Source organism: Bradyrhizobium brasilense, from assembly GCF_029714345.1.
Taxonomy (GTDB): Bacteria; Pseudomonadota; Alphaproteobacteria; order Rhizobiales; family Xanthobacteraceae; genus Bradyrhizobium; species Bradyrhizobium australafricanum.
The window spans coordinates 7,083,294-7,140,964 of sequence record NZ_CP121669.1; the positions used below are offsets into that span (position 1 = coordinate 7,083,294).

The following is a 57,671-nucleotide window of genomic DNA, read 5'->3' on the forward strand; positions in this document are numbered from 1 at the left end:
GGTTGGACAGCGGCTCATCCATCAGGAAAACGGCGGGATGGCGCACCATGGCGCGGCCAACCGCCACGCGTTGCCGCTGGCCGCCGGAGAGCTGTCCAGGTTTGCGGCCCAGGAGGTGACCGATCCCGAGCAAGCCGGCTGTGCGGGTCACCTCGGCGTCGATTTCGGCAGAGATCCGCGCTCTTCCTGGCAGCAGGCGGCCGAGAACAGGCAACCTCTGCATGGCCGAGAGGCGCCGCATCCGCAGCGGCAGCGCCATGTTGGAGGCGACCGTCATATGGGGATAGAGCGCGTAGGACTGAAACACCATCGCGACATCACGCAGCTTTGGCCGCAGTCCATCCACTGCCCGCCCGCTGATCGAAATCGAGCCTGCGTCCTGTACCTCGAGGCCGGCCAGTATCCGCAGCAGCGTCGACTTTCCGCATCCCGATGGTCCCAGCAGGGTCAGAAACTCGCCGTCCGCAATCGACAGCGACACACCGCGCAGCACCGGCGTCGGGCCATAGTTCTTCCGGATGCCGTCAATCTGCACGGATGCCATAGCTTCGCTTCCAGACCATCGTGAAACCTGACGTGTTCGCCAGTCCGTGACGACTTCAAGACCTCCATTGCTAAGGCTGGATGACACCCATCGAATAACTCAATCGGAACCTGCAATCATGCGATGACAGGCAACCCGGTCAGCCGATGTCGACCGAAGACGGGCCCGTTTCGATGGCATGCGCTCGCGCGCGCAGAGCTCATCATAGAGGCGAACTGCTCTCCGGTTTTCGATCGGCGGCATCCGGCGCTGTACCGGACATCTGAACGCGGCAGACCGATTCGAATGGCCGTTCAGGACAACACCTGAGTTTTCGTCGGCCGTTCCGCCATCATACCAGCGTGACGGCCGCGGGAAGCGAAACAAGGCACGTCTCGGGCGCCATCTTTCCTTTTTGCCTTTGCTTACTTTTCTGTCCCTGCAACCATCACGGCGTGCCGGATATCATCAAATCACTGTCCATCGCACCGGCACTGTAATCCGCGCATGTGTCTGCCGGCTCCCCGAGGGCTGCCGGGCTGACCGGCTTTCGTCACACGCGATGATGCCGTGAGATCGCGCCAGCCGTTCGTCGTACTCACCTGCCTCGGCTACCGGCGCCGGTCAGCACGAGGGCCAACCGGAAGATCCGATCGTCAGTTACCGCAACTTTCGATTGGTTGATCCAAAAAATGCGATAGCCCGATTGGTCCCCGCGTCCAGGAGCGGATAGAGACCATGAACAATGACTGTGTCTTCTCTCAGGAATCCTGTCTTGTCGCCCGCTGCAGCACAGCTCGATGGCGTCCCGCCCTCTGATGCCGGAGCATGGACGGAGTTGCTGCGCGCCCGAAGCACCGGTCCAGTCGCCTTCAGTCAGTGGGCCGCCAGTTTCGGGACGGCCACCTTCTCCTGTGAGGCAGGCATCCGGATCCGGCATAAGCGCGGCAGATCCTCAGTCAGGATGACGTCGCTGTCCGTGGCGATCAAGAGTGCCAACGACCATCATGCACGCGGTTGGAACAACCAGCGGACCGCTGCAAAGCGTGATGCCGGACAGGTCGTCCTGAACGAACTCTTCACCGGTCTCGATCCGTCCGTGCAAGCGGTGACATCAACACCGTGCCCCCGCCAGGACGGGGCTGCGATCGAGGCAGCCCGCGATGAACCGTATTCAATGCCGCACCCGGCGACCGCATCGTGGCAACGCCACGGTGTCGCGCCCGCCCGGCTGAATTCACGCGGACAGCCTTCGTGCCGTGTGCCGGATCAGGTTTGCAGCGTTCCGCTCACCCGCACAGATACCATCGAGAAGCCCCCGCCTCGCGCGGCAAGGCGATGGAAACCGGCATCGCGGTCATGGATCACAGGATTCGCGGCTTCACCCCGCATCCGGCTTGCTTGCGCGACCGCGTCCGACGATCGCCCCGCCTGTGAGCGCAGCATTTCCACTTCCGCGCCCCCGTTCTGAAAGATTTCATCATGTCACCAGCCAGACGCCTCCGCGCCCGCATGGCCGAGACCGGCCTTGTGCACATCATGGCCGCCCACAGCCCTCTTTCCGCAATTCTCGCCGAAGAAGCCGGATTCGATGGCCTGTGGGCCTCCGGCTTCGAACTTGCAGCGCTTTACGGGCTCGCGGACATGAGCCTGATCTCGATGACGCAGCATCTCGATATGCTGCGGTCGATTGCCGGACGTACGACGCTGCCGATTGTTGCCGACATCGATACGGGATACGGCAATGCGATCAACGTCATTCATGCAATCGGTGAATACGAGCGGGCCGGCGCCAGCGCTGTTGTCATCGAGGACAAGACCTTTCCGAAGGTCACAAGCCTTGTTGCGGGTGGTCGACAGGAGCTGCTGCGGATCGAGGAATTCCAGGGCAAGCTCGAGGCTGCCGTCGCAACAAGACGGAACCCGGATTTTCTCGTCATTGCCCGCACCGAGGCATTGATTGCAGGTCTGGGCGAAACGGAAGCCCTGCGCCGGGCGCTGGCCTACGCAGAAGCCGGCGCCGACATGATTCTGATCCATTCGAAAAAGAAGGATGCTTGCGAGATCGAGAGCTTTTCGCGGGCCTGGACCGGAGCGGTGCCGCTGGTGGTCGTACCGAACGCCTACCCGGATCTGGATGCCAGACGGGCCAGGGCGCTGGGCAATATCCGCATGATGATCTACGGCAACTACGGCATCCGCGCCGCGGCAACCTGCATGCAGGAGACGTTCCGCCGGATCATCGCCGATGGCGGCGTCCAGCACGTGCACAAGGATATTCTGCCTGTGGAGGAGATTTTCAGACTTCAGCGGACCGAAGCGATCAAGGCGGCTGAAGCCCGCTTCCTTCGTTGAGCAGTTGCCTGTATCATCGCCGAGCAGCAAGATCCTGAAAAGCACCAGGCTCCAGGCTTCACTGAGCGCCCTGCCCTGCGCCACCGGGAAAATGCAGGTAAACCGTTTTGTTCTCCTGAAAGTGGTTGCGGTGTCGACGATGGCCGGGGTCCCCCTCGGTGCGCCACCATCCGCACCGGAAAAGTGGCCTCCGCGATTGCAGTAGCGAGCCAAACTGCACGAAACGTACAAAGAAGCCGCTTTTACGCGCGAGACAGCATTGATAAGCAGGACTCCGACCATACCCATCGAATAATGTGATGGAGTATTCGTTTCCGCCAAGGCCATCCGTGGCAGCCAGTGCATTGCAGATGCTACCGGAGCAAAAGATTGGCCGTCGAACAGGATGAAGTGCCCCTCAATGCAATCCGGGTGTTCGTGACCATCGCGCGGGAAGGAAGCGTAACGCGGGCGGCCACCGCATTGGGCGCAACCCAGAGCTCCGTCAGCCGTTATCTCGCCGTGTTGCAGGACTATCTCGGTACAGACCTCGTGGAACGGCGAGGCCGGGGAAGCCAGTTGACGGAGTTCGGAAGGCTGTTTGCCAACACAGTTGCCGAACCACTTGATACCGTGTGTTTCACCACGAAGAGAATGCGACGGCGCAACCGGTCGGACACGAACCGGATTGTGGTGCGCACATCGCTTTCGACCTTTGCCTACTCGTTTCTGATTCCAAATCTGCAGGCATTTTCCGCCGAGATGGACGGCGTCATCGTGGACGTGATCAGTTCATTGTCGCCGCCAAATTCATCCGACAATTTCGACATCCTGATTACCCGCGATCTGACCGTCATCGAGCCGGCCGACGACTGGGAGATTCACAACGAGACGCTTGTATGCGTGGGCTCCCCAAACCACGTAGCGGGAAAGACGCTTTCGATCGTCCGTTCGATGCCAATTCTGAACGTCACCTCCCGCCCCGACATCCTGCCGACATGGCTGAGGGCAATGAATCTGACCGCCAGCGACATGACGTCGGGGGCGCGATACGACCACAATTACCTTGCGCTGCCTGCTGTCCTGACAGGAAAATGCCTGCTGGTCGCGCCGGAAATCATCGTCAGCGATCTCGTGCGTGAAGGCGCGCTGCATGTGATCCCGGGATCGCGTACGCCGAGCGGCATGCAATATCGCGCCTATGCCGTCGACCGCAGTGACAATCCCGAAATCGCCCGTGCCTTTTGCCGATGGGTCGCCCGGCTCTGTAAAAAGGCCGCGATTCCAGAGGCCAACTGACAGATCCCTGGAGAACCGGAGGCCCGGTTGGTGGTGGACCGGGTGCAAGCGCGATAGTTTAGGGTTGTAAAACTGCCCGCCGTTGAAGAGGAACGTGCAGGCCAACCGCCAGCTCCGGACAGCAGGTTGTGCAGCAAGAAGGAGGCACCGGTACTTCACGGATGCTGTTCATCATGTCGCAGTACCGCCAGGCCGGGGCGACGTCGCGGCACCCGGAGCAATGCAAGCATCCTCATTGTTTACGTGCGGACCCTGCCGATCCGCACGGTCGGTGAGCTCGTTTTAGTTCGGTTATAGCCCGTGGTTTGATGGCCATCCGAATGGCTGCCTTGGCGCATGAAAGCTCGTGCGCTTGTGGCCTGGAATGTCCGCCGGATCCGCGTAGATCGCGGTATCCCGCAGGAGCAACTGGCGTACGATGCCGGGATCGATCGTTCCTATATGAGCGGTCTCGAGCGGCAATCGGCGAACCCGACAATCGATCTGCTCGACCGCATCGCTGACACACTCGATGTTCATCTGTCCGAGCTGTTCGTTCAGCCACCAAGAGGCGCGACGGCTCCCGGGACCTTGCGCAAGGGGCGCAAGCCAGCCCGTCGTCATCGAAGGAAGAGATAGCCCCCTTGCGTGATGGCTCGAGGCTGCGGCGACAGGCACCTGGCTGCTGGCCGGGAACGACAATCTCGCCCGTCTGGACGACGTTTGCGGGTTTCGGTCCCATAGCATCATCCCGCCCGCCTTGCCCCGGGGCTGCAGGCGCGCCCTGAACACCGGCCTTTCAGCCCGGCGGCAGGCAACGCCTTCACCTATCCGGTCCGGCACGCAATCTGGTGAACGTGCTCGCGCATTCGCGCAAGGAAATCCATCTCTGGCGACGCCAGATCCAGATCGATCCAGTCACTTGACGGGACGGCCTGCTTTTGAGACCGGACTTCGAGACCGGGACCGGGAGAGACCGCGTCCATTTGAGATTGATTGATTATTCGCCCGGCGGCCGACCGCGGCGCAGGAGATGACGGTAGCCGTGGCGCGCCACCCATCTGGCACGAGCCAGATGACTGTCGAAAGCGCGGCGGGCGCGATCGGGCTCAAGGACAGGATCGATACAAAGCACAATGCGTGCAACCTCGCGCCAGTCGGCGTTATCGGCTTCGGCGTCGAGGAGACGCATATAAGTGACGGCGTGTTGCTCATCGTAGCCCGTAAGCCCGGGCGCGCTTGGTGCCAGATCTGCGACCTTGGGATCGGACGACACGGCCTGAAAATCCTGCAAAATGCGAAAGCCTAAATCCAGGCGACTGTAGCGGTATTCAGAGCCGCTTCGTAAGGAACCGATCGTCGCAGTCGACAGAAATATTCTTTCTGCCGGATGTCAGCCGGCCAGCGGAGCCCCCTGGCGAGGCTTCTCGTCCCGTTTGCCTCCATTTCGCTCACTCCCCGGTGTGCATTTGATTGCCGTCCCGGTTGCTCAAAAAGCGAAACCGGAAACTTCCCGTGCAGCGCTCGTCAGCTTCGCTGCCCGTTGCCAACAAAAAGATCGCCCTGGGCCGCCTGACCAGCAAGCATGTGCTGATTGCCGGTGTGTTCTGACCGCGCCGTCCAGTCGGGCGGGGAAATTTTCTTTTCAATGACGAAATCCGGTGACCGGGCTGCTACTGGTTGCCCGACGACGAGCACGCGGCCGTCGATAATCCATTTTGCACGCGCCAGATGATTATCGAGCGCGGCGCGAGTTCGCACTGGCCGGCAATCTGGAACAACGTGCCGGACTATCCGCGCAACTTTCCTGCAGTCGGCGTGGTCTGGTTTCACATCAGGAAGTCGCCAAGAGATCATCAAACGCGCTTGCCACAACTCGTCAGGATCGCCTCATCTGGCCCGCCGCCGGCGACATTTGGATAGCCGGCTTTCTCGTTGAAGCTTGCGCGCAGGGACGGCTCAACCCGTTCTCGACGAGGCTAACGCAATACGAGGGTTATAGCCAGTGGTTTGATAGACGATCAAATGGCTGCCTGAGCGCATGAAAGCTCGTGCGCTGGTGGCCTGGAATGTGCTCCGGATCCGCGAAGATCGCGGTATTCCGCAAGAGCAGCTGGCTTACGACGCCGACGTTGACCGCTCCTATATGAACGGAATTGAGCTGCAGAAGAAGAACCCGACAATTGATCTTCTTGAACGAATGGCCAAAACGCTCGGCGTTCATATGTCTGAATTCTTTGTTGAGCCTGCGGAGGGTGCGAGGCCGCCCAGGACCTTGCCTAAAGGTCGAAAGCCGACCCGTTCAAGCCGCAAGAAAAAATAGCGCTCTTTCAGGCGAGAGACGCTGAAGCGCAGGCCGCAAAGTACCATGCTGCGACAGCTCTCCTGAATTGAAAGCTGCGCCATTCGCAGACTTCGAGGTCAAGACCTGCAGAACAAAGAGGCTCGCACGGAGCAAACCCTCCAGAGCGCTTCGATCTGATCTGCTCGCACGGCAGCATGCCCGGTGCCATTGCTCTATCGGGACGACCGAACTGACCGATCCAGGCCTTACGAGATTGCCCGCATCTTGCGTTCAAAACCCGCGCGCCACTTTCGTACAGAACGTACGAACAATTTCGATTCTTTTTCCCGGGCGGCATTGTCCCTGTTTTTGCTTCGCGCTAAGGCGATCCTTGTTAAAGCTGGAAGTTCAGGGCAACCGGCCGGATGAGCATCGACGGTGCCCCGGCACTGCAATGGCGTGCAAGCACTTCATCCCGGGGTGCGGTCTCTGTCGGCGAGATCTTGCAGAGTGGCATGGTCTCGAGGCATCGCCATCTGCCGCGCACCCGAGCAGAAACCGGAGCGTGTCTGCGACGATCGAATTGCCGTCGATGAGCTGCTTCAAGTGAACCGCGGACTGGCCAGCTGCGTGCCAGTAGTTGTTTTGCCGAGGATGTGATGAGGATCGATTGCGAGGTCCACGCGTTCCGCCAGGAGGCCCGCCTGACGGCGCCCTTCATCGACGGCTCGCTGGAACAACTGGAGAGCGCTGCGCAGGCCTGCGCGATCACCGGTCTGGTGCTGGTCCAGCCCGCCTTCCTGTACGGAGACCCGACGGAGCTGTTTGCCCAGGCAAGAAAGGCCCGAATGCCGGTGAGGGTCGTTCCGCCCCTCGTTCAGCCGCTGGCGCCCGAGGTCCTTGAGGAGTGGAGCCGATCAGGCGCTGCGGGTCTGGCGCTGACCCTTGATGATCCTGATACGTTGACAGAGTCCATTGAGGCTGCGCTTCAGCTGGGCTTTCACCTCGAAGTCTCCGGCGGAGTCAATGGACGGGAGCGCGCCGCCGAGCTGCTGCTGGCCGATGGCCATCGCCTGGTGTTCCGGGGCTTCGGACTTGCGCATGGCGCCCTCGACCCTGCCTCGGATCAGCGCCTTGACCGTCTTCTGGCGCTCGCTGCAGGCGCTGAGGTGTGGGTGAAACTTTCGGGGATCGGACGCGTCCCGGATGAATGGGCCAGGGCGGCGACGAGCAGGCTGCTCGACGAACTGGGTCCGCAACAACTGCTCTGGGGGTCGGAATGGCCGCATGTGACGTCAGCTCACGCATATGCGCCATCCTGTCCGCAGACGCTGGACTGGCTTGAGGAGCTCGTGCCGGACCAGGATGCAAGAGACCGGATTCTCGGCGAGACTCCCGCTGCCCTCTACGGTTTCCGCAACCAGGACATGTGTATTTGAGGAAAGCCGACACGTCGAGCTGTCGATCAGTAGCGACACCGTCGACAAAGGCCCAAGCTGTCGGGCCAGCCTCGTAGCAGGAGTTGACGAGGTCGGGCCGGCTGACGATCCGCACCATGGCGCAGCGCATGTTGACGGTCGAAAGCATCGACTTCACCGGTGAGCCGAACCTCTGCCTCCCGGCCTGCGTCCGCAATCACGGCGGCATTTCTCAGGCTGGCGACATCGATTCCGATAGACGAGACGTTTGCCTGTAATCCGCCACGGCTCGTCCTCCTGCGGTCTGGACCTGGCGCCCGAGCACTCTCGCACGCGCTGTGCAGGGCGAGCACCTCACCGGCGGAAGCGGACACACGGTGTTACGCATTGGCGAAGCGCCAACAGATGAGGATCCAGATTAGACACATTGGCACGCTTCGTGCCGGGTGAAGCGCCATGATGCAGGCGGAGGAGCTGAGATATGCAGATCCGTACCGAACTTTTTGTTCCACACTCGCTCTGAGAGAACTTCGGTTTCGCTTTGCTTGCGCAGCGTGATACTGAGGCTACCTTGCAATTGAGAGCTCTCATCTGGTGCGGCTGGGAACTACGAACAGAAGTCGCGGCCACTTGTGGAGGCTCAAAGGACATTCACGACAAACATCGTCAAACTACTCGAGATATGCTCGCCCGGCTTCAGTGACAAAGGCCACCGGGAACAGCGGGCCAGTCAAGACGAACAAAATCATCCCGCCTGGGCGAGCGAGGTAAACGGCTTGGACACCACTGAAGATCAAGTTGAGGCAGCAGAGCCGCCCGCAAAAGTCAAGTCCGTCGCCGCCACCATTCTTCGCGAATTCTTCCAGGTTCTGGAGAAGGAGGAAGACCTCGGCGACGTAGCGCGAGGGCTCCGCAAGGTCGTACTGGAAGAGGGCATCCTCCACGAATCCGCCATACGAGCTGCCCTTTTTCCGGATGCGCCATGATCCGGATCGACACGATACATATCAAGGAGTTTCGCGGCATTCGTGATCTGACCCTTGGATTCAGGGGCCAGAACTTCGCTGCATGCGGACCGAACGGGACCGGCAAGAGCGGCATCGTCGACGCGATCGAGTTCGCTCTGACCGGCAACATCTCTCGTCTGGCCGGCGCCGGGACGGGAGGACTTTCCGTCAGGGCGCATGGCCCGCATGTCGACAGTCGCAACAGGCCGGAGGCCGCGTCGGTAACAATCGATGTTACCCTGCCCGGGCTCGGCAACAAGAAGGCCCGGATTCGACGATCCGTGAAATCGGCGAACGTGCCGGAAATTACGCCTGCCGACAAGGACGTCATCGCGGCGTTCGAGAGCATCAATCTCCACCCCGAATTCGTCCTCTCACGCCGCGAACTCATCCGCTATGTCCTTTCCGAACCCGGGCAGCGAGCGAAGGAGGTCCAGTCGCTTCTGCGTCTTGACGAGGTCGAGAAGCTCCGCGGCGTCCTGCAGAAGATCGCCAACGCCTGCACCAAAGAGCTTTCCGGCCTTGAACGGGCGGAAAAGGACGCAATCACGAATTTCCTGGCAGCGCTCGGCGCTGCCCAGCTCACCAAAAAGTCAGTCCTCGATGCAGTCAATCCACACCGTGAACTTCTCGGGCTGGCCCCTCTGCCCGAGCTCGACGTCAACACGTCGCTGAAGGATGGGCTGACCACAACCGCCACCGGCGGACCGGTCCGTGTGCCGAAGACACAAGCCGCTGCCGATCTCGCCACGCTGAGGGAAGCACTCCTGGCGCTCCAGGCCGACGCTTTCAAACAAGCCTGCTCGACCGCCGATTCCAACGCTGCCGAGCTCGGCAAGGATGCCGACAGCCTCACCGGCCTGTCGCGCGAGGCGCTTCTGAAGTCGGCGCTGGATCTCTACGATGGAACGGCCTGTCCGGTCTGCGACACACCATTCGAACCCGATGTTTTCAAGGGTCATCTCGCCGCAAGGCTCGCCCACCTCGACGATGTTAGCAAGCGCCGGACGGCGCTCGAAGCGGAGCTGAAGCCGATCCTCGACCGCCTTCATGCCGCCGGTACCGCGCTGAACATCATGATCGATGTTGCGAGCCTGTTCTCGCCAAAGATCGACGCCTCTGGACTGGCGAAATTCAGGAACGTCCTGCGTGGCCGCTACGAGCAGCTTCAGAAGCTTCTGCCGCTCGAGGACACGCGCGCGGTTCTCGCGGCCGTCCACATCGTCCCGGATCTGGAGCCGACGATGACCGCGCTCGATGCAAGCATCGCCGCGATTCCGGAGCCGACCAGGCAGGATGCCGCGCGCGACTTTCTCGTGCTCGCGCAGGAGCGGCTCGAACACTATCGGACCGCGCGCCTGACACTTGCGGCCGGCAAGCTTCGCGCCGAGCGCGCCACCAAGGTGTTTGGCACCTACGGGACCGTGACAACCGCTGCGCTCGAGAAGATCTACAAGGATGTCGAGGCGACCTTCGCGAGTTACTACCGAAAGATCAACGAGGACGACGAGAACACCTTCACGGCGAAGCTTATGCCCTCGATCGGCAAGCTGGGCTTCGACGTGGACTTCTACGGCCGTGGGCATTTCCCTCCGGGAGCCTATCATAGCGAGGGCCATCAGGACGGTATGGGCCTCTGCCTCTACCTCGCGCTCATGAACCATCTGCTCGGCACGAACTTTACCTTCGCTGTCCTCGATGATGTGTTGATGTCGGTCGACGCCGGCCATCGGCGTCAGGTTTGCGCTCTTTTGAAAGACAGGTTCCCCAACACCCAGTTCATCTTCACGACGCATGACGAGATCTGGCTCCGGCACATGAAAACGGAAGGCCTCATCAAAGGTCGTAACTTTGCGCACTTCCGAACCTGGACGGTCGACCTGGGGCCGACCGAATGGGACGACCGCGATGTCTGGGCCGAACTGGAAGGTTATCTTGCGAAGAGCGACGTGCGCGCCGCCGCAGCGCTGCTGCGGCACTATCTTGAGCATTTCGCCAAAGAAGCGTGCGATCGCTTGCGCGTCAGCGTGGAATTCCGGGGCGATGCCCGGTTCATTCTCGGTGACCTTCTTCCGAGGGCGACCGCCACCTGGGCGACTTTCTCAAGAAAGCAAAGGTAGCCGCCAACTCCTGGAATCAGAAGGACTTCGTCGAGCGCATCACCGCGATCGAAACCACATTCCCCCAAACCAAAACCCGGACAGGCTATGAGAACTGGCGGATCAACACCGCCGTGCAAACGAATGGGCCGACCTGAAGAAGGACTCCACTCCGGTCGCGAGGGCATTCCGGACGTTTACCGACTCATTTGCCTGCGAGGTCTGCAGCGAAATGCTCTTCGTTGTTCCCGATCGGGAAAAAAAGAAGCGCTGCGGTGCGGGTGCGGAGCGCTCAACTTCAACCTTCTGCAAAAAGGTGGCTAGACGGAGTTGCAGAATCTACAATCCTTCCGGGCAACAACTCTTCTGCACGACAAACAATCTGCCGAATTCCCGACTGTGCGTCCGAGGTCCGCCTTCGTAACGGAAGTGGACGCGGCCAAACCGGCTGGCAATCGGCCCTGTGAGGTGGCGCACGTTGGTGGTGGAAGGATCGATCTCACCGATGAACCGAACCTCCCGCTCTTGGCCAGCATCGGCAATCGCGACGGCTTTTTCGCAGCTTGGCCACATCATTTCCCTTGAATGCTTCCCTATAATCCGCGACGGCTCGTCCTCCTGTGATGAGGATCGGATGGGTACGCCCGAGCAGTCCTGGGACGCGCACTTTAGCGCGAGCCACCGCACCGTAGGAGGGAGACATTCGGACTACCTCAAAGTTGGATGCCCGTGACCATGTACACGCCATCAGCAGCGCTTAGTTGACCAAGTGGATTTCGCAGCGGCGTCGAACCTCCGTTTAGTCAATCAACACGGCCGTTTCTGCCGGCTGCCGATCCTCACGGATCGCCAGTTGCACCGAGCGCAGATCGTGACCGCGCTCAAGCCGCGGTCGCCCACCACGAAGTTGCACAACGCTGCCTCACTACTGATCTCACGTTGCTGCTATCGATACCTAAAGCGAACTCGATCGTCCGGCCTTCTACAGAAATGGTAGGCAGCACTATTTCTTGCATGCTGTATTTCCCCGTCTCGACCGGAGTTAGCGACTAAGGCGCTACGATTCCTAGGGGCATACTTCGAACAATGGATCGGTCGTGAGGGTTCTCCGGAGAGACAGCACGAAACGAAAGGCGCATATATGTCAGTAGAGGCGGGTACGGGTACGTTAGATGAACAGTGTCGGCTTTCCCAGGTGTGCTCAGGGAGCGTCGCGTCGTGGCACGACTTCCGATAGCTCCCGATCAATCAATGCGCTGACAGTATTCGTGCTTAGGGCACATCCGAACATCAATGTCGTAGTTTCGCGACTCCATCAAAGGCGGACCAGTGCTTGCTCCGTGTTCAAACAGGAGTTCATCATGGGCCGGCAGCAAGCCTCTGCGCAAGTGAACGGCCTTGAGCCGGGACCACGTCAGGTGATCTAGTTCACGAGCGAGGAGCTCCGCCGGGAGACGGTGGTGCAGGATAGTCTCGTGCGACTTTCATGTTTGACGGCACCGATACGCCTGCGCGGATAATCTGCTTCCAGGCTAATGACCCATTGAACAGCTATAGCATCGATTTGGCACAGTCGGCCGAGCAGCACGCCTGCTTATAGTAAGGAACAGAGCATGGAAATGACGCAGTTCGAATGCGCCCGTGTAGCCAGGCAGCGTCGGTCATATTTGTAGGTCGGAATAGGCGCGGCAACTGGATAGTTGTTGCGCCTCCAATCCGTCAAATTAGCGCGACCCAAAAGAAGCCCATGTTTGGACAACTAACGGACCAACGATGGTTATTCGCCAAGAAGCGGCAATCTCGCTACCCTCCCCCAAGAGATGGTAGGCGATTCTCTGTCATTATTTTCGTATTCTCTCCACTCTAGACCTGAGAACCGATGAAGCATCCCTTGAGTATAGCTCAATGAGAATGATCTATTTCTTCTTGATAAGCTGAGAGCCGCTGAGGACCATCGTGAGAGCACCTGCTAACCCGATGAAATGGGACCTCCGTCGCCGAACATGCGACAGTACGCGGAAAATGGTACAATCTGCAACCGAGCGAGAGAGGCAACTTATCGGCCTCATTTCCCTACTTCGCGACGTTGAGGCCGAGATCCTTGAGCTGAATGTCGAAACGTCGGCTGTTCTTTTAGAAGCCGCGATCACCGATCTCACTCAGCATTTGAACTAATGCGGAGCTGAACAAACCCATTACCGGGCCTTTGCGCACGCAGGTGTTCGATCACCCAGTCACACCAAATCATCGCGGATCCATATGCGCCGAGAGCATTTCGTTCTGATTACGGCCACTATCGTTACCAATTCGAGCGAAATGCGCTTGGGCGGAGTTGCTGCGGAACCCGTCTAAAAGGATACTGTTTGCCATCGGCGCCAACTCTCTCAGGCCCCTGATGAAGGACCGGTTCACCGACTCCTTCGTTCGGCGATAACCGATTTCCGGATAGTTTCCAAGCACCCCGGCGCGCCAAATCGCTCTTTCAACCACGTCTTGCCTCTCAGCAACCTCATTGAAGAATTTGTGCTCTACAGCCCATTCAGGCGGCACAACCTCACAGCCGAAGACAAGGTTCGACATCGCCGCACGCCCAAAGCATTTGCAGAGCATGTAAGCGCCGATTGGACAAGCCAGGCCCTGCTTAAGCTCCCATCCTAACGCCTTCGCCGTCGGCGTTCCCACGCGCCAATCACAGCAGAGTGCTATCTGGAGCCCGGCGCCTATCGCATATCCGTCAATTCCTGCTACGGTGGGCTTTGTCACGCTGAGGAGAGCCACATAAAGCCCGAGTGTTCGATCTATCAGGTGTTGTACGTCGGCTGCCGTTTTGATTTTGCGCGCTTCGTTCAAGTCGTCACCGACTCCGAAGGAGCGATCCACTCCCCCAGTGAGGACGATCGCTCTGACTGCCGGTTCGTTTTGGGCCCACCGACAAGTCTCGACGATATCTTGCTCAAGCTCGCGATTGAGCGGATTTAACGGGTTTTCGCGATTGAACTGCGCCACCAGGACGCTGCCGTTCCTCTGAATGCTTAGGGCTGTCATGCAATCTCTCGCAAGTTGTGGAAACGTCACCGCTTTAAGGCCGTCGAATTTTGTGCAGGATCAAACGGCATGTAGGCAGGCCGGCCTCTACTTTCTGCCGGAGCCGATCCATCACCACTCTCATTGTAGTACTCGCGGCCGCTTCTTCGCGTTTGATGTTTATCAGTTTTTCTGTTCACGAATGACCGCTCTCTCCTAGTAGGTGCCATTTCTCTTATCGTGTTCTCCAATTATATGTGTAATGCTCGATCAATGTGATGGACCTTCAAAGAGCATCCTTGTCCGGGCGCGCCCGAAGAAGAGATGGTCGCGGGGAAAGACTGGGAGACGCGCTTTATGCGCCAGCCCGCAACAAAAACAACCTGGAGAAAGAGCCCCGGAGAAAGATATCGTGACTCCGATTGTGCGACTCGGCGATCGAATCATCGTCAAAACTTCTCACCAATCGGTGGCAATGCAGACGTGGATGGACACTTGTCCTGCTTTGAGCAGGAGCCTTCGCGATCGTCTCCAGAGCTCCACGCGCCTACGGCGATTTTGGCAGGTCAGAAAATCGCCGTGACTCGCTCAGCAGGAAACGAGCAGTCGAGCGCTATCCCGGATGGCCGTCGTACGTGCGAAAGGACGAGCGTGACAGCGAGGTGGCTAATGAGCAAAGTCAATCAACGCAGCGGCCGGGATTCATCGATAGTGGGCGACATCGCCCGGAAGGACCTTTACGAGATTGGCGAAATCCCGCCATTGGGCCATGCACCGAAGCACATGTTCGCATGGGTCATACGTCGGGAACGGCACGGTGATCCAGAGAATGCAATGCAGGTGGAGGTAATCGATACCCCGACTGTGGGACCTGAGGAAGCGCTCGTCATGATCATGGCGGCAGGGGTAGGCTACAACGGAGTCTGGGCCTCTCTCGGGCAGCCAGTTTCGCCCTTCGATTTGCATCAGAACTCCCATCACGTCGCAGGATCGGATGCGGCAGGAATTGTTTGGTCGGTTGGAGAGCGAGTAAAGAGGTGGAAGGTGGGTGACGAGGTCGTTATCCATTGCCATCAGGACGATGGCGATGATCTCGAGTGCAACGGAGGGGATCCCATGTTGTCGCCTTCCCAGAGGATTTGGGGCTATGAAACTCCGGACGGAGCTCTAGCGCAATTCGCGCGCGTTCAATCCCGCCAACTGTTGGCAAGGCCAACGCACCTTAGCTGGGTAGAGAGCGCGTGCTATATGGGCACGGTAGGCACTGCATACAGAATGCTGTTTGGCCATCCCCCCCATGCTGTTCGACCCGGTCAGAGCGTGCTGGTGTGGGGTGCAGCTGGCGGGTTGGGCTCGATGGCAGTCCAGCTTGTAACGCTGACAGGTGCCAATGCAATCGGCATTGTTTCTGATGACTCAAAACGTCGCTATGTGACGTCATTGGGCGCCAAAGGCGTGATCAACCGAAAAGAGTTTGGCTGTTGGGGACGGCTTCCAAATAGCGATAATGTCGCTGCATACAGGGATTACATGAACGAGGTGCGCCGATTCGGCAGAGCTGTCCGGGAAATCACAGGAGGGGCCACCGATATCGACGTCGTTTTCGAGCATCCGGGCGAAATGACATTCCCCGTGAGCTGCTATGTCGTGAAACGGGGCGGAATGGTTGTATTCTGTGGTGGGACTTCTGGTTACCATCTTACCATGGACGCTCGCTTCGTATGGATGAGACAAAAGAGAGTCCAAGGCAGCCACTTCGCAAATCCATATCAATTGTGGGAAGCGAATCGCCTTGTTCACGAACAGCGTATCGATCCCTGCCTTTCCGAGGTTTTCAGCTGGGGTGAGACCCCACGGGCCCACATGAAAATGTCCAAGAACGAGCACCAGCCCGGAAACATGGCCGTTCTCGTCCAGGCAAATGCGGCGCAGGCCGGTTATCAGGAGCGGACTGAAGCTTAAGCTCCCGACGAAGACTGATGCTGCCATGCAATAATCATTCGCTGGAGGCGAACCGCCTCCAGCAGAATGCGCTACTGGCCCAACCGTCGAAACGCCTTTGCATCGCGTATCGAGAAAGAATTGAGCGACGTGGCCGCTCGGTGCGGAGCCGCGTCTCCCACCGGGCAGCGCTAGACTGCGCGCCCGATCGGGCTCGCCAGCCTCGCCCCTGTCCCGATCTGGCCTTCCGACCGAACTTACGTGACTCGAGCAGCGTGTGTTGGGGTTGACAGGTCACGTATTCTATATGGAAGCAGTTGAACGAACTATCTGCAACTGCTACTGATTTTTCTATGACGTGAGAAGAGCGAGAGAGTCGGGCGTAATCCGTGACATACAACGACCTTGACGCGAGAATTGGCGAACGCATTCGAGGCCGGCGAAAGCTGGCCGGCCTGAGTCAGAAAGAACTCGCCAGCCGATTGGACATTGTCTTTCAGCAACTGCAGAAGCACGAAAATGGCACGAGCAGAGTGCCGGCCAGTCGCCTTTACGAGATCGCTCAAGCACTGAACACCCCGATCACACATTTCTACGAAGTCGGCGACAGCGAAACACCACAACGAAGCTCGCCACTCACGGATGTCTCCGCGATAGTCGGCGCACAAAGGGGCAAACTGGCAAAACAGATCCTTGAACTTGTCACGGCTTTCATGAAGATCAAGGATGAGCGTGCCCGAGCGGACATTGTTTCGTTGGTCGCCAGACTTTCGAACTCAAACGCCAAGCGCTAGAGTCGCCGTCCAGTAACTTGCGAGCTCAACAATGGCCGGCTGAACCATCCCGTTTTGGGCCACTGCCCAGCACGCTCTTGAAATGCTGTTGTGCGGCACTGTTCGCAACACCGGCAACATGTGCCTGTTTTGCCTCCCGTGCGATGCTCCGCAAACCGGCAAGCAGGCCTTGATTGATCGATTCTTTCGTTCGGCGAAAAGTGGTTTCGGGAAATTCACCGAGAATCCGCGCGCGCTCAATAGCCGTCTCCACAAGGTCTCCCGAATCTGCGACCTCGTGAAGCAACTTGTGCTCCAGCGCCCAACAAACCGGAACGGCCTCGCATCCGTAGACGATGCTGGACATCGCGGCCCGGCCGACGAAATTCTCGAGTAGATACCCGCCGACGATACACGCTATGCCGTGCTTCAATTCCCACATAATCAGCTTCGTTCCTGGAGCTCCAACGCGCCAGTCGCAACACAGCGAGAGCTGAAAGCCGAGCCCTATGGCATAGCCACCGACTGCGGCAACCGTCGGCTTCTGGATGCTGAGTATCCTCGAATAGAAGTCAATTAACCGGTCGATATACGCCTCCACTGCCGCACTTCCGGAAAGCTGGGCCACCTCCGTGAAATCGCCGCCAGCACAAAAGGATCTCTCATTTCCTCCTGTCAATACGAGAGCTCGCACCTCCGGATTGTCATTTGTCTCGCGGCATATCGAGCGTACCGCAGTCTCGAGTTCCAAGCTCATTGGATTATGGGGGGTACCGTGATTGAATCGCGCGACCAGAACCGCACCTCGTGACTCGGTTTCCAATATAGCCATGGTTTCTCCGATTGATCACGTCCACTTGACAACCGCAACACGAGCACATCGATGCACCTATAATGAGAATCTGTCAATACACTAAAACATCCATAGTAAGATTTTTATGTTGCAGCAAGGCCATTGGCAGCATAGTGTGAGCTAGCGCGTCGCTGCATGCATGTGAAAGCGGTGAGTTTCATGCCACTGTCTGCCCCTGTCGAACGAGAAATGCTTCATCGCCGGGTTATAGAAGTAGTTGGCTACCATCGTCGCGATCTCCTCTGGGATCTTGAGGCTCGCCTGATCGACTCAAAAACCAATGCGTACGCGAATCCCTGGCGTGAAGTTCTCCCTGGTGAAGCGATGCATGACATGTCACTGCGGTTGACTGTCGATACAAGCTTCAGGATCTGCGCAGTCGATGTTGTCAGCGACAGCAATCCGTATCCGCCATGCTCCGAAGCAGCGGGTGCCTTTGCTCCGCTCGTGGGTCTCACGATCGGGCCTGGCTGGAAAAGGAATGTAAGGGAGCGCATCCCTCAAACTGTTGGCTGCACGCACCTTTACGAACTTATTGGCTCCGTCGGATCAGTCATGTTCCAGACCATCTTGCCGGTCCTGCAGCAACAAGGAGCTTTCGACAGGCGTCCTCGCCCAGGCCTGATCGACAGTTGCTGCGCTTACCGGATGGGCAGCGACGTCGTAAGGCATTTATGGCCGGACTTGCCGATCAGGTAGGTGGTAGACAGCATGCAAATCGTACATCGTACGGGTGCCAACCTGAGGAATACACGGACCTGAGGAATACACGGACGCGATCGTGCTGCGGGAAGCTTGAAATCGTGATCGCAAATACACCTGCAAGTTACCTATTTTCCTGACGAAGGCGCCCTGCTCGCATTTAGGTAGAGAACTCTTATTGCAAGGCGCCGGCCAGCATCTGCTCGAGCATTCACAGCCTTTTCTTCTGTCGGACCCGCGCCCAGATAGCCCGATTAGTATCCGGCCGATGTGACACGGTATTCATGGACGATCGGACCCAGCCAAGGAGCGCGCCGGCAGACCGTCGCTTGACGCGGCATGCCGAATTCTTCCTGTCGGAATGCGCCCTTAAGGCACGAAGAGATTTTTCGCAGGTCCGACTTCGAATCCTATCCCACGTGCTCCTCCGGCAACGAGCGCAACCGCCTGTCGCTTTGATCTTTGGACTTCGCTCTTCCCATGTGCCCGGCACCTCGAATGACTTTTATTTGTCTCGTGGCTGGAAGGCTAGATTCAAACTCAGACGACGCAACTCTTACGATCCCCTCGGGTTCTCTGCCTTTCGGTACAGTCACCCCAAGCAGCTTCCCCTTATTGCCCCGACATCAATTAGATGCGAACTTTCTTGGACCTCCGAGCAAGTCGCGTCGTTGCGAAAAGCGAACCGTTCAAACAATTAACGGGGTGACAACTGGTACACTCCATCGGCCGTTGCACATTCCATGTCTGGCGTCACCATCCTCGTCTCCTCTCGATAGCGCCGAATCGTTCACTCCGTCATCCCATCGGGAGGCGCTGATATCGTGGCGGCTCCGGTTGTGCCGGCCGCACTTTCCAGGATGCAGTCGCACAGGCGTTCTATATCGTTTGCTTCGTGATCCGCCGTGATACACACGCGAATTCCTGCCTTTCCGCGCGGGACCGTCGGGAAGAAGGTTACGGAAGTATAGAAGCCGGCGTCGAGGAGCATTCTTGCTACCGCAATCGCTTTGGCTTCTTCCCCAATTGCAATCATTCTAATAGGGAAACGATTTCCTTTCTCGGCGGTCGTGACACGACGGTCAAAGACATTGATCCGCTGCGCCAGCTTCCGCTGCCTGTCGCCTAGCTCCGCCGATCGATGAATCTTGCATGAGCCCAGCGCAGCACCAACCGCCGCGAGGTTTGGCGCCACCGAAAAGGCGTAGGGAATGGAGTAGCGTCGAAACATGGCTTCATGGTCGGCTCCCCCGACCATCAACATGCCGCCCGATGCGCCGAACCCTTTTGCGAGTGATGCCGCAATGATCGTGCGATCGCCCAAGGCTTGCGGGAACTGAGAGCGAGCAAATCCTTCGCCTTGGCGTCCAAAGAGAGATATGCCATGGGCGTCATCGATAAAAAGAAAGAGTCCATAACGCTCCTGGAGCTGCCGAAGCTCCCTTATCGGCGAATTTCCCCCCATGGAGTAGACACCATCGCATACGTAGGCGACCATCGGATGTTCGCGACATAAGCGCTCGAGAGCGTCGACATCGTTGTGCGCAATAGTTTCAACTCGGGTTTCATCAGCGACGACCGGTTTGTGGTAAGCGAGCGATACATGCGCCGTCCGATCGAATACGACGACTGGTCTTCTTCCGCCCGTCAATTGGCCCGACGCAAGAAGGGGCATAGCGCCAAGGTTAGCCAGCATGACCGTGGAAAATGCGAGCACGCGCGCGGAGAACATATCAGAAAGGGTTTCTTCAAGCTCCGCCAAGAGATCGAAATTGAGCCGCGTTCGTGCGCACGACCAGTGCAACGACCGATGCGCCTCGATTGCGTCCATCGCTCCATCAATGACTAGCGGATGATTGTCGAGGCCAAGATAGGAGCACCGCACGAAATCAGTGACCAAAGGTCGATTGTCGAGAGAGCCAGTGCCCACAGCGACCATGCGACCGCCCCTCGATCTTGCCTGGAGGGCCATAAGACCAGATGTGTGGGCAGCATCGAAATACGGCTTGCTTTCGTTGACGACGTAAGCAGTGTTCCGAAAACGTCCACGTGCGCTGCGACTATCCGGAACTTTCATCTGTTGCTGCTCTTGCTGCATTAATTCCCCGCTCGGATCTGCCGAAGAACGTGCTTGACCACTCAAATGACAGGGCGCGACGCATTCTTGGCAATACTTGCCAAATCGCAGGTCATGTCTCTTGCAAGCTCCTGCCGACGCAAACTATCTATGAACGATTCAGATCGCAGCTACCTAATGAAATAGGTCGGAATGGCGGAGATGTCGTCCTCGGATCAAGTTTGGAGCCGTGCCGGGTGACTGATCCTATCTCCATCGCGTGGTGCCGACATTTCAGACGGTCGCCGGGAACCGATAGCTCAATAGTAAGTCACACACACGATGCGCGATAGCCCGGAGAAATGCGTACGCATCCGACGGGGCTTTCAATTACCCACATCTCGCGCGTAGGATTTGCACCGGTTGAATCTTCTGTGATTCTGTTTGTGACGCCGATTCGCGGAGGCGTCACAGATGAGCAGAGACACGGGAGCTGGTGCTGCAGGCTGGCATGACGACGAAGTCGTTGCGGCAGGGCTGCCGGACAAGCGATTGGCGCGCCGATTTGGCCGCCTGCTTGATCAGATGTCGGCGGCACCCGGCCAACCGGTCCCGGCCGCGTGCGGCGACTGGGCGGCGACGAAGGCCGCCTATCGCTTCTTCGACAATCCGCGCGTTACCGAGCATGGGATGCTGGCCGGCCATTTTGCCGCGACCGCCATGCGCTGCGCGGCGAACGACGGACCAATCCTCATTTTGCAGGATACAACCGAGTTCATCTACAGCCGTGCGCAGCCGGGTAAGATCGGCTTCACCAAGACCATCAACGCCGGACGCTATAAGGCGGGTCAGCCGAACGTGGTGACTTTGTGTGGGGTGCTGATGCATTCGAGCTTGGCTGTAACCCTCGGCGGCACGCCGCTCGGGCTGACGGCAGCGAAGTTCTGGACACGCACGAAGTTCAAGGGGACCTGGACGCTCAAGCGGCACGTGAACCCCACGCGCGTGCCGATCGAGACGAAGGAAAGCTATCGCTGGCTGGAGAACCTGCGCCAGTCGATGGCGCTCGTGGGCACGCCGGAGCGCTGCGTGCATGTGGCCGACCGCGAGAGCGATATCTACGAGCTTTTTTGCTTGGCGCAGGATCTCGGCACGCGCTTTCTGGTGCGAGTGCAGACCAATCGCTTGGCCGCCGCGCCCGCCGGCGCGGAGCCACGGGATAGAGCTCATCGGGTCTTCACCCAGCTCTCGGCGGCGCCTTGGGCGGGACGCCATTACGTCGCGATCGGACAAGATGAGACGGCGTGCGTGCACGTGAAGTTCGCCACCATCCAAACCTTGCCGCCCGTCGGCAAGCAGAAGCGATACAGTCCTCAGCTTCTCACCTACATCCAAGCCCTTGAGATCGACCCGCCGGCGGGCCGTCCGCCGATCGACTGGAAGCTGGTGACCAATCTGCCGGTCGGAGATTTCGCCATCGCCATCGAGAAGCTCGAATGGTACGCCTTGCGCTGGAAAGCAGAGGTGTTTCATAAGGTAATGAAGTCTGGCTGCCGCGCCGAAGAGGCGAGGCTTGAGACCGCCGAGCGGCTGGCCAAGTTCCTCGCCCTCATCGCGATGGTCAGCTGGCGTATCTTCTTCCTCACCATGTCCGCACGAGCAAAGCCCGAGGTTGCGCCGGAGACAGTTCTCACCACAACCGAAATTGCGACGCTTGATGCCATCGACGCGGCGCGGGCCAAGCCGCGCATCTTGCGCAAGACCCTCGCCACCTATTTGCTCCAGATCGCCATGCTCGGCGGCTACCTCGCTCGCAACCACGATCCGCCGCCAGGAAACATGGTTGTCTGGCGAGGACTAACACGCCTCCATGACATCGTCTTCGGCCTCTCAATCAGAACTCGTCGACAATGTGGGTAATTGAAAGCCGACGGGGGCCGTCTTGCGTGACGGATGGTAATTGGCGAAGCGTGTGACCTTAAGTCTAGCTTTAAGGTCATCAGGCGATGCGGGTCGAGGTTTTGGGCGGGCTGGAGCGGCGGCGGCGCTGGTCGCAGGACGACAAGGCACGGATTGTCGAGGAGAAGTTGGCGCCGGGCGCGAAGGTGACTGAGGTTGCGCGTCGCAACGGAGTAGCGGCCAGCCTGGTGTTTACCTGGCGTCGACAAGCACGGACATCGGAACAAGTTGTACCATCTTTTACGCCGGTGCAGATCGCCGCCGTGGCGGCATCGGCTGAGGAAACTCCGAAGCTTTTGCCTACGGTTGATGGCCGAGTTCGCTCCGTGGCAGCCGCGCGTACTGGATTGATAGAGATCGACCTCGGCAACCGACGGTGCATCCGGGTGGATGCGCACGTCGATCCGGAGGCGCTGGCGCGGGTCCTCGATGTGCTTGGACGCCGATGATTGCTATACCGGGGAATGTGCGAGTGTGGCTCGCGACAGGCTACACGGATATGCGCAGAGGCTTTCCGTCTCTGGCACTCCAAGTGCAGGAGGTGCTGCACAAAGACCCGCTCAGCGGTCATCTGTTCGTCTTCCGCGGTCGCCGCAGCGATCTTGTGAAGGCGATCTGGCACGATGGCCAGGGAGCCTGCTTGTTCACAAAAAGACTCGAGAGAGGAAAGTTCATCTGGCCATCGGTTGCCGGTGAATCGGTAACGATCTCGCCGGCGCAGTTGAGCTATCTGCTGTCCGGGATCGATTGGCGTAACCCTCAAGAAACCCGGCGTCCGACGCGCGTCGGTTAGGTCGTTTTACAGGTTTGAATCTGCTGCTTGATCTGATTCAATGGCTTCATGATATCGAAGCCGGACGATCTTCCATCGGACCTTGCGAGTGCCCTGGCGGCGCTGCAGGCCGAGCGTGAGGCGCGGCTGCGAGCCGAGGCGATGGCTGCCAGTGCGCAGGCGGAGCTGTCGGACAACGAGGCGCTGATCGCGCATCTCGAGCTGCGGATCGAGAAGCTCAAACGCGAACTGTACGGGCAGCGCTCCGAGCGCTCGGCACGGCTGCTCGAGCAGCTGGAACTGGAGCTCGAAGAACTCGTCACCACAGCGAGCGAGGATGAGCTTGCCGCGCAGGCCGCAGCGGCGAAGACGCAGAACGTCCGCCCCTTCATGCGCAAGCGGCCGGTGCGCAAACCATGGCCAGATGACATCGAACGCGAGCGCGTCGTCATGGAGGCTCCAACGACCTGTGCCTGCTGCGGTGGATCGCGGCTGGCGAAGATCGGTGAGGATGTGACCAAGACGCTGGAGGAGATCCCGCGCCGCTTCAAGCTGATCGAGACGGTACGCGAGAAGTTCACCTGCCGCGATTGCGAGAAGATCAGCCAGCCGCCCGCGCCGTTCCACGCCACGCCGCGCGGCTTCATTGGCCCACAATTGCTGGCGACGATCCTGTTCGACAGTAGGGTCGAGGGCTGGCGCGCCGCTCAACCAGTTTTCCCAGTTGTGCACGTTTCCAGCCCCCGCCACATCGCACGCAGCATGCGGATTTCCCGCACTACGCGCTCCCATTTGCTTCATGACAAGGCTTATTGGACCTATCTTGCTGGAGCAGCTTTCACCTCGCCGGCACTCGCCCTGTAGCCGTTGAACAGCTTCAAGGTGTCGTACAGCCACGAATTACTCCACTGCTTCCAGCCGAAGCCTTTTTGTTTCCGTGCCTTCGCCAGATGACGTCTGACCTTCTTCTCTACCCAGTTCCTGACGTAGGCGAAGCATTTGCTGGAATCGCCTATCCGGAAGTAGTTTACCCATCCTCGGAGCTTCGGATTGATCAAGCTTATCACCCGACTAATCGGTTGCGACCGATAGCTGCGAAACACTTCCTTGAGCCCCCGCAGTAACGCCGTCCGCTTTTTGAGCTTGGGCATGTAGTACGGCCGCATCACTCCGCGCAGACTGCGGAGATAGCGGAAGTCGAATCCTAGAAATCCGAAGCTCTCGCCTCGTTCCAGATTGACCGTGCGACTCTTCTCATCATTAACTTCAACCTGCAGTTTGGCGAACTCTTCACGCAATCGCTTTTCCACGGCACCGAGCAGCCAGTCATGTCGCTTATGGGCATCGATCAAGACCACCATATCGTCAGCAAATCGTGCATATTCGATATTGGTGTACTTGCCGCGGCGTGTCACCTCACGCGCTCGCTCCAGCATCTTGTCTACCTCGTTGAGGTAGAGATTACTGAGCAAGGGGGAGATTACACCGCCTTGCGGAACGCCCTTCTTGCCGGAAGCTTTCAGCATAAGCCGCAGAAGGTGCATGATTTCCTTGTCGTCAATTCGCAGAGCCACCTTCTCTAGCATCCGATCATGTCGGATGTTGTCGAAATAAGCGCGCAAATCGAAGTCAAGAATCCGCGTCTTCCGCTCGGCTATTGCCTGAGCAACTCGCTTGATCGCGTCATGAGCTGTACGCTTGGGCCGATATCCAAACGATCCCGGTTGGAAATCCGCCTCGAATACAGGTTCGAGTATGAGCTTGAGCGCGCCCTGAACCACTCTGTCGCGGATAGCCGGGATCGAGAGAACGCGGACCTTAGAGCCCCCGTCCTTCGGTATTTCCCGCTTCCTTGATGGAAGTGGCTTATAGGTGCGCCCGATCAGTTCGTCTCGTAATTGCTCGAGTAGCGTCTCCACGCCTCGCGCTTCGATGGCTTCGAACGTCACTCCGTCTATTCCCGGAGCGCCGTCGTTTTCTTTCGCCATCTCATACGCTGCGCGCAGAGTCTCCATCTTGCACACGTGGACGTATAGACCCCAGAAACGCCAGGACGGTTCAGCCTTCGCCTTGACGTATAGTCTCCGCCTCAGGTCCTGCAAATCGATGGACGCCTTTGTCATCTCGTCCTTGCCTTCCTTACGTTGGAGACATCACAAATGGCAGGGCCCCTTCGCTCCACGGGCGTTACCCCGCTTCATCGCTACTACGGACCCGGCCACCACCTTCACACCTTCGGTCGACTTCCCGGGGTCACCGGTTATACGACCTACCTTCTTCCGGCGATTTCTCCCCGGGGTGAGGAAGGCTTCTCCAGTTGCTTAGCATGTCCTTGTCACCGTGCTGTCGCTTTCACCCCGCCGAAATGACCCGTCGTGTCAGTTAGCATTCGCCGGGTCATGCTGCCTTCGCCCCAAAACTGCGGGCTCGGCCTTCGGTGTTCAGCATTTTCGAGGCCACAACGCGTTTTCTTTCAGATACGGCCCGGTGACTCGTGATCTCCCCAAGGGAGTCTTTGTCGATAGGCTTCAAAGGTTCTATTTCTATCTCCTTTGCTATCCACACTACGGGGGTCTAACTTTTTCCCCGGCAGGACTAACTCCTGCTGAACATGCCAGCCTTCGCTGGACGCACAGTTCGGCATGCATATCCCGCTCAACCGCCAGAGTGCGCGCTTCAAGGCCGAGAGGATCGATTTGCCGCTGTCGACCCTGGCCGACCAGGTCGGCCACGGCAGCTTCGCCGTCATGCCGCTCTTCCATTTGATCGAACGCCATGTGCTTGCGGCCGAGCGCCTTCATGGCGACGACACCACCATCCGCATCCTGGCCAAGAGCAAGTGCACGACCGGCCGGATCTGGACCTATGTGCGGGATGACCGGCCCTTTGCCGGGCCTGCGCCGCCGGCGGCGGTCTATTACGCCTCGAGCGACCGACGAGGCGAGCATCCCCAGAAGCATCTGGCCGCCTTCGCCGGTATCCTGCAAGCCGATTGCTACAACGGCTTCGAGCCGCTGTTCGACCCGCAGAAGAAGGTGCTGCCGATCACGCCGGCGTTTTGCTTTGCCCATGCGCGGCGGGGCTTCTTCGAGCTGGCTGACATCGAGAAAAATGCCCGGGAAGGTAAGAAGGGCAAACCGGTCTCTCCGATCGCGCTGGAGGCGGTCAGGCGCCTGGATGTGTTGTTTGACATCGAGCGCGCCATCAACGGCCGCGGCGCCGACGAGCGGCGCGCCGTGCGCCAGGAAAAGAGCAAGCCGCTCCTCGGGGACATGCACGCCTGGTTGTTGCGCGAGCGCGAAACCCTCTCTCGCTCGTCCGAGGTCCTGAAGCCTATGAATTACATGCTCAGACGCTGGGACGACTTCGGCCGCTTCCTCGACGATGGCAGGATCTGCTTGACCAACAATTGTGCTGAGCGCGCATTGAGAGGCATCGCCTTGGGAAGGCGCAACTGGACCTTCGCCGGCAGCCAGCGTGGTGCCGACCGTGCCGCCATCATGCTGACGATGATCACGACCTGTCGTCTCAACGACGTCGATCCGAAAGCCTGGCTCGCCGACGTCCTCGCCCGCATCGCGCATCTTCCCGCATCGCGTCTGCACGAACTGCTGCCCTGGGAATGGAAGCTCCTGCGCAAAGCCGACAAACCCGCCGATCAGCAGGCCGCCTGACGCAACGCCCAGCCATCATAGAGCTCGCCGCTCTCACGCGCATGTGCCAATCTGGCGGCCTTCGTCGTATGCGTACAAGAAATGCTCCCGACACGCAGAATGAAAAGCAACTTGCGGAACTCAACGTTCCGCAGCGCAAAAACGAGCATTCATCCGTTTTCTTAAACGAAAGAGCAGATGCGCGCAAATTACGCGCAGAAACGTTATTTGAGTCAATTGCCAGAATTGCGCCTTCCGTCCCGGAACGCCAATCCAGTCCCGGCCCTCCCTTCCAAGGTTCACAGCCGCTCCGCCCTTAGGGAGAAAGGCTAGGCCGCTTACTATGTCGCTCATCGCGCAGTGCTCAGCAAACATAGAGCGGCTACTCCTTTCGAAGCCGGATAATAGTGTCCCGCAAGGACGAAACAGGCGTGCTCGGCTTGTGTGTTGAGCTGGCCAAACCCTCCTCAAAAGGAGGTGCCTCGAAAGGCACAACGATCACTTCCATGGAGGAGGCGTGCAACATCAACCTCCGATAAATTCTCACAGCCCTCATGCTAACAGCCTGCGGGCGAGGGCTCTGTATTTCAGAACCTCGGTTGCGCCTTCGTAGACGCGAGCCATCCGCTGCTTGTCGTACCAATGAGCTAGTGGACTCTCATAGGAACAACCCGCACCGCCATGGATCTGGATGGCACGATCGATGATGCGCCCGACCATCTCCGTACACGTCAATTTGGTGACGGCCGCTTCGACGCGCGTATCATCGCCGCGATCCACTTTCTCGGCGTACTTATACATCATCAGTCGATGCTGCTGAATTTCGATCCATGAGTCCAAGATAATTGACTGAATGGCCTGCTTTTCGCCAAGCGGGCCCCCGAACAGCATTCGTTGCTTGGCTTGTTTGACCATCATGTCGAAGCAGCGCAGGGCAATGCCGGTAGCCGCCGCAGCATTCCCGAATCGGGTCCAACTCAGTGCGTCTTGAGCTCCCTTAAATCCTGCGCCCTCGGCGCCGATGCGTGCAAGATCGTCTACTCTGCAATTTCTAAATATGAGCCGGTACGTAGTGGTATAGGTTCCCCTGTCGATTGAGTTCAGCCCACCGAGCATCCGCACCGGACCATCTGCAATGAGACCCGGATTGCCTTTTTCCACGGCGAACATCGACAAATTACCTGAGCTTTCTTCCACGCTTGTCTTGGCCAAAACGAATACGAGGTCAGCATCCTCCCAGCCACTGACGAAACTCTTTGAACCGTCGATGACCCATCCGTTATCCTTCCGTTTCGCATAGGTGGCGGTCTTCCGAGACGGATCCGACCCCCCCTCGGGCTCTACAAACGCAAAGGTACACCGCTTGGCATCCGAGAGAATGGGATCGAGGTAACGAGCTCTCTGTTCGTCCCGCAAATGGAGCAAGTCTCGTGGGACCTCCCCCCCGAAGAGGATCGGCGTCAGGCATTTCCTGTTTTCCTCCATGACCGCGAGTCGATCAACAAGAGAAAGGTTCGCGCCACCAAACTCGGCCGGCAAGCTAAGCCCCCATAGGCCAGCCCTGCGGGCAGCATCCCGTCCAGGCTCGTAGTCCGTCAAGAATAGATCCTCGCCTCTGAGCTTTCGTTGTTCGAGTGGCTCTTGGTGGTCCTTTACGATCTTATGAACAAGCTCCACGAGTGCCTGTGTTTGGCCCTTGAATTCATACATGTACTTTTTCACCTCATTTCTTGATGCAGCACTCTCAAGAAACGCCTACAGGGTGCCACCCGCGGTTCGCGGCTGGCGTTCGACTTATAGACCGCGACTTTTTTGTATCTTCTCGACGAAACCGACGGGCGAGCTGAAATGTGCAGTCCGCACCCGTCTCGATTTGTCTAGGCAGCCGTGGACGTCAACAGATGCCGAGCAAGCACACGATACTTCAGCACTTCGCTGGGCCCTACCCAGATGCGTGACATTCGTTGAGTATCGTACCAGTGAGCAAGTGGGCTCTCATACGTACAACCGGTACCGCCATGAATCTGGATGGCGCGGTCAATGACGCGGCCGACCATCTCCGTGCAAGTTAACTTTGTCATGCTTGCTTCGACCCGGGTATCCTCACCACGATCGTGCTTCTCGGCGCAAGTGTACACCATCAGACGATTCTGCTGTATTTCGATCCATGAGTCGATTATCATGGACTGGATCGCCTGCTTGTCGCTGAGCGCGCCTCCGAACAGTACGCGCCCTTTGGCGTACTCTACCATCATGTCATAGCAGCGCTGCGCAATGCCAAGGGTCGCCGCCGCATTTGCAAAACGGGTTGCGTTTAGTGCGTCCTGTGCGCCTTTGAATCCGGCGCCTTCAGCGCCAATGCGCGCAATCTCGTCCACTCTGCAATCTTCAAGAATCAGCTGATGCGTCGTGTACCCTCCGAGCATCGGCACTGCACGTGCGATAAGGCCCGGGTTTCCCTTCTCCACAACGAACATGGAAATACTGGAAGCTGTCTCTTCTTTGGCTATGCGAGCAAAAACGAATACGCGATCGGCTTCATCAAAATCGCTGACCCAGAGTTTTGACCCGTTGATCAACCAACCCTTTCCATCGCGCTTGGCACGCGTCGAAGTATTGCGAGCCGGATCGGATCCGCCACTGGGCTCAGTCAATGCAAAGCATAGCGCAGTAGCATCAGAAAGGAACGGGTCGAGGTATCGTGCCTTCTGCTCGTCCTCAAGACGCAGCAAGTCGGGCAACGCTTCGCCCCCGAAACGGATTGGTGTTAGGCTCTTCCTGTTTTCCTCAATAACGGCCAGTCGATCCACGAGACAAAGTTCCGCACCACCCAGACTGCGTGGTAGGCCTAGTCCCCACAATCCAGACTTTCGGGCCGCATCCCGTCCAGGCTGAAAGTCGGCAGAAGTCAGCTTCTCACCTCTGAGTTTGCGCGTCTCTAGCGGCGCTTGGTGATCCTTGACGATCCGCCGAACCAACTCGACAAGAGCCTGTGTTTCTTGCTTAAACTCATACATATCGTCTCTCGTTTCCTATCTGCGATGCTGGCTGATCAGGTGACGTCTGCCCGCATTCGAGTTCCTGCCGTTCTGTTATGGCCGCGCGAGCGCCAACCTATTCGCACGCTCTGCACTGCGGCCCGTCTCGATGAAGATGCCGTGGTATGAACGACTGTCAGACTGTTGTGACGATTGGTCAATCTACCGAAGCGGGTAGGCCAAATCGCATTTTTCTATTGCTATGAATTGTCATCTCTCGGCATGCCTGTGACGCCAACGTTCAAGAGACCGGCAGCAGGCTGGATAGTCGTCCGTGAACAAGCCTCTAAGCGATTGAGCGGGAGTCTGTTTTTTGGATGGCGGAGGCATTTGAGATTGCAGGGATTGGGAGCTTGAGAAGCCCAAACCCTGCAATTTCGTTTTATGGATCTCCCTTCGCTGCGGACCATAATTCTATGTTGCATCGGAGGGGGACGATGCGGCCGAAGAAGCATAAGACGACGGGATCGAACGATCTGTTCCGGGCACGGCTGGACCAGGTCATCAACATGAAGCACGAGCTGGTTCTGCTCGCTGGCAAGGTCGATTGGGACTGGATCGACGGCGAGATCGCGCCGCTCTACAGCGAGAACGGCCGGCCCGGGATCGAGACCCGCTTCGTGATCGGGCTGCTGTTGCTCAAGCACATTTACGGGTTATCCGATGAGGGGGTCTGCGAACGCTGGGTCCATGACCCGTATTTTCAGTTCTTCACCTGCGAAGAGTTCTTCACGTCTTCCCGCACGAGCGCTCGGACCTGCGCCACTGGCGCAAGCGGCTCGGCGACAAGCTGGAGCTTTTGCTGGCCGAGAGCCTGCGGGTGGCACACGAGGCCGGCGCGTTACGTGGCCAAGACCTCCAGCGGGTCGCGGTCGACACCACGGTGCAGCCGAAGGCCATCACCTTTCCGACCGACGCCAAGCTGCTGCATGCGGCCATCAATGGCCTCAACCGCCTGGCGAGAAGACACGGCATCAGGCTGCGGCAATCCTATTCTCGCGTGGCCAAGGCCGCCGCGATGATGGCGGGCCGCTACGTCCGTGCCAAACAGTTCAGGCGGCATCAGCGGCAGTTGCGTATCTTGCGCAGCCGGCTGGGCCGGATCATCCGCGACATCCGCCGCAAGATCGGGGGCCAGCCTGCACTGGAGGAGGCGTTCGCCCTCCCGCTGAGCCGAGCCACCCACGCTCGCAGCAGCAGCGCCAGCGCGGCTGGAAGCTGTATTCCTTCCATGCTCCGGAGGTCGAGTGCATCGGTCGTCATGGGTCGCGGCGACGAGCCCCCTAGGCTCACCCGAATCGTGCACTCTCCAGTTCAGTGTTTGACATTACCGATCATGCGAGATCGATCGCGGCGCTCAATGGGATGTTCGCCATACATTCGCGCTCGCCTTCCATCTAACGATCCAAATCGCGAATTGCGTAGGCAAAGCCGGCGACTTGCTCCTTGCGCTACGATTTTTCATCGCTGCTTCGAACGCCCTCGACAGCGCGCTCAAGCGCGTCCAGCGGCATTTAGACACAGACATCGATTTTCATAGAGGGATCACGATGTCAATCCGGTATCATCGCTGCCGCGTTCAAGCCACCTAGGTTCCGCTCCGAGATGAGATTGAGCATGGATGTGATGAGTTGCACGGCGCTGAGTGAGCATACTCCGGCTACGTCCGGCCCACGTGTTCTTGGTGCTTTCGATAAGATCAGAGCGTATTGCGGGCAACATTCGCTTGGCAGGCATGGGCTGAGAACTATTTTTGACTGGATCAGGCGTTAGTTACTTTTCTCTTCCGATGTAGAGCTATACGATCTTGCGCACCCCGCTTTCCGGTCCCACAGAGCGCGGAATATGAGACTCAACGAAACAGCTTTGCAGATTCTCGGCGCGCCAATGTCAATGAGTTACAACTTCGGACGTTGGAGCGCAAAGAGTTGCGTAGCCGACCCTTTTGACAAAGAGAATTGGTCCTACATGTTCTTTAAATGAGGACTCTGTGCAAAGTTTGAGCTGCATCGCGCTCATGGCATTCAGACAGCGGTGCTGGAACGGCCAGTGATTGCATCAACCTTCCTCAACTTGGCAAGTTCCCGAGAACAGATTGGCGGTCAATGCCACGACAGCCGCACGCGAAATGGGTTTATCAGCTCCGACATCTGGCAGGTCGCGTAGACGCCGATGTCAAAGGTGCGCGAAATGGATTATTGGGGTATTTCTGTCCGTATTGATTGCGACCATAGACCGACCCATTCTTGACCGCCCTACGCTGGGTTGTCGCGGAGTACTAGCCGACGGCCGGATGGTCTTTACCCGCTTGGCCGATCTGAGCGTCAGCGCGCGGTCCACGCTTTCGAGATAAGGAAGCGTGAGCAACGATATTCGGCACTAGGGACAGCGGGTTTTCTGACGTACGAAATTAAATCTCCCTTGCGATCCAAGTCCCAGCCAAGACATCGGTATAAGAGATCTGATTTTCGTAAGTGGGGACCCCGTATAGACGATAGCATACCGGCTACATTATGGTCATCGACGAGATCAAGCGGATGAATGACTATGCGGGCACCGCCGCGCTCGACCCGTTCTGGCATGGCAATCACGCCCGGCCGCACGGTCGCCATCTGCGGTCGGCTTTTCGCGTTATAAATCGTGCAAAGCAGGGGACTACCAGCCGGGCTCGGGCAGATTGTCGCAAGTGAACCATCCACGTCGACGTCGAGATCGGTGCAGTCAGCTGTGATGACCATCGATAGCGTGGCGGCTAACGAGCCGCCGATTTTGCGACCGAGCCTTGTGGCCCCGAACAGCAGGATGCCGGGCTTATAAACACTTATGAGGTCGGTCAGCGCCCGGGCATAGAATTCGTTGTAATAGCCAGCCAACACATTGTGGGCTACAAGGTAAGCGAGGTCCGCGCCATAGGAGCACGAATCGAGCGCGGTGTTGCTTGTGACATCGCCTTCGGGGCCGATCACGACCGCCGCGAGGTCGACCTGCAGCTTGTCGGCGAGCTTGCGTCCTGCTCCCATGACTTCTTGGGAGACAGGATGTGCTTGCCCCCGCTGCTGCTCGACAAAGACCCAGATCTGCTTGTGAGCGCCAACTCGTTTCGTCCACCCTTTCCCTTTTGCGGCGCGGCAGCCTTCGAGTGAGGTATGATTTTTGGTGACGTTACGCATATCTTGGACTCCGCGCGTCAGACGAGTGTCTGGCCTATCCGGCGTTGTAAGGTTAAACCATGCCGGCTCCTCGCGAATTTCCCGGCTCCGCATTTAGGAAGGCCAGAGCTACTCGCTCGGATTCGGCAAACGAGTCTCGGCTAGTCCAAACATCTACCTTCGCTAGGATAGTGCTGGTTACGCCCTGCGATCTGCACACAAATCAACCATACACAAACGCCTCTTCGTCCAGATCGATCGCCGGGATCGCATCCTTCTCTATCCAGTAATCCTGGCTGTGCTGCCATTCCGGCCGGTCAGCGCGTTTGGGAAACAGGTGCATGTTCCGCATTAGGTAGCCGGGATTAAAAACATTCGGATCAATCCAGGATAAGAGACGCATGTTTTGGTCTTCGGGACGCAGGGTCACTTCCACTCTCTTGGCCTTCTTCTCTTTCATGTGTTTGAGCAGGCGGCAAACGAACTCAGCAACCAGATCTACACGCAATGTCCAGCTGGCGCGAAAATATCCGAAGACCCAGACCATGTTTGGAATGCCTGTAAACATCATTCCGCGATAGGTGACCGTCTCAGAGAAGTGCAACGGCTTGCCATCAATCACGAAATCTATATCGCCGAGCACGCAAATATTGAAGCCCGTCGCAGTGACAATGACGTCCGCTTCGAGAGTCTTGCCCGATTTCAATAGAACGCCTTGCTTGGTAAATCGCTCGATCTCGTCGGTGACGACAGACGCCTTCCCGCTTTTGATGCCCAAGAACATGTCGGCATCCGGTACGAAAGCCAGACGCTGCTGCATCGGGTTATACCGCGGGGTGAAGTGGGTGGCGACGTCGTACTGGGGCCCAAGCACGGCAGCAATCTTGCTGATCAGTTCCTTCTTCACCTGCTCCGGTTCGGTCAGGCAGCGCCTGCTGAACACATACTGCTCGAACAGCTTTTTGCGTCGGACTATTTCGTGGATCCACGCTTCATCAATCTGGAGCCGACGCAATTCTTCCGCGAGTTCGATGGCGTTGCGCCCGATCCAGAAGTATGTAGGCGAGCGCTGCAGCATCGTTACGTGAGCGCACCGATCTGCCAGGTTCGGGATCAAGGTTGCTGCGGTGGCGCCGGATCCGATCACGGTCACCCGCTTGCCCGAAAGATCTAGATTATCCGGCCAATGTTGCGGATGGACGACAGGCCCGGAAAAGTCCTTCATACCGGGCCAATCGGGCGTATAGCCTTCCGAATGGCGATAATAGCCTTGGCACATCCACAAGAAACTCGCGGTAAAGGTCGTACGCTCACCGCTGTCGGCCATCTCCACCTCAAGGGTCCAGAGATTGGTCTCGCTCAACCAGCGCGCCGACAGGATGCGGTGTTTGTAACGAATGTGCCTCGCCAGACCATTCTCCTCGATCACTTCATCCAAGTAGGACAGAATCTCAGCGGCCGTCGCGATGGGCGGACCGACCCAGGGTTTGAAGCTATAGCCAAAGGTGTGAAGGTCGCTGTCGGAGCGGATGCCGGGATATTTGTGCGTAATCCACGTACCCCCGAAACTCTCTTGCTCATCGAGGATAACAAAGCTGGTGCCGGGAAGCTGTCTCCTCAGGTGACGGGCGCAGCCAATCCCGGAGATACCAGCGCCGACGATCAATACGTCGAAATGCTCAGCGGCGGAAGACACTGAATAGGCGTTCGCTCCTGTCGTTCGGCTATTCATCTGAGCGTTCTCGGTGTTCATTGTTCGCCTCTTTTCCGTCGGCTCGTGGCTCTCTCGGCCCTTGCGTGGGGCTCGATCTCCATCGGGCCGACTCGCACCATCGTCCATCTTTCGCCTCAGGTATCAGAAACCCGCACGCCTGCTATCCCGGGCCTAGCACCCAAGACAAGCGGGTTAGTGGCGGCGGGCGATCACCAAGGCTCGTTGCTGTGCTTCTCCAAGAAAATCTTCAGCAAGCTGGATGCCAAGAGCAAGCTGCGTGCCAAGCTGGCGCCCATCCCAACTTGCTGAGCACACGATAGTTTTCATCGCAACTGAATTGTCGCAAAGCTGACGCGTTTGTTGAACTCAGAACGGACTGAGTTGCAATCAACTCGTGCGAGCGGCGCAATGTGGATGAGCAGATCCGCAGGAAATTTGTGGCCCGGCAGTGCGCCTCCCGCGCTCTAGTCAAACTAGTCACGGGTATCCGTTCTTATGTGTTCGCTTGTTAATCCATCCATATCTATCCAGCAGAATACTAGTCTAACCATGACCGGAATTGCTGCAACAGAGCCGATGCGGCGACCATGGGGGCACGTTGATACCCGCAAACGGCTGTTGCCGTTCTGGCCGAGCACCGTCCGCTGTGATCCGGATGACGATTGATGACGCGCTCATCATCTGCAAGATGCAGGCGCTGCTGGATTTTCTCCTCGCGCCTGGCGACGAGGGACCCACTCGTCGGTCGCGCAGGTGAGATGTCAGCCTTGGTACAGAATTTCCGATGCCGCGGGCAATCTCAAGGATGTAATGTTCGGTGATCTCAACGACGGTGCCAGCACGCTGGCTCCATTTCCTCGAATTCGTTAGCGCTGACGAAATCTTCTTCACCGGGGTAACGCGCGGCCATGTTCGACAGACAGGGGCGACGAATGTACGAAGTTCCGCCGATACGCAGTCTTCACAAGACGCCGGAGCATTGCGCGATTAATTCTACACGAGTATCGCGAGCAAATCGTACCAAGCATCGAAAGCGATTAACAGTCGTGCATCAGTTCAAGCCCTCAATATCGAGGTGATTCCCCTATGACCTCTAGCATCATTCGTTGGTGAGATTATTTGTACTCTGGAACTAGGCTCACGGCTTGCAGGAATGGGCGAGGATGTCGTAATGCGATCCAGCATCGCTGCCGTAGTCGAACGGCAAAGTTACGGTGATAGTCGAGGTTACTTGAAGATCTGTTTATTAAGTTTGTTGCCCAGCACCGGGCGATAGGGTGCTGGGATGATAAGGTTAACACATCACCGAGCGATCTTTCATTTTCCCGGATTTAAAGCTCGCCACACCTTGTAGGCGGTGATCGGCATGTCGAGATGACGCACGCCGAGTGGACGTAGGGCATCAACGACAGCGTTAGCGACTGCGGCGGGCGCGCCGTTGGTCGGCAGCTCACCTACGCCCTTGAGTCCCATGTAATTGTTAGGCGACGGAGTGCTGATTGTCTCGATTCGAAATCTCGGTACGTCATCTGCGCGCGGTAGGGCATAGCTCATCAAGTTGCGGCTGAGTAGCTGGCCAGTTCCCTCGTCGTAGATGGCCGCTTCCATTAGGGCGTAGCCAACTCCTTGAACCGTGCCGCCATGCATCTGGCCGGCGAGCAACCGCGGATTCACGACAACTCCGCAATCGGCTATTGCCGTCAAGCGGTCGATCCGAGTTAGCCCGGTTTCGGGATCGACCTCGACTTCGCAGACCATGACGCCGGTCGGGTAGGATTCGACCTTGTCGGCGAAAACCGCCTCGCCTTGGAACGGCTTCCACGCCGCGAGTTCAAGTAAGCTGATGCGACGATCGGTACCAACGACCTCGAATGCGCCATTGCGAAAGGAGATGTCCTGCGATGCCGTCTCCAGCCGTTCGGCCGCGAGGTTAAGTCCGCGCTGGATCACGACGTCGGCCGCGCGCCTCAGCGTAGTGCCGCTGATAATCATAGAGGACGAGCCGCCCGTGCCGCCGCCCTGGGGGATGGTGCATGTGTCGCCTTGCCGTATCCCGATCGTGTCAACCGGCACGCCAAGCGCCGCCGACAGGATTTGTGCGTAAACGGTCTCGTGCCCTTGTCCCTGGCTTTGCGTCCCTACCTTTGCGAGCACACGTTGGGCTTCGACCTCTATGATGGCACGCTCATCGGCAATCCCGCCCGTGGCGTGCAGATGGCAGGAGAGCCCGAACCCGCGCCGCAGGCCGCGCGCTTGGCTGGTGGCACGGCGGATTTCAAGGAAAGGCTCGTCGGCGGCATCGAGGGCCGTTTCAAAGAGGCGCCGGCAATCGGCCGCGTCATAGGTATATCCGCTGGCCGCCACATAAGGCATGTCCTCTAGCTTCAGCAGGTTGAGGCGGCGTAATTCAATGGGCGATCGGCCCGTTTCGTGTGCGGCCGTATCGACAAGCCGCTCCAGCAAGAAAAGCGCTTCCGGTTTGCCGGCGCCCCGCATAGCGTCGACAGGAACGGTGTTGGTGAAAGCGCATTCGAAGTCTGCGTAAATCGCCGGGATTCGGTAGAGCCCTGAGATCACTTTAGCAAGCCCGGTCGTGGGAGTGGTAGGCGCGAACATCGAAACATACGCGCCGATATTGGCTTCGGCCTTCACGCGAAGGGCGAGGAATCGACCATTCGCATCGAGAGCAAGCTCGGCCGAGGCAACGAGATCCCGTGAGTGGACGTCGGCGACCGCTAGCTCGGAACGCTCGCAAGTCCAGCGCAGACCTCGGCCGAGCTTGCGTGTCGCCCAAGCCATCAATGCTGCTTCAGCATAGATCTGGTACTTCGGTCCGAAGCCGCCGCCCACATCCTCAGTGACCAGGCGGAGTTGGTCATTCGCTAAGCCGAGCACGCGCTCACACAACAGTCGATGCGGGATGTGCACGCCTTGCGACGAGAGAGTGAGGGTGACAACGTCGTTGGCTGCGTCGTAGGCGGACCAGACCGCCCGGGGTTCCAAATAGTGTACGATCTGGCGAGGCGAGCGGATGGTGAGCTTCGACACATGCGCCGCCTTGGCAAAGGCCAAGTCGGTTGCGGCTGCATTGCCCTTGCTCCAACGGCACATCAGGTTGCCCGGGGCTTCGTCGTGCAGCAGAGGCGCGTTGGGTGCCAGCGCCTGCGCCACCGTTACGACCGCGGGGAGTTCCTCGTAATTGACGGCCAGCAGTTCAGCAGCGTCACGTGCCTGGTTAAGCGTCCCGGCGATGATCATCGCCACAATGTCGCCGACGTGTCGGACTTTGCCCACCGGCATCGGCGGGTGCGACGGCTCACGATGCCGCTTGCCCTCGGCATCCGTAACCTCGCTGATGACAGGCAGGTGACCAAGCCTGTCGGCAGCGGTATCTTCGGCGGTATAGATCGCCACGACTCCTGGTGCCGTAAACGCGGCTTTCTTGTCCATGCGGACGATGCGCGCGTGCGCATGCGGTGAGCGTACGAACAGCACTGAACTCAGCTCGGCCGGTGCCGTGTTACCTGCATAGCGCCCACGTCCTGTGAGAAACCGCCGATCTTCACTACGGGCGATCGGCAGGCCGATTCGAGCAGGTGCGTTCATGGAAGCGGATGCGTTCATTGAAGGCGAGATGTCGTCGTGCTGAGCGAAGGGAAGTGTCTTTCTTGGGCCACATCAAGGATTTCAATCTCGCTGGCATGGCGGCGGCGACGGTGCGTTGGGCCGCGCACTACGTAGTGCGCTGATATATGAAACAGCGCGTTCGACATCTCGGACCCGTGCAGTCGCTCACACGGAAGGTGAGCATCCCTCTCGGAAATTGCGGCTCGCGCTATCCACCTAAAATTCGCAATGTGCAAGCTCCGATTCGCGGTAGGCCAAAACGCCACATTGCGCATCATCAATCACCCCTATTGGACGTCCTCAGGTACTCGACTTCCAGCACCGACCTTAGTTTTATATGAGCGTAGGATGCTCGTCGCGGTGGTATCGACATGAAGCAAATCTGGGGTGAGGACCACGCTGTATATATCTCGTGCCCTTGCAGGGTTCACGATTCCATCGCGAACATCGCGAAGCACAGCATCTGGATTACGACGCCTTGGATCTCCGAATCCTCCGCCTCCCGGCGAGGCAATTGTAATGCGCAGCGGCGGGAGCCTGCAAACGCCATATTGCGGAATATCGAAGCACACGCCATTCGGGGGTGCGAGAGTCATGAAACCGGATTGTCCCGCGAAGCCGCCGTTGATTCCAAAGGCGGCGAGTCCGTACCCTCCTTCACCACGGAATGAGTATTCGGCTTCCACCTCCACGTCCGCGACATAGTCGAGGCCGGAACCGCCGCGAAATTCGCCCGCCCCCTCGCCATCACAGCGCATTTCATATCGGTGAACGGTGATGGGATAGAGTTGCTCATAAGCCTCCACGGTCAATAATCGCGTTCCGCATAGCGTTGGGATTATCCCCATGTTCGGAAAACCGTCGCGACCGCGAACGGCTCCGGACGATGGCATCCCAAGCGCGTGATAGAGGACGAAGGTTTCTCCTCCCGAGCGACAACCAGACGTCACACAATGCAGCAATTTTCCCCATCCGGCGCACGCCCGCGTCGGGTCGCATGCCGCCAGTGCCCTCCAGCACGCATGTACGATGTTAGTTGCCGGAAATATCGTGTTCATCGTCATAGGCGCGGGCGGCCGGGCATTGACGATGGTACCCTCGGGAGCGTGCACTGTGATCGGGCGGTAGGTGCCCTGATTTTTAGGCAGATCCGGAGCAAGAAACGCGATGATCGCCAGATAAACGCTGGAGTACGTGTTGGCTATCGAAGAATTCTTGAATCCTGCGATCTGCGGCGAACTGCCGGTAAAATCGACGTACAGACCGTTCTTGGAGACGGTAACATGAACCCGAACCCGAATATCGGCGCGCCCAAAGCAGTCGTTATCACTCTCGTCCTCACCTTCATAGACGCCAGAAGGCAAGTCAGCGATTTCGTCGCGAAACAGACGCTCGGCATGGTCAAGGATACCGTCGAGGTAGTCGCGCGCCGTTCCTTGGCGCAAGAGAGACAATGCCTCACCCACGCGCATGGCACCGATCTCTGTCGACCCGATCATTGCCCGCAAATCGCCATCTAAGATATCCGGACAGCGGCAATTGAGCAGAAGCAGCTGCCAAACGTCCCGGCGCATCTTACCGGCATCGATTAGTCGGAGCACCGGCAGCCGTATCCCCTCATGAAATATTTCGGTTGATGCGGAATTGTAAGTGCCAGCGGCGCCTCCTCCGATATCCGATTGATGGGCTCTATTGCAGCAAAAAGCCAGGAGTTCGCCACGCACGAACACCGGTCGGATAATCGTATAGTCTGGCAGATGGTTGCCACCTGCCTCATAGGGATCATTGAGAATAAATACATCGCCATCGGCGAATTCGTGTCCGAATTTATCGATCACGGCTTTGACTGCAAAACCTCCGCCGCCGGTATGGATAGGAAATCCGTCGGCCTGCGAGACGAGATTGCCGTTTGCATCGCAAATGAAGCAGGAAAAATCGTGCGATTGGAATATCGGGCTCCGCGCCGTCCTCATCATTACCCACCCCATATGCCGCGCGAACTGATCGAGTCGCTTCTGTAGAATAGAAATACCGATAGGATCGTCAATCATCACGCTGCTCCGCAGGCTTCGCCACATGAATAAGGAAATTGTCGCTTGCGTCGATCTCCAGCCGATCACTCGGTCCGATCAGGATCGTCGTGTTCTTTTCCTCGATCAAGGCAGGCCCCCTCAAACTCTGTCCAGGACACATCTCATTTCCGTGATAGACCGGAACGACTCGAAACCCGAACAGCGGGTCGACATACACAGAGCGCCGCTCGTAAGGCACTGGATCGATCTCAGTCGCTAGCAGATTAGGACGCCGTACCCGGCTCAGCTGAGCGCTTCCGACCAATCGCAAGTGAATGATTTCAATTCGCCCGTCTGGCGGACAATGCCCGAATTGGCGTTGATATCGAGCTTCGAAGTCGGCGCGTATTGACGGTATATCCCAAACGTCAAACGGGACTTGCAGCGAATGTTGCTGTCCCACATAGCGGAGATCTAGGCTTCGCTTGAAGCTCAGGTCAGACATCGCGAAGCCGCCGGCGACAAGCCGCGTCTTGGCCGAAGCGATTAGCCGTGCGAATCCTCGCTCAATCGCGTCGCTCGATTCTTGATCAATTAGCTTGAGCCAAGTTTCTAGAAGATCCTCACGGATATCGGTGCTGCACATGCCAAACGCGCAAAATACTCCGGCAAAGCGCGGAACGTACACAACCTCACAACCCAGCGCACGCGCGACGGGGACTGCATGCAGAGCTCCCGCTCCTCCACCCGCAACGAGGGTAAAACGTCGAGGATCATGTCCGCGCTCGACGCTGACGCGCTCGATCGTGTGCTGTAGACTTTGTTCCAAAATACGAATAACACCGGACGCAGCAGCGATCGTATCGAGTCCCAGCCGGGTTGCGATCCGTTCTTCGATCGTCTTGCGCGCCGGTGCCGGATCCAACTTGATCAGCCCTTCGCCAAAGGAACCAGCACGGATCCTGCCAAGCACGACCTGCGCATCAGTAATTGTCGGGTCTTCGCCGCCCAGACCATAACAGGCCGGCCCCGGTTGGGCTCCGGCCCCATGCGGACCAACGTTCAACAGCCCGCCAGAGTCCACGGTCGCGATGATGCCACCTCCCCCGCTGATGGAGTGGATATCAACAGATGGTATCGTTAAGTGATATTCGTTGAGCGAGAATGAATCGACCGTCGCAATCTCGCCACCGTCCATCAAGGTAACATCGCAACTCGTGCCACCGATTTCCATCAGCAGCAGGTCATCGCGATCGGCCATCTCCGCTACGGCGCGAAGCGCGCTGGCGCCCGCGGCAGGTCCGGATAGCGCCAGCAAGATGGCGCGGTCGACGAGCTGTTCGACGCTCGCCGCTCCGCCATTGCTTTGGATCAGCAGGAGCGGATGAGCCAATCCCTGCGCACGAAGATTCCGCTCAAGCTGACGCAGATAAGGAACGACCCGTGGCGTCACGTAGGCGTTCAACACAGTGGTTGAGGTACGCTCATATTCGCCGAGTACGGGCGCGATGTCCGCGGAAACGGATAAGCAGGCTTCCGGCCAACTGTTGCGGATCAGATCGGCACAGATCCGCTCGTGGCTGTCGTTCCGATAGCTGTTAAGCAGACAGATCGCGATGGAAGTCACGCCCTCGCGTCGGAACGTATCTACTGCGCGACTTATGCTCTCAGGTTCAGGCACTCTTATCGGACAACCGTTCTTGTCCATTCGTTCGCGCACGGGCAATCGGAGATGGCGTGGAACGAGGGGTTCCGGCAACGGTGCGCGATGGTCCCAAACGTTTTCTCGAAAGCCCCGCCGAATCTCGAGCGCGTCACGGAACCCTTCTGTCGTGAGCAGGCCAACGACAGCTCCTGTTCGCTCGAGAACTGTATTAGTCGCAATCGTCGATCCGTGCACGAATACACGACAATGGCCGAGGAGATCTTGAATGGAGCGGTGCAAGCCATCTGCGGCTAAGGCAAGCGCGGCCATCACACCTAGAGCCGGATTGAGCACGTCGGTCGGCGCTTTAAAGGTGAAGAGCGAACCGGCGCCATCGGCCAGGACAAGATCAGTGAACGTGCCTCCAACGTCGACTCCGATCCGCCAAGGGGCAGTTGCGGTAGCCTTTTGGTTGCGCTCGGTCTTACTGCGGATGGAGGTGACTTTCATTGCATCTTCTCCAACACTGATACAGGCAGATTGGCAGCCTTATGCAGGAACTTGCCGGAGCGGGCGACGTCAATGTGATCCGTCTTGTTTCTGATCGCGTACTCATGATGCGAAGCGGTCAGAAGGTCGAACCCAGCAATGTCGAGATCATCTTCGGCGCTGGCCATGATACAAGTCACAGTCGCCGGAAAAAAGCCGAGCTCGTTAAGCACGATAACTTTCACCATTGCTGTAGCGCTGCATCGACGAGCCCGACTGACCGTTAGCGCACCAGCAGTGACGATACCGGCTTGACCGTAAGCTTCGCAAAGATGTCCGAATACTGCGCCAACTGGGTGCCGGGCAAATGCTCGTCGAAGGGACAATCTAGGTATGCACGCGATATCCTCACCGTCGGATGAAATCAACGTGACGGTTGTTTCGTGACCGTCTTTTTTGTTGAGTCTCCGCGACCACGAGCCAATATGGCCGTTCGTGCGTCTGATCGGGAAGATGAACCTTGAAACTTGAAAAGAGGAGAATCGTTCATGGTAGCCGACTACTCGACTTGAACGGCCCTCCGCTCGTTTGGTGGCAACAGACCGACCGACGCGGGCTTGCCACCCCGTGGGGCCGTAATGAATCGGCGTGCGGTCGAGGACTTGCTCCGGGTGACAAGGCTTCAACAAGCCTCTGCCCCTTGCGAAGCCACCGAGCGCCCTCTTAGCGAGATCTGGTTCACGGCTGCAAAGAACAGCTACGCGCGAACGAGGGCCCCGCGCACGACTAGAAGGGGCTCCCATCACAATAATTCCTTGATCAGAGATATTAGTGCCATTCCTGGCTTGCAATCAGTTTGACCAAGCACACGATAGCCGTGACGCTGGTAGAACTCGGGTGCTTGAAAGCTGATGGTCCTTACTACCGCCTTGCAGCACCCCCGCTGTCGAGCCTCGTCTTCAGCCTTTACGATAATGCGGCCCCCAAGGCCACGATTGCGTACGGAGGCCGGGAGGAAAAACCAATTGATGTACAGCAGTCCGAGTGAGGTTCGCCCCAACAATCCGCCGACGACGGCGTTGCTCTCAGGATCAGAGAGCAGGACGGCCAGCGGGCGCGAATCCCGATAACCAGCCTTTTCTTCGTTGAACTGAGCAAGGCCTTCCTCGATAATCTCCTCGGCTTTTCGATCCGGTGCGTCGGTCAATGTTATAACGGGCATTATCCCTTCACTGCTCATGTTCTGTGTCCTTTCTGCTTGTCCGCGATAAGCCCGAATGAAACATTATCATTGCCGCCAACTGGTGAGGACGGTTGCAAAAAGTCTTTTCCGGCGATCAACTTGCCACGACATTGGAGCCGCGCGTCAAAGTGTCGTGCCCGCATCTAAAACTGCCGACAAAGCGGTTCCGCTGCACGTTATGATGAGACCTGAGCAAGAGCTGGGCCAATTGCCAAACCGCTCAGCCCACATACTGGCGCTTGAATTGGCCGGCACATGCAGCACTCGCGTCAAAAAATGAGACGTGCGGCTTGACCCAAATACATCATCCTGTTGCGAACGCGACACTGGAGCAGGATAATCCGCATGGTTTGCGCGCAGGCCGACAGGCCGCACGGGGATGCGCAACGAAATCAGGGGCCTCCTTGAGGCTTGAGCTTTCAATCGGCCGTTTTCTTAATGCCGCTCTCGGTGCTTGCGCATCATGAAAAGATCCCTCGGAAGCCATCTATCGGAGTTTCCGCGGAGCGGCGAAAGCGTCCGCAGGCTGTCGGTGTCGACGGTGCAGCGCATCTAACAGGCCTTAGGATCCTAGCAGCACCTGCTGGAGACATTCAGGCTCTCGACCGATGCGGGCTTTGTGGCAAAACAGGCAACCAGCTCCCAAGATTGGATATCGCCGAATAAAAGTTCAGCACGGAACGCGCGCGTTTCCTTCAGCTTCTATACGCGCTTCTTTTCCAGAGCACTTGCCGGACTTCGGTGGCCCGTAACGATTGAATTTAGTCGTTGAACTCGTCGAGCGGGACTTCCACTTTTTGGAGCGGAACATCTTTCCAATCCAATCCGCGTCGCCCGCCCGCCAATGGCGGACTTGATTTGTGCTTCTCCTTGAAAGCGCGCTTCAAGCCCTCCAGTCCTTCGATCAGTTCCATTTTGGACGGCAAAGCGAAAATTGCGGAAGCCACGTTTGCTAGGTCGTAGGCTACGTCAGTTTGGACTGTCGGTCGGCTTCTCAGTGTGACGACACCTTCTTTGCTTGGCGAGCTCTCCTTCCGAGAGCATCTCTGTACCGATGATGCCCTCCCGTGCCAATTTCGCTATCTCGGCGTAGGAGAGTCCGAGAAGCTCTGAGAGGACCTCTCCGTTATGCTGTCCGAGCGTCGGCGCGGCTGTGCGGATCGCGAAGGGCTTTGCACCTTCCCGGATTGGCATTGAGGGCTGTAGATGCAAGCCCACGAAAGCGCGATCGATTTCTTGGAAGAATGTGCGCGAGCTGAGATGCCGATCCTTGAGTAGGTCAATAGGCAGGCGGGCCACACCGGCAGCGATCTTGGCTGCTTGCAACTCCGACATGGCCTCCTCTGCGTCGCGAACGAGCGTCCAATCTGAGATTCGTGTCTCGATGACATCCTCGATTGCCCGACGAGCTTCCGCCGATTTCAGTGAAACGTTCGTCGCCCATTCAGGACGGCCAATGAGCAGCGCAAGCCTCTGCCACATGTCAGCATCCGTTGCCGCAATCATGATCCAGTTGTCCTCGCCCGCACAACGGAAGCAACCATGTGGCACGAACTGCGGATGTCTACTACCGTATCTCGTCGGCGGCATGCCGCCGATCGAGTGGACTGTGATCCATGGCGCCGCGAACGGCATCATGCACTCGATTTGCGCAAGATCAATGAACTGCCCATGTCCAGTGTTGTAGACATGAATCAGCGCAATCAGAACCGCGGCGCAGCCGTTCAAGCCCCCGACAGGATCCCCAAAGGCCGTATGACTCATTGCGGGTGACCCGTCGGCGCTTCCGATAACGCTCGGCAATCCAGAGCCTTGCTCGAGAGTCGATCCGTACGCGCGGCAGTCGCGATGAACACTGTTTGTACCAAAGGCTGACATCGACATCATGACGAGCCGAGGGTTGAGTGTCTTGAGCACGTCGTAACCGAGCCCGAGCTTCGTCAGTACATCTACCGAGTAATTGTCGACGACAATATCCGCTTCCGCCAAAAGACGCTTGGCAAGAGCGAGGCCTCGCGGCCGCCTCAGGTCAAGCGTAATGCCGCGCTTGTTCCGATTCATGATGCAGAACGACATCGTCTTCTCATACATCCGTCCGTCGACGTAAGCAGGACGCCGATCGACACCGCGCCACCAATCTGGATACTGGATGGCCTCGACTTTGATAACGTCCGCGCCGAGATCAGCGAGTGTGCGCGTACACAATGGACCTGCCCACCCCATGGTGAAGTCGATGACACGAATTCCTTGCAATGGCTGTCGGTCAGCACCGGTGCAGTCGGACGCCGACGCGGTGCCGGTCTGGTATTGCATGTTCGGGTATTCCTGTTGCTCGCCAAGAGATGGAACCTTTCCGCCTCCACGCGGCGGCGTCAATGTCAGCCGCTGCATCGAGCCAGCGGTCAGGCCTGCTTCTTCGCCAAGCAGGATAGGCACGATCGCGCCGCGCGCCTTCTTTTCCGCGTCGAGCAGCAGATCGGATATTTCGGGCACTGGGACTATTGGAATCTTCCGCTTCAATCCCTCCGAAAACCATTCCTTCGCTGTCCGCATCTTTAAAATTGGCATGAACTGTCGTTCGATCGACTCAATGTGTTGTCGACGGTCGGCGCTGAGAGCCAGAGCCGGATCGTCACGCAAATGAAAGAGGCCGAGCATATCGCAGAATGCGCGCCATTGTGCCGGCGTCACTGCCGTAACCCCTAGCCAACCACTTTTGGTTTCGTAGATTCCAACCGGAAAACTCGGCCAGAAGCGATTGATGCCAATTCGACGGATCACGTCGCCGCGCGCAGACGCCTCGAATATGAGATGCTCGCTGAGTGCTAGGCTCGATTCGAAAATGCTGAGCGACCACGACTGCCCGGCCCTGCCATGCATTCGCGCAACGGCAGAGGAGGCGGCGGCGATGAAGCCCCACAGACCCGCGAGGATACCTGTTTGGAAATCCGGTGCGTGTAACGGTGCGCCCTCGACCGGTCCAACCAGCTTGATGAGGCCCGCGAGCGCACGAACGGTCGAATCAGTTGCAGCGAATCCTGCATAGGGCCCTTGGTCGCCAAACCAGCTCGCTTCGAGGTATATCAGCGCGGGACGCCGCCATCGAATCGCGGCGATATCAATGGAGGGGCACCCCGCGGAATCGACGTCGCGGCCATCGACCAGCACGTCGCAATTTTCGATCAATGCCGTGAGCTGCGTGCCTGCGTCTGGGCCAGCGGAATCGATGATGATGCTTGACTTGTTGAAGTTTAGAAACGCGAACCAAGCGCTCTGACCGCCAAGCGTGAATGGGGCGCTGCGGCGAAGTGGATCGCCTGCTGGCGGCTCGACTTTCTGAACGTCGGCGCCGAAATCAGCAAACATCCGCGCGCAATAGCTGGTTGCCGCTGAGCTACCGATCTCGATTACCCGCAGATGCGACAATGCCCCTACCGATGGCCCCATTTTCTCAGCCATGTTGATCCTCGGAATTATTTATACACGACGCGAGACCAGCCTGTTGCCTTGTCGCGGCGCGAGTTACCAAGCATCTGTCTTCCGCCACGTCGCGGTAAGCCAATGAGGCGCGAAAGCCGGACGCCGAGAGTGCCACGGAGCTGGCAACTTTGCTCCAAGCGCATCCATTATGATTATGTTCCCGCGCGACTTCCACGGACACCATGTCTTGCACATCGGGAGGTCGGGATGGATCGCGGCATTCGCGTTTTATGCTGCCCTCCACGAGTTACTCGCACCGGTGATCAAGGCAATGGACGCCATCAATTTTTCCGATCTACCACTGCCGTCGATGTCAGCGGAGGTTGATACTGTCTGCACGGCCCCCCAAGCAAATACCGCGCCACCGCGAGCTAGGATGGAGAAACAAGCGCGTCGGGACCCAGCGCGAATTCAGCTCACCGGAAGTTTTGTCGCCCATTTGACGTCATGACGCCCTTGGCCTGGCCCTTGAGAGAATAGTCCCAACGAGTACTCACCGGATCTGCCGTCGCGAACGCTTGTCGCGATGCGGAACGGGAGCCACGTCAAAAACCGGCCCCGACGAATTATCGCGCCAGCCCACATGGGAAGGCTTGCGGAAGACCTTCATGAGCACGACGGGTGGTTCTGATGTCCGATTGAAGACGCCAGCGTCAGATTCCCAACAGACGCTTCAGGAGGCGCTGACCGACATACCTCTCGTCCAAGCAAGTTGATCCGGCGAGCATGACGACCCGGCTTCCTTCCACTTCCAATTTGAGGCAGGGACGTCGCCCCCAGATTGCTGGCCGTGATCTAGAGAAAGGCGAGCACGGGCGCGCATTCGATTGAAACTACCTTAAGTTCTTGCCGGAAGATCGAAACCAAGATTCTCAGAAATCAAGTGCGCTCCCCCTGCAGAACCGTCATCACATTCCGAAATCTGGCCTGTTCGGCGCGATAGCTGCGTAGAGTCGCGCCTGAACGCTATAGGACATCGTGGGAGTTTGTCAGTGGCCACATCAAGAACGGGGTGGGCAATGTCGCAAGCGGCTCTCTTTGACGGATTAGCACCGCAGGAAAGATCTTATTTCGCGAGGCCTGAAGCATCCAAGTATTTCCGGCGCGTCGTGGCTTGGTTTATCTTTGCAGTCACGACATGACACCGAGGATTTAGAGACGCTGGAGAAATCAGCAGCAAGTTGTCCGTTCCAGAAATTCAACGATGCGTGTGTAGAAGATCACTCGCATCGTGCCCAAGTCCGTGTAAGTTGTCAGACGATCTCACGCGATGGACGCAAGCGTCATCCGGCAGAGCGTTGTAATGTCGTAGGTAGGCAGGCCAGTAAGCTTTCGGATTGTTGGCGCGATCAGCGGGAATGCCGTGCATTCGAGTAGTATGGTTGCGATTTCCGGATGCGTCTCGCGAAGTCGCGCCAAACAGCGGATGACGTCGGCCTCAATATCGCTGATTTCGGTCCACGGTGGTGGGCGCTTCATCTCGTTTTGCCAGAACGTGCCCCCCTCAATGCCGGCAATGACTACCCTTGCCCGCTCGGCCCGGTTGTCCAGCCCAAGCAAGTCTTGGCCGCAATGATTTGAATCAGCGGTTAGGATGGCCAGCTTGGCCGCTGAAGGAAGTTCGCGAAGCAATGTCGAAACTAAGAGCAGACTCGACATCACCACAGGGATATTGACAGATGCAGCCACCCCTAACTGATACCTAATAGAGAAGCCGCAGTTCGAGCTTATCGCGACGGCACCTCGCTCGACCAAGCGTCGGCCGGCGGCGATATAGGCCGGCTCGAGCGCCGGATCACCTTGAACGACTCTGTCCGCCCAAGCTCCCTCAACGGTCTCCGAAATAACCGGAAAGTCGAACGTGGCGGGATTCATCAACGAACCGGGCAGGGGCGCCCGCGGCTTGGCACCGGGGGGCGTCCCTCGCTCAAGGCTCAGAATTCCAAGTGAGCGCTGGATATCCAATTCCATTCAAGACTCCAAAAATAACTTGGGCGTTGCGATCGGAAAAGCATACCCCCCTTGTATTGCCGAATTCCCGCAGATAATGGCCAAGTCCTTCGAAATCCTGCGTGACGCCGACTGTCGGGTTTGCGACATTCTCTCGATTCACGACGATACGATTGAGCACTTTATAAATCGAGCTCTCGCATTTGGCACGAGTCTTGAACAGGTGATGCCTGTCCAGCATCGCATGTTCTACGGGAACACGATGACTTGTATGATTGTCGCTCCTCATATCTGGCGTGTGTATTCGACTGCCCAAAGCCGCTATGCGTCTCGTATCTGCACACGCTCGCGACGATTTTGCTATGCTCTCGTGAAAGATGTGGACAAGGAGCTGACCTCATCAGCGGCGAGCGGCGCGAGACCTAGGCTCAGCAGCCAGATACAAGCAGCTTGGCTGCGCGTCGCATCTTGGCGCACATCTGCGCAAGGCCACGCGTATAGCCACATCCGCAGACAATCGCGAATTCAGGAAGGGCCCCTCGCAGTGGACAAGAGTTTGTCCGCCGAAGCAAACCGACCATCATGATTTCCATGGACAAGATGGCTGAAACAAAGCCGGCATCGGCTTCGCGGCACGCACTGACGAGACGGGCGGCTGCCCATTACTTCGCTGTTGAGCTCGGCGAAACCGCGAAGCTCGCGTTGCCGATGGTGCTTACCCAAGTTGGGCAGATGGCGATGATGACGACGGATCTCGCGTTCATTGGTCACATCGGCGGTGATACACTCGCCGCAGCCGCGCTGGCTAGCAGGATCTATCTCGTTAGTTTCATTTTTGGCATCGGGCTGCTGGCGCCGATTGCACCTTTGGTGGCGCAGGCTTTCGGGGCGCATAATATGGCGTTGGTGCGGCGGTCGTTGCGCATGGGGATATGGTCCGCGTTGCTGCTATCGCTTCCGATTATGGTGTTTACGCTGCACGGAGAGCAAATGCTGCTCGCTCTTGGTCAGGCACCAGACACGGCGCGGCTGGCACAGCGATATCTGTTCGGACTGGCTTGGGGCGTTGCGCCGGCTCTGTGCTTTCAGGCCATCCGGAGTTTCATGGGCGCGGCCAACCGGCCGGAGCCGGTCTTGTGGATCACGCTGGCGGCCATCCCGATCAACGCACTGCTGGTCTATCTGCTGATCTATGGGAGGCTCGGTCTCCCGCGGCTGGAGCTATTCGGAGCGGGTCTTGCGACCACCCTAGTAAACTGGGGAGCTTTTTTGGTCGGCTTGTGGGTGGTCACAATGCACCGCCTTTTTCGCCACTACCACGTTCTTGCACATCTTTGGCGCTTCGATTGGCCTTTAATGCGGCTGCTGATCGTGATCGGTCTCCCGATCTCAATCGCCTATTTGATCGGGTACGGGCAATTCTCGGCCGCCACACTCCTAGCAGGCATGATCAGCACCAGCGCACTCGCCGCTCATCAGATCACGCTCCAGGTCGCCACGATTCTGTTGATAGTTTCTTCCGGCATTAGCACGGCGGCGGCCGTGCGCGTTGGCTATGCAGCCAGCCGCAACGACGGTCCCGGCGTCAAGCGGGCAGGTCTCGTCGCGATCCTGCTCGGTATCGTAGTAATTGCAATTCTTACGCTTGCGGTGATCGCAGCGCGTTTTGAGATCGTTGAGTTGTTTCTGGGCGAATCGGCTGGCGATGGCGATGCGACGGTTGCGCTCGCCGCAAAGCTCCTTTTGGTCGGCGCGAGCTTGTTTATCACAGATGCCGTGGAGAGTATTGCGGCGGGCAGCCTACGCGGATTGGCCGACACGCGCGTGCCGCTTTTATTTGCAGGCCTCGCCTATTGGCCGATCGGCTTTTCCTTTAGCTACGTACTCAGTTTTAAAATCGGCCTAGGCGCCATTGGTATTTGGATTGGCTTATCAATCGGGACGGCCATCTACGCAGGGCTGCTAGTGCTGCGTTTCCAGATTCTTGCAAACAGGCTTACTCTTGACCGAGCGTTGCCCACCTTGAGCCGGTAGGCTCGAGGTGCTGATTCCGCAAAGGAGAGCAACGCCATGACGAGAGATATCACACCGGCTGGTTCGCCGGCGACTGGGGCTGTGGACGAAGCGTTTGCGGAAGTGCGGGCGAGCGTCGATCGGTTCTGCCTTGCGGCGGGGATCGAGGCGCTCGGCACGATGATGGAGGCGGATGTGACGGCGGCCTGCGGGCCGCGCCACAGTCGCGATGCGGCGCGGCGGGCGCACCGTTGGGGCCGAACGCGGGGACGGATCGGTTTCCACGGCAGCAAGATCGAGGTCGAGCGCCCGCGGGTCCGGGGCGTGGACGGCCGCGAGGTCACGATCCCGAGCAGGGAAACGGCGGCGCAGGAGGACTGGCTCAGTCGCTGGGCGATGAACCTGATGCTGATCAATGTGTCGACGCGCCAGTTCGGCCGCGCTGTCCGACTGCCCGAGGGTGACGTGCCGGCATCGCACGGATCGGGGATTTCGGAATCGGCGGCCTCGCGGAGGTTCGTACCGCTGTCGGCGGCGCGGCTGGCCGACTTCATGGCTGCCGATCTGTCCGCGCTCGACCTTCTGTTGGTCCAAATCGATGGGCTGCATCTCGGCGGCGATCTCGTGCTGGTCGCCGCGATCGGGGGTGACGACGAAGGCAACAAGCATCCGCTGGCTCTGGTGGAAGGGGCGACCGAGAATGCCGCAACGGTGCAGGCCCTGCTGGACAACCTGGTCTCGCGCGGGCTCGACCCGACGCGGGATGAATCGCCCACTGAATCGTCGGAACCTTTCCCACGTCAGTACGCATACGATGAAGACCGCCCGATTGACGCGTGCGCGGGGCACGGCGAGCTCTATGATGGCGTTGCGTGAAGGTCAGGCAGCCTGCTGACCGGCGGGCTTGCCGGCTTGGCCCAGGAGCTTCCATTCCCAAGGCAGCAGTTCGTGCAGACGCGACGCGGGAAGATCGGCGCTACGGGCGAGGACGTCGGCGAGCCAGGCCTTAGGATCGACCTCGTTGAGGCGGCAGGTCGTAATCATTGTCAGCATGATGGCGGAACGGTTGGCGCCACGCTGGCTGCCCGCGAAGGTCCAGTTCGGCCGTCCCAAGGCGATGCCTCTCAATGCGCGCTCGGCACAATTGTTCGTCAAGCAGATCCTGCCATCGTCGAGGGAGCGGGCGAAGTCGTCCCAGCGCATGAGCATGTAGTTGATCGGCTTCAGGACCTCGGAGGAGCGCGAGAGGGTTCCGCGCTCACGCAGCAACCAGGCGTGCATGTCCTCGAGAAGCGGCTTGCTCTTTTCCTGGCGCACGACGCGCCGCTCCTCGGCGCCGCTGCCGTTGATGGCGCGCTCGATCTTGAACAATGCATTCAGGCGTCTGACCGCCTCCAGCGCGATCGGAGAGACCGGTTTGCCCTTCTTACCTTCCCGAGCATTTTTCTCGATGTCGGCCAGCTCGAAGAAGCCCCGTCGTGCATGGGCAAAGCAAAATGCCGGCGTAATCGGCCGCGCCTTCTTCTGCGGATCGAACAGCGGTTCGAACCCGCTGTAGCAATCGGCTTGCAGGATACCACCGAAGGCGACCAGATGCTTCTGGGGATGCTCGCCTCGTCGGTCGCTCGAGGCGGCGGCGCGGGCCCGGCGAAGGGCCGGTCATCCCGCACATAAGTCCAGATCCATCCGGTGGTACACTTGCCCTTCGCCTGGACGGATGGTGGGGTGAGTAGGCCGGAGGGATTTCACCTCCGGCCTCTCGCAGAACCAGGGCGTGAGGCTCTCACCCCACCCGGCTCCCATCAGGGCAAGCTTGTCGCCAATACCGAGTTGCCAGTGAGCAAAGAGTCTGCCGTTCTCGCGAGCGATCTTCTCCAAAAAGATGCGAGCGCGCCCCAACCGATGGCGGAAGCGCTTGTACTTTCGTTTCAACCAGATAGCTATTGTTTGGTTGATGTAGCGGGCCATCGGATATAGCGCCGAGCGCATGTATTGCCCGTAGTACGCGATCCCCCCGAACTATCGGGTTTAGTTCGCGGGCAATGTCGTCCAGCGTCAGATTTGGCCGCCTACGAAAGTTCAAGCCTCGGATCGTTGCCCGCATCGCGTTCAGCACTGACTTGCTGAGCGCCGGAGTGAACCCGCAGAAAATTTTCTGCGAGTACGGCCCCCGGACTGACCTCGGCCTTAAGCAATATCCGAGAAAGTCGAACATAACCGTCTCGCTCTTGCCTCGGCGTCGATCGTCCTTACAGTAGACAATCCTCGTCTTCGTCGGATGAAATTCCAGACGACACTCGGCCAGTCGAGCTTGCAGCGCCTCGCAAACGCTCTGCGCCTCCACCACACTCTGGCAGTGTATCAACCCGTCGTCAGCATACCGGCACCACCTGAGTTCAGGGTACGTTCGTGCTATCCAGAGATCAAATGTATAGTGCATGAAGAGATTGGCGAGAATCGGGCTCACTACTCCCCCTTGCGGGGTGCCGCAGCTTCGCTCGACTACAGCTCCATCCTCTTGCACAATCGGCGCTGTCAGCCATCGTTCGATGTTGAGCAACGCCCACTCGCACTTTACATGCTTCCGGACAGCCCGCAGCAGAAGCTCGTGGTCAATGTTGTCAAACAGTCCCTTGATATCGAACTCCAGAACCCAGTCGTACTTCCAGCAACGCTTGCGCGTGACGCCTACGGCATCAAGAGCCGATTTGCCCGGCCTATAACCAAAGGAATCCGCCAGAAAGATTGCGTCCAGAGTCGGTTCAATGAGTTGTTTGACAACTGTTTGTGCCACGCGATCCGCCACAGTTGGCACCCCGAGGATCCTTTGGCCTCCGCTCTTCTTCGGAATGGAAACGGCACGAACAGGTGGCGGAAAGTAGCCGCCTGAGCTCATTCGATCCCAAATCTTGTAGAGGTTACTCTTCAAGTCGGATTCAAATTCCTCGATCGTCACTCCGTCGCCGCCGGCTGCGCCACCATTGGATCGCACCTGCAGATACGCTTCGTACACCTTTCTTTGTCGATGTTGAACGGCTTGCTTGGCTGGTTCACGCCGTCCTCCTGTTGCCAGTTGCAACGATGGCCAGCCCACCTGATCCGATCCCTTCGCTCCAGCCCCATTACGAGCCTTCGTCACTTGTACGGATCGGTCCGCCCCAGTGCTCCGCATCGGTACTCTTGCCTCGCAGCTTTCTCCGCTTGTGCTTCTCCCTTTGCATCGGAGCGACTGGTTCCTGCAGTTCCGTGACAACGCCTGCATCCGGTTCACGTCCCTTCAACGCCGGTCGCCGCCCGCCCAATCATCAGGCTTCCAGCGGACTGATCCCAGAGGGACGACACACCCCTGGTTTTTGACGATTTCCATGTTACGACGCTTCATCGGCGGGTTCATTTTCATTCGTCTCTCGGGTGCTCATCCGCTCGGGTATTTCCCGATCGTTAGCTTCAACGCTCACGACCGCGCCTCTTAAGCGAAGCCGCTTGAAGTGATTTGGGACCTGCTCCTGAAAGCCGATCCCGAGGGGCCTTCCCTCATCGCTGTCACAGCTTGTGCTCACAGATTATCAGATCATCACGATCATCCTTTCTGTGTGCTTCTACAGCACACTGTCATCGCCATGAAGGCGCTCGGCCGCGAGCACATGGCGCTCGATCAAATGTAACCGGTATGAGCTCCCACGTCCGCGGTGATTAGCGGTCGCGGGCGTAGCGGATGGGCATCCAGTGCTGGCGCAGCGCCTCGACGACGGCTGGGATATCGAGGTAGGCGTTACGGAGGAAATCCTCGGTTTTGCGACCGCTTCGTGGCGGTCCGAGCAGCGGACGGGCCTGATCGTCGCGACAATGCAGCAGGATGGGCAGCAGCAGGCCGTGATTGACGTTGTTGACGTCGAGCAACGGCGCCCACGCCGATAGTCTGAGCCGCATCGCAGCATAGAAACCCTGGCACCAGGGATGCGCATCGATGTTGCCGCTGGGGTCGCGCCGGTGCATCGGCTCGAACCGATCGGGGGCAGTCGAGAGGGTGTTGCTGATGTCGTTGTGGCGCAGCGCGACGGCGGAGATCGCGGCGAACTCCGGCGTGCCGCCATGGTTGAAAGCGTCGGCATCGATCGCGAGCAGCGGGCAGATCCAATCGAGCGGGCTCATCGACACCGGTCCGGCCACGATCGCGGCGGTATAGCCGTCGAGCATGGGAATGCTGGTGGCGGCAGGATGGCGATCGACGCGATCCTGGAGCCATCGCTCGAGCTCCGCAAGCGACATCGCGGCTGACGCCATCGACGATGCTGCCTTATGGCGACGTGGGCTCATGCCGCTGCCTGCGGTGTGTGCCGGCGCGCCGCCTTCCAGTTCCAGGCGAGCAGCTCGTGCAGCTGATGGCTCTTGGTTCGCCCAGACACGATGCGCTCCAGCACATCGGTCAGGTAGGCCTGCGGGTCGAGCTCATGGAGTTTTGCCGTGTTCACGAGCGACGCCAGGATCGCCCAGCTCTCGGCGCCGCCTTCGCTGCCGCTGAACAATGAGTTGCGTCTTCCCATCGCAATCGGGCGCATGGAACGCTCGACTGTGTTGCTGTCAACTTCGACACGGCCGTCGCGGAGAAACAGCGTCAACCCGTCCCAGTGATTGAGTGCGTAGTTGATGGCCTCCGCCAGCTTTGATTGGGAGAAGAGCTGGCCGACCATTGCGGTCAGGCGCGTCCTGAGCGCCTCCATCAATGGAGCGGACCTGGTGCCGCGGGTGGCCAGCCGCTGCTCGGCACTGCTGCCACGGATCTCTGCTTCGATGGCATAGACCGCCTGCAGGCGCTCGATCACTTCGCGCGCGAACGGCGACTGGGTCGTCTTATACACCTCGACGAATTTGCGGCGGGCGTGGGCGAGACAAAAGGCGAGTTGGATCGCGCCGCCATGATCGCGGGCGAGCGCTTTGTAGGCGGCATAACCGTCGACCTGCAGAATGCCGGAAAAGCCCATCAACTGTCTGGCGATCTCCGCCGTGCCGCGGCCGTCGGCGAACACGTAGGCCACCGCCGGCGGCGAGGGACCGCCCCATGGCCGGTCATCCATGGCATGCGCCCAGAACTGGCAGATGCGCGGGCGATGTCGTCCGGGATCGAGCACCGGCATCGGCGTCTCGTCGCAGAACAGGCGCGGCGCGGTCTGGATCGTGCGCAGCTGAAGCGCATAGAGGCTCCTGAGCCACCAGGCCGCACGCTTCACCCAGCCGGCAAGCGTCGCCCGGTCGAGATGGACACCCTGGCCGGCCAGAATTTGCACCTGTCGGTACAGCGGCAGATACCAGGCGAACTTCGAGACTACCACGTGGCTCACGAGTGCGGTCGAAGCCATGCCGCTCTCGATCAGGCGCGGCAGCACCTTCGCCTGGATCACACCATCGGTGCAGCGGCGGCAGCCGTACTTGGGACGGACCGCCCGCAGCACCCGCAGGATCGCCGGGATGATGTCCAGCACCTCGCTGACGTCCTCGCCGATCTTGTGAAGCTGGCCCTGGCAACACGGGCATGCGGTCGCCTCCGGCTCCAGCACATGCTCACAGCGCGGCAGGTGCTTTGGAAGCGCGCCGATGTTGCGGCGCGCCTTCTTCCGCAGTGGCTTGCCGGGCGGCTTTGCCGCAGCTGCATCGTCGTTGGCAGCTGCAGGCGGCGTGACGTCGGTCTCAAGATCGCCAAGCTCAAGCGCGAGCTGCTCGGCCACGAGCGCGGCAAGCCGCTCCGAGCGCTTCCCGAAGATCATGTCCTTGAACGTTTGCATTGCTACGCGCAGCGTCTCGTTCTCAGCGTCAAGCGCGAGCACCATCTCGGTCAGAGCTGCCCGATCGGTCGGGAGAGTGTCGGGGCGAATCGCCATGACCAGACGATACATCCGTGCGACCCATGCTCCAGTGAAATCCTCACTTCTCAGCCGACAATGGCCGGCTGCTTCACAGGCTTGGGCGACACACGCGTCCACTCGAGCCCGTCGAGTAGCATCGCAAGCTGCGTCGCACTGAGATGCACAACGCCGTCGCGGATCGGCGGCCAGGTGAAACGCCCCTGGTGCAACCACTTCGTTACCAACACCATGCCGCTGCCGTCCCACGCCAGAAGCTTCACTCTGTCCATGCGCTTGCTGCGGAACACGAAGACGTCGCCGCAATATGGGTTCGCGCGCAGTGCTTCGCTCACCAGCGCCGACAGCGTATGCACCGACTTACGAAAGTCGACCGGCTGGGCCGCCAGCACCACCTTGAGGTCTGACCGTAGAGCAATCACCGGATCCCTCGAAGCGCCGATAGCACCACCGATAGCGTCGCCAGTTCCACCCCCGGCTCGACCCGGATGCGCGCCCCGTTCACCTCGATCTCGACCACTCCACAGACCTTGGCCGGCGGCGTGGCAATCTCCACGGGCTTCGTCTGTACCGGCGAAATACACTCGGACTTGCCAACCCTCCCGCCATCGCTCTCGGCGCCAATTTGGATAGGCACGAAGTTCTGGGCTTTGCCGGCCAGCACCGCCGCTACCTGGCGGCGCCACACCGTGAGCAGTCCGCGAGAAACGCCATTGCGCCGCGCCACCTCGGAGATGTTCGCCCCCTCCTCAAAGCTCTCTGCCGCGATCCGGGCCT

General features: G+C 58.7%; 39 protein-coding genes and 5 pseudogenes (2 of these 44 cut by a window edge). 19 read left to right on the forward strand and 25 right to left on the reverse strand.

Annotated features, from left to right (window positions below; translation table 11 throughout):
- A protein-coding gene (locus tag QA635_RS32860; protein WP_283063818.1) for an ABC transporter ATP-binding protein crosses the window boundary here: on the reverse strand, window positions 1-544 show its 5' portion. The gene continues 632 nt to the left of window position 1, outside the view; the window shows 544 of its 1,176 coding nt (coding positions 1-544); it begins with the start codon at window positions 542-544; the stop codon falls past the left edge of the window.
- Between the two features lie 1,491 nt (window positions 545-2,035).
- Here QA635_RS32860 and QA635_RS32865 point away from each other — a divergent pair.
- From QA635_RS32865 to QA635_RS32875, 3 genes are all read left to right on the forward strand, one after another.
- On the forward strand, window positions 2,036-2,878 hold the full coding sequence (locus tag QA635_RS32865) for an isocitrate lyase/phosphoenolpyruvate mutase family protein (protein ID WP_283063819.1): 843 nt from the start codon (window positions 2,036-2,038) through the stop codon (window positions 2,876-2,878).
- Between the two features lie 369 nt (window positions 2,879-3,247).
- Window positions 3,248-4,156 carry a LysR family transcriptional regulator gene (locus QA635_RS32870; RefSeq protein ID WP_283063820.1) on the forward strand — a complete coding sequence of 303 codons (909 nt, stop codon included), beginning with the start codon at window positions 3,248-3,250 and terminating at the stop codon, window positions 4,154-4,156.
- 336 nt (window positions 4,157-4,492) lie between these two features.
- A complete protein-coding gene (locus QA635_RS32875) occupies window positions 4,493-4,774 on the forward strand; it encodes a helix-turn-helix domain-containing protein (RefSeq protein ID WP_283063821.1) in 282 nt (93 codons plus the stop codon).
- Window positions 4,775-5,135: 361 nt separating this feature from the next.
- Here the strand turns inward: QA635_RS32875 and QA635_RS32880 are convergent, their stop codons facing one another.
- Entirely contained in the window at window positions 5,136-5,411 is a 276-nt protein-coding gene (locus QA635_RS32880; RefSeq protein WP_283063822.1) for a DNA -binding domain-containing protein, read from the reverse strand.
- Window positions 5,412-5,662: 251 nt separating this feature from the next.
- Window positions 5,663-5,896: a hypothetical protein gene (locus tag QA635_RS32885; RefSeq protein ID WP_283063823.1), complete on the reverse strand. Its 234-nt coding sequence runs from the start codon at window positions 5,894-5,896 to the stop codon at window positions 5,663-5,665.
- A 280-nt stretch (window positions 5,897-6,176) separates the two neighbouring features.
- Here QA635_RS32885 and QA635_RS32890 point away from each other — a divergent pair, with 280 nt between their 5' ends.
- From QA635_RS32890 to QA635_RS32910, 5 genes are all read left to right on the forward strand, one after another.
- The gene (locus QA635_RS32890) at window positions 6,177-6,458 is read left to right on the forward strand and encodes a helix-turn-helix domain-containing protein (RefSeq protein WP_283063824.1); all 282 of its coding nucleotides are present in this window, start codon (window positions 6,177-6,179) and stop codon (window positions 6,456-6,458) included.
- Between the two features lie 620 nt (window positions 6,459-7,078).
- On the forward strand, window positions 7,079-7,858 hold the full coding sequence (locus QA635_RS32895) for an amidohydrolase family protein (protein ID WP_283063825.1): 780 nt from the start codon (window positions 7,079-7,081) through the stop codon (window positions 7,856-7,858).
- Window positions 7,859-7,974: 116 nt separating this feature from the next.
- On the forward strand, window positions 7,975-8,115 hold the full coding sequence (locus QA635_RS32900; RefSeq protein ID WP_283063827.1) for a hypothetical protein: 141 nt from the start codon (window positions 7,975-7,977) through the stop codon (window positions 8,113-8,115).
- Window positions 8,116-8,613: 498 nt separating this feature from the next.
- Entirely contained in the window at window positions 8,614-8,823 is a 210-nt protein-coding gene (locus QA635_RS32905; protein ID WP_283063829.1) for a hypothetical protein, read from the forward strand.
- Window positions 8,820-10,964 carry an AAA family ATPase gene (locus QA635_RS32910; RefSeq protein WP_283063831.1) on the forward strand — a complete coding sequence of 715 codons (2,145 nt, stop codon included), beginning with the start codon at window positions 8,820-8,822 and terminating at the stop codon, window positions 10,962-10,964. Before QA635_RS32905 ends, QA635_RS32910 begins: the two co-directional genes overlap by 4 nt.
- A gap of 2,223 nt (window positions 10,965-13,187) precedes the next feature.
- On the opposite strand, the gene QA635_RS32915 is transcribed toward QA635_RS32910, so the two are convergent.
- Window positions 13,188-13,988: an enoyl-CoA hydratase/isomerase family protein gene (locus tag QA635_RS32915; protein WP_283063833.1), complete on the reverse strand. Its 801-nt coding sequence runs from the start codon at window positions 13,986-13,988 to the stop codon at window positions 13,188-13,190.
- Between the two features lie 648 nt (window positions 13,989-14,636).
- On the opposite strand from QA635_RS32915, the gene ccrA reads away from it, so the two are divergent.
- Window positions 14,637-15,929 (forward strand): crotonyl-CoA carboxylase/reductase, encoded by a 1,293-nt coding sequence (gene ccrA / locus QA635_RS32920; protein ID WP_283063834.1) that lies wholly within the window; start codon window positions 14,637-14,639, stop codon window positions 15,927-15,929.
- A 368-nt stretch (window positions 15,930-16,297) separates the two neighbouring features.
- The gene (locus QA635_RS32925; protein WP_283063836.1) at window positions 16,298-16,702 is read left to right on the forward strand and encodes a helix-turn-helix domain-containing protein; all 405 of its coding nucleotides are present in this window, start codon (window positions 16,298-16,300) and stop codon (window positions 16,700-16,702) included.
- 25 nt (window positions 16,703-16,727) lie between these two features.
- Here the strand turns inward: QA635_RS32925 and QA635_RS32930 are convergent, their stop codons facing one another.
- Window positions 16,728-17,513 (reverse strand): enoyl-CoA hydratase/isomerase family protein, encoded by a 786-nt coding sequence (locus QA635_RS32930; protein WP_283063838.1) that lies wholly within the window; start codon window positions 17,511-17,513, stop codon window positions 16,728-16,730.
- 180 nt (window positions 17,514-17,693) lie between these two features.
- Between QA635_RS32930 and QA635_RS32935 the strand changes: the two genes are divergently transcribed.
- A complete protein-coding gene (locus tag QA635_RS32935) occupies window positions 17,694-18,233 on the forward strand; it encodes a DUF2889 domain-containing protein (protein ID WP_283063840.1) in 540 nt (179 codons plus the stop codon).
- Between the two features lie 793 nt (window positions 18,234-19,026).
- Here the strand turns inward: QA635_RS32935 and QA635_RS32940 are convergent.
- A complete protein-coding gene (locus QA635_RS32940; RefSeq protein WP_283063841.1) occupies window positions 19,027-20,334 on the reverse strand; it encodes an aminotransferase class I/II-fold pyridoxal phosphate-dependent enzyme in 1,308 nt (435 codons plus the stop codon).
- Window positions 20,335-20,766: 432 nt separating this feature from the next.
- On the opposite strand from QA635_RS32940, the gene QA635_RS32945 reads away from it, so the two are divergent.
- From QA635_RS32945 to QA635_RS32960, 4 genes and pseudogenes are all read left to right on the forward strand, one after another.
- The gene (locus QA635_RS32945) at window positions 20,767-22,212 is read left to right on the forward strand and encodes an IS4 family transposase (protein WP_283063844.1); all 1,446 of its coding nucleotides are present in this window, start codon (window positions 20,767-20,769) and stop codon (window positions 22,210-22,212) included.
- Between the two features lie 86 nt (window positions 22,213-22,298).
- Window positions 22,299-22,700, forward strand: a complete 402-nt coding sequence (tnpA, locus tag QA635_RS32950) for an IS66-like element accessory protein TnpA (protein ID WP_283063845.1) — start codon at window positions 22,299-22,301, stop codon at window positions 22,698-22,700.
- A 50-nt stretch (window positions 22,701-22,750) separates the two neighbouring features.
- A complete protein-coding gene (tnpB, locus tag QA635_RS32955) occupies window positions 22,751-23,044 on the forward strand; it encodes an IS66 family insertion sequence element accessory protein TnpB (RefSeq protein ID WP_425249213.1) in 294 nt (97 codons plus the stop codon).
- Between the two features lie 48 nt (window positions 23,045-23,092).
- Window positions 23,093-23,704 (forward strand): annotated as a pseudogene (locus tag QA635_RS32960) (transposase domain-containing protein); the annotation flags it as partial.
- Between the two features lie 137 nt (window positions 23,705-23,841).
- Here the strand turns inward: QA635_RS32960 and ltrA (QA635_RS32965) are convergent.
- Window positions 23,842-25,146, reverse strand: coding sequence for a group II intron reverse transcriptase/maturase (gene ltrA / locus QA635_RS32965; protein ID WP_283063849.1), 1,305 nt, complete (start codon window positions 25,144-25,146; stop codon window positions 23,842-23,844).
- 510 nt (window positions 25,147-25,656) lie between these two features.
- Between ltrA (QA635_RS32965) and tnpC (QA635_RS32970) the strand changes: the two are divergent.
- Window positions 25,657-26,697, forward strand: a pseudogene (tnpC, locus tag QA635_RS32970) (IS66 family transposase); the annotation flags it as partial.
- A gap of 531 nt (window positions 26,698-27,228) precedes the next feature.
- Here the strand turns inward: tnpC (QA635_RS32970) and QA635_RS32975 are convergent.
- Complete coding sequence (locus tag QA635_RS32975) at window positions 27,229-28,386, reverse strand: acyl-CoA dehydrogenase family protein (protein ID WP_283063852.1); 1,158 nt, start codon at window positions 28,384-28,386, stop codon at window positions 27,229-27,231.
- Window positions 28,387-28,553: 167 nt separating this feature from the next.
- Window positions 28,554-29,693, reverse strand: coding sequence for an acyl-CoA dehydrogenase family protein (locus tag QA635_RS32980; protein WP_283063853.1), 1,140 nt, complete (start codon window positions 29,691-29,693; stop codon window positions 28,554-28,556).
- 458 nt (window positions 29,694-30,151) lie between these two features.
- Here QA635_RS32980 and QA635_RS32985 point away from each other — a divergent pair.
- Window positions 30,152-30,974, forward strand: a pseudogene (locus tag QA635_RS32985) (IS5 family transposase); the annotation flags it as partial.
- Window positions 30,975-32,038: 1,064 nt separating this feature from the next.
- Here the strand turns inward: QA635_RS32985 and QA635_RS32990 are convergent.
- The 10 genes from QA635_RS32990 to QA635_RS33035 form a co-directional block, all read right to left on the reverse strand.
- The gene (locus tag QA635_RS32990; RefSeq protein ID WP_283063855.1) at window positions 32,039-32,884 is read right to left on the reverse strand and encodes an electron transfer flavoprotein subunit alpha/FixB family protein; all 846 of its coding nucleotides are present in this window, start codon (window positions 32,882-32,884) and stop codon (window positions 32,039-32,041) included.
- A 202-nt stretch (window positions 32,885-33,086) separates the two neighbouring features.
- On the reverse strand, window positions 33,087-34,595 hold the full coding sequence (locus tag QA635_RS32995) for a flavin-containing monooxygenase (protein WP_283071952.1): 1,509 nt from the start codon (window positions 34,593-34,595) through the stop codon (window positions 33,087-33,089).
- Between the two features lie 1,299 nt (window positions 34,596-35,894).
- A complete protein-coding gene (locus QA635_RS33000) occupies window positions 35,895-38,183 on the reverse strand; it encodes a xanthine dehydrogenase family protein molybdopterin-binding subunit (RefSeq protein WP_283063857.1) in 2,289 nt (762 codons plus the stop codon).
- Between the two features lie 308 nt (window positions 38,184-38,491).
- On the reverse strand, window positions 38,492-40,255 hold the full coding sequence (locus QA635_RS33005) for a hydantoinase B/oxoprolinase family protein (RefSeq protein ID WP_283063860.1): 1,764 nt from the start codon (window positions 40,253-40,255) through the stop codon (window positions 38,492-38,494).
- Complete coding sequence (locus tag QA635_RS33010; RefSeq protein WP_283063862.1) at window positions 40,248-42,371, reverse strand: hydantoinase/oxoprolinase family protein; 2,124 nt, start codon at window positions 42,369-42,371, stop codon at window positions 40,248-40,250. The genes QA635_RS33005 and QA635_RS33010 overlap by 8 nt, the downstream gene beginning before the upstream one ends.
- Window positions 42,368-42,598: a hypothetical protein gene (locus QA635_RS33015; protein WP_283063863.1), complete on the reverse strand. Its 231-nt coding sequence runs from the start codon at window positions 42,596-42,598 to the stop codon at window positions 42,368-42,370. Before QA635_RS33015 ends, QA635_RS33010 begins: the two co-directional genes overlap by 4 nt.
- Before the next feature lie 554 nt (window positions 42,599-43,152).
- Window positions 43,153-43,590, reverse strand: a complete 438-nt coding sequence (locus QA635_RS33020; protein ID WP_283063864.1) for a GNAT family N-acetyltransferase — start codon at window positions 43,588-43,590, stop codon at window positions 43,153-43,155.
- A gap of 764 nt (window positions 43,591-44,354) precedes the next feature.
- A complete protein-coding gene (locus tag QA635_RS33025) occupies window positions 44,355-44,507 on the reverse strand; it encodes a hypothetical protein (RefSeq protein WP_283063865.1) in 153 nt (50 codons plus the stop codon).
- Window positions 44,508-44,562: 55 nt separating this feature from the next.
- A complete protein-coding gene (locus QA635_RS33030) occupies window positions 44,563-47,052 on the reverse strand; it encodes a CaiB/BaiF CoA-transferase family protein (protein WP_283063867.1) in 2,490 nt (829 codons plus the stop codon).
- A 1,284-nt stretch (window positions 47,053-48,336) separates the two neighbouring features.
- Window positions 48,337-49,044 (reverse strand): aspartate/glutamate racemase family protein, encoded by a 708-nt coding sequence (locus QA635_RS33035; protein WP_283063869.1) that lies wholly within the window; start codon window positions 49,042-49,044, stop codon window positions 48,337-48,339.
- Window positions 49,045-49,605: 561 nt separating this feature from the next.
- On the opposite strand from QA635_RS33035, the gene QA635_RS33040 reads away from it, so the two are divergent.
- A complete protein-coding gene (locus QA635_RS33040; protein ID WP_425249080.1) occupies window positions 49,606-51,057 on the forward strand; it encodes an MATE family efflux transporter in 1,452 nt (483 codons plus the stop codon).
- Between the two features lie 36 nt (window positions 51,058-51,093).
- Window positions 51,094-51,795, forward strand: a pseudogene (locus tag QA635_RS33045) (IS256 family transposase); the annotation flags it as partial.
- A 120-nt stretch (window positions 51,796-51,915) separates the two neighbouring features.
- Here the strand turns inward: QA635_RS33045 and tnpC (QA635_RS33050) are convergent.
- From tnpC (QA635_RS33050) to tnpA (QA635_RS33075), 6 genes and pseudogenes are all read right to left on the reverse strand, one after another.
- Window positions 51,916-52,751, reverse strand: a pseudogene (gene tnpC / locus QA635_RS33050) (IS66 family transposase); the annotation flags it as partial.
- A gap of 68 nt (window positions 52,752-52,819) precedes the next feature.
- Window positions 52,820-54,130, reverse strand: a complete 1,311-nt coding sequence (ltrA, locus tag QA635_RS33055; RefSeq protein WP_283063870.1) for a group II intron reverse transcriptase/maturase — start codon at window positions 54,128-54,130, stop codon at window positions 52,820-52,822.
- Window positions 54,131-54,729: 599 nt separating this feature from the next.
- On the reverse strand, window positions 54,730-55,320 hold the full coding sequence (locus tag QA635_RS33060) for a UPF0149 family protein (protein WP_161856371.1): 591 nt from the start codon (window positions 55,318-55,320) through the stop codon (window positions 54,730-54,732).
- A gap of 29 nt (window positions 55,321-55,349) precedes the next feature.
- Window positions 55,350-56,912 (reverse strand): IS66 family transposase, encoded by a 1,563-nt coding sequence (gene tnpC, locus QA635_RS33065; RefSeq protein ID WP_283063875.1) that lies wholly within the window; start codon window positions 56,910-56,912, stop codon window positions 55,350-55,352.
- Between the two features lie 50 nt (window positions 56,913-56,962).
- On the reverse strand, window positions 56,963-57,316 hold the full coding sequence (tnpB, locus tag QA635_RS33070; protein WP_069279868.1) for an IS66 family insertion sequence element accessory protein TnpB: 354 nt from the start codon (window positions 57,314-57,316) through the stop codon (window positions 56,963-56,965).
- A protein-coding gene (tnpA, locus tag QA635_RS33075; RefSeq protein WP_283063879.1) for an IS66-like element accessory protein TnpA crosses the window boundary here: on the reverse strand, window positions 57,313-57,671 show its 3' portion. 103 nt of this gene lie beyond the right edge of the window; only the last 359 of its 462 coding nucleotides appear in the window; the start codon falls outside the window, past its right edge; its stop codon occupies window positions 57,313-57,315. Before tnpA (QA635_RS33075) ends, tnpB (QA635_RS33070) begins: the two co-directional genes overlap by 4 nt.

Bases quoted from the DNA above. Each gene is read 5' to 3' on its own strand.
- QA635_RS32865 (WP_283063819.1), top strand. From the start codon at position 2,036: ATGGCCGAGACCGGCCTTGTGCACATCATGGCCGCCCACAGCCCTCTT.
- QA635_RS32875 (WP_283063821.1), top strand. From the start codon at position 4,493: ATGAAAGCTCGTGCGCTTGTGGCCTGGAATGTCCGCCGGATCCGCGTA.
- QA635_RS32890 (WP_283063824.1), top strand. From the start codon at position 6,177: ATGAAAGCTCGTGCGCTGGTGGCCTGGAATGTGCTCCGGATCCGCGAA.
- QA635_RS32895 (WP_283063825.1), top strand. From the start codon at position 7,079: ATGAGGATCGATTGCGAGGTCCACGCGTTCCGCCAGGAGGCCCGCCTG.
- QA635_RS32900 (WP_283063827.1), top strand. From the start codon at position 7,975: ATGGCGCAGCGCATGTTGACGGTCGAAAGCATCGACTTCACCGGTGAG.
- QA635_RS32910 (WP_283063831.1), top strand. From the start codon at position 8,820: ATGATCCGGATCGACACGATACATATCAAGGAGTTTCGCGGCATTCGT.
- QA635_RS32915 (WP_283063833.1), bottom strand. From the start codon at position 13,988: ATGACAGCCCTAAGCATTCAGAGGAACGGCAGCGTCCTGGTGGCGCAG.
- ccrA (WP_283063834.1), top strand. From the start codon at position 14,637: ATGAGCAAAGTCAATCAACGCAGCGGCCGGGATTCATCGATAGTGGGC.
- QA635_RS32930 (WP_283063838.1), bottom strand. From the start codon at position 17,513: ATGGCTATATTGGAAACCGAGTCACGAGGTGCGGTTCTGGTCGCGCGA.
- QA635_RS32935 (WP_283063840.1), top strand. From the start codon at position 17,694: ATGCCACTGTCTGCCCCTGTCGAACGAGAAATGCTTCATCGCCGGGTT.
- QA635_RS32940 (WP_283063841.1), bottom strand. From the start codon at position 20,334: ATGCAGCAAGAGCAGCAACAGATGAAAGTTCCGGATAGTCGCAGCGCA.
- QA635_RS32945 (WP_283063844.1), top strand. From the start codon at position 20,767: ATGAGCAGAGACACGGGAGCTGGTGCTGCAGGCTGGCATGACGACGAA.
- tnpA (WP_283063845.1), top strand. From the start codon at position 22,299: ATGCGGGTCGAGGTTTTGGGCGGGCTGGAGCGGCGGCGGCGCTGGTCG.
- tnpB (WP_425249213.1), top strand. From the start codon at position 22,751: ATGCGCAGAGGCTTTCCGTCTCTGGCACTCCAAGTGCAGGAGGTGCTG.
- ltrA (WP_283063849.1), bottom strand. From the start codon at position 25,146: ATGACAAAGGCGTCCATCGATTTGCAGGACCTGAGGCGGAGACTATAC.
- QA635_RS32975 (WP_283063852.1), bottom strand. From the start codon at position 28,386: ATGTATGAATTCAAGGGCCAAACACAGGCACTCGTGGAGCTTGTTCAT.
- QA635_RS32980 (WP_283063853.1), bottom strand. From the start codon at position 29,693: ATGTATGAGTTTAAGCAAGAAACACAGGCTCTTGTCGAGTTGGTTCGG.
- QA635_RS32990 (WP_283063855.1), bottom strand. From the start codon at position 32,884: ATGCGTAACGTCACCAAAAATCATACCTCACTCGAAGGCTGCCGCGCC.
- QA635_RS32995 (WP_283071952.1), bottom strand. From the start codon at position 34,595: ATGAATAGCCGAACGACAGGAGCGAACGCCTATTCAGTGTCTTCCGCC.
- QA635_RS33000 (WP_283063857.1), bottom strand. From the start codon at position 38,183: ATGAACGCACCTGCTCGAATCGGCCTGCCGATCGCCCGTAGTGAAGAT.
- QA635_RS33005 (WP_283063860.1), bottom strand. From the start codon at position 40,255: ATGATTGACGATCCTATCGGTATTTCTATTCTACAGAAGCGACTCGAT.
- QA635_RS33010 (WP_283063862.1), bottom strand. From the start codon at position 42,371: ATGAAAGTCACCTCCATCCGCAGTAAGACCGAGCGCAACCAAAAGGCT.
- QA635_RS33015 (WP_283063863.1), bottom strand. From the start codon at position 42,598: ATGGTGAAAGTTATCGTGCTTAACGAGCTCGGCTTTTTTCCGGCGACT.
- QA635_RS33020 (WP_283063864.1), bottom strand. From the start codon at position 43,590: ATGAGCAGTGAAGGGATAATGCCCGTTATAACATTGACCGACGCACCG.
- QA635_RS33025 (WP_283063865.1), bottom strand. From the start codon at position 44,507: ATGGAACTGATCGAAGGACTGGAGGGCTTGAAGCGCGCTTTCAAGGAG.
- QA635_RS33030 (WP_283063867.1), bottom strand. From the start codon at position 47,052: ATGGCTGAGAAAATGGGGCCATCGGTAGGGGCATTGTCGCATCTGCGG.
- QA635_RS33035 (WP_283063869.1), bottom strand. From the start codon at position 49,044: ATGGAATTGGATATCCAGCGCTCACTTGGAATTCTGAGCCTTGAGCGA.
- QA635_RS33040 (WP_425249080.1), top strand. From the start codon at position 49,606: ATGATTTCCATGGACAAGATGGCTGAAACAAAGCCGGCATCGGCTTCG.
- QA635_RS33060 (WP_161856371.1), bottom strand. From the start codon at position 55,320: ATGGCGTCAGCCGCGATGTCGCTTGCGGAGCTCGAGCGATGGCTCCAG.
- tnpC (WP_283063875.1), bottom strand. From the start codon at position 56,912: ATGGCGATTCGCCCCGACACTCTCCCGACCGATCGGGCAGCTCTGACC.